At 71.8% G+C, this 56,360-nt stretch carries 52 protein-coding genes and 1 pseudogene (1 of these 53 running past the window's edge); 28 read left to right on the top strand and 25 right to left on the bottom strand.

The features are described from left to right. The 5 genes from ACWC97_RS28305 to ACWC97_RS28285 all read left to right on the top strand — a co-directional run. Positions 1-751: the 3' portion of an LLM class flavin-dependent oxidoreductase gene (locus tag ACWC97_RS28305; RefSeq protein WP_352278597.1), read on the top strand. Its footprint begins 371 nt before the window's first position; the window shows 751 of its 1,122 coding nt (coding positions 372-1,122); its start codon lies off the left edge, out of view; its stop codon occupies positions 749-751. A 212-nt stretch (positions 752-963) separates the two neighbouring features. After that, a complete protein-coding gene (locus tag ACWC97_RS28300) occupies positions 964-2,703 on the top strand; it encodes an N-acyl-D-amino-acid deacylase family protein (protein WP_352278598.1) in 1,740 nt (579 codons plus the stop codon). Next, complete coding sequence (locus ACWC97_RS28295; protein ID WP_352278600.1) at positions 2,700-4,196, top strand: aldehyde dehydrogenase family protein; 1,497 nt, start codon at positions 2,700-2,702, stop codon at positions 4,194-4,196. Before ACWC97_RS28300 ends, ACWC97_RS28295 begins: the two co-directional genes overlap by 4 nt. Positions 4,197-4,499: 303 nt before the next feature. Next, positions 4,500-6,065, top strand: coding sequence for an APC family permease (locus ACWC97_RS28290; RefSeq protein WP_352278602.1), 1,566 nt, complete (start codon positions 4,500-4,502; stop codon positions 6,063-6,065). 248 nt (positions 6,066-6,313) lie between these two features. After that, positions 6,314-7,513, top strand: a complete 1,200-nt coding sequence (locus tag ACWC97_RS28285) for a macrolide family glycosyltransferase (protein ID WP_450652313.1) — start codon at positions 6,314-6,316, stop codon at positions 7,511-7,513. A gap of 91 nt (positions 7,514-7,604) precedes the next feature. Here the strand turns inward: ACWC97_RS28285 and ACWC97_RS28280 are convergent, their stop codons facing one another. Continuing rightward, positions 7,605-8,183, bottom strand: coding sequence for a DNA polymerase ligase N-terminal domain-containing protein (locus ACWC97_RS28280; protein ID WP_450652311.1), 579 nt, complete (start codon positions 8,181-8,183; stop codon positions 7,605-7,607). Between the two features lie 213 nt (positions 8,184-8,396). On the opposite strand from ACWC97_RS28280, the gene ACWC97_RS28275 reads away from it, so the two are divergent. From ACWC97_RS28275 to ACWC97_RS28260, 4 genes are all read left to right on the top strand, one after another. After that, positions 8,397-9,755: an MFS transporter gene (locus ACWC97_RS28275; protein WP_450652309.1), complete on the top strand. Its 1,359-nt coding sequence runs from the start codon at positions 8,397-8,399 to the stop codon at positions 9,753-9,755. 35 nt (positions 9,756-9,790) lie between these two features. Next, positions 9,791-10,441 carry a TetR/AcrR family transcriptional regulator gene (locus ACWC97_RS28270; protein WP_352278607.1) on the top strand — a complete coding sequence of 217 codons (651 nt, stop codon included), beginning with the start codon at positions 9,791-9,793 and terminating at the stop codon, positions 10,439-10,441. Positions 10,442-10,497: 56 nt separating this feature from the next. Beyond that, positions 10,498-11,472 carry a DMT family transporter gene (locus ACWC97_RS28265; RefSeq protein ID WP_450652307.1) on the top strand — a complete coding sequence of 325 codons (975 nt, stop codon included), beginning with the start codon at positions 10,498-10,500 and terminating at the stop codon, positions 11,470-11,472. Between the two features lie 149 nt (positions 11,473-11,621). Then, the gene (locus ACWC97_RS28260) at positions 11,622-12,182 is read left to right on the top strand and encodes a DUF1062 domain-containing protein (RefSeq protein ID WP_352278609.1); all 561 of its coding nucleotides are present in this window, start codon (positions 11,622-11,624) and stop codon (positions 12,180-12,182) included. A 74-nt stretch (positions 12,183-12,256) separates the two neighbouring features. Here ACWC97_RS28260 and ACWC97_RS28255 read toward each other — a convergent pair whose 3' ends face one another. Then, on the bottom strand, positions 12,257-12,805 hold the full coding sequence (locus ACWC97_RS28255; protein ID WP_352278610.1) for a DinB family protein: 549 nt from the start codon (positions 12,803-12,805) through the stop codon (positions 12,257-12,259). Between the two features lie 180 nt (positions 12,806-12,985). On the opposite strand from ACWC97_RS28255, the gene ACWC97_RS28250 reads away from it, so the two are divergent. Further along, a complete protein-coding gene (locus ACWC97_RS28250; RefSeq protein ID WP_450652305.1) occupies positions 12,986-13,831 on the top strand; it encodes an LLM class F420-dependent oxidoreductase in 846 nt (281 codons plus the stop codon). Between the two features lie 363 nt (positions 13,832-14,194). Beyond that, positions 14,195-14,929 (top strand): flavin reductase family protein, encoded by a 735-nt coding sequence (locus tag ACWC97_RS28245; RefSeq protein ID WP_352278613.1) that lies wholly within the window; start codon positions 14,195-14,197, stop codon positions 14,927-14,929. A gap of 48 nt (positions 14,930-14,977) precedes the next feature. Here the strand turns inward: ACWC97_RS28245 and ACWC97_RS28240 are convergent, their stop codons facing one another. The 3 genes from ACWC97_RS28240 to ACWC97_RS28230 all read right to left on the bottom strand — a co-directional run bounded on the left by ACWC97_RS28240 (position 14,978) and on the right by ACWC97_RS28230 (position 16,678). Continuing rightward, on the bottom strand, positions 14,978-15,415 hold the full coding sequence (locus ACWC97_RS28240; RefSeq protein WP_352278614.1) for a MarR family winged helix-turn-helix transcriptional regulator: 438 nt from the start codon (positions 15,413-15,415) through the stop codon (positions 14,978-14,980). 183 nt (positions 15,416-15,598) lie between these two features. Beyond that, entirely contained in the window at positions 15,599-15,961 is a 363-nt protein-coding gene (locus ACWC97_RS28235; RefSeq protein WP_352278616.1) for a hypothetical protein, read from the bottom strand. A 60-nt stretch (positions 15,962-16,021) separates the two neighbouring features. Continuing rightward, the gene (locus ACWC97_RS28230; protein WP_352278618.1) at positions 16,022-16,678 is read right to left on the bottom strand and encodes an HAD family hydrolase; all 657 of its coding nucleotides are present in this window, start codon (positions 16,676-16,678) and stop codon (positions 16,022-16,024) included. A gap of 60 nt (positions 16,679-16,738) precedes the next feature. Between ACWC97_RS28230 and ACWC97_RS28225 the strand changes: the two genes are divergently transcribed. The 3 genes from ACWC97_RS28225 to ACWC97_RS28215 all read left to right on the top strand — a co-directional run bounded on the left by ACWC97_RS28225 (position 16,739) and on the right by ACWC97_RS28215 (position 22,127). Beyond that, positions 16,739-17,854 (top strand): MerR family transcriptional regulator, encoded by a 1,116-nt coding sequence (locus ACWC97_RS28225; protein WP_450652302.1) that lies wholly within the window; start codon positions 16,739-16,741, stop codon positions 17,852-17,854. A 201-nt stretch (positions 17,855-18,055) separates the two neighbouring features. Then, positions 18,056-20,953, top strand: coding sequence for a hypothetical protein (locus ACWC97_RS28220; protein ID WP_450652301.1), 2,898 nt, complete (start codon positions 18,056-18,058; stop codon positions 20,951-20,953). A 175-nt stretch (positions 20,954-21,128) separates the two neighbouring features. Continuing rightward, positions 21,129-22,127: an ArsR/SmtB family transcription factor gene (locus ACWC97_RS28215; RefSeq protein WP_352278623.1), complete on the top strand. Its 999-nt coding sequence runs from the start codon at positions 21,129-21,131 to the stop codon at positions 22,125-22,127. 12 nt (positions 22,128-22,139) lie between these two features. Here ACWC97_RS28215 and ACWC97_RS28210 read toward each other — a convergent pair whose 3' ends face one another. From ACWC97_RS28210 to ACWC97_RS28190, 5 genes are all read right to left on the bottom strand, one after another. Beyond that, complete coding sequence (locus ACWC97_RS28210) at positions 22,140-22,856, bottom strand: hypothetical protein (RefSeq protein WP_352278625.1); 717 nt, start codon at positions 22,854-22,856, stop codon at positions 22,140-22,142. 224 nt (positions 22,857-23,080) lie between these two features. Next, positions 23,081-23,509 carry an SRPBCC family protein gene (locus ACWC97_RS28205; protein ID WP_392280833.1) on the bottom strand — a complete coding sequence of 143 codons (429 nt, stop codon included), beginning with the start codon at positions 23,507-23,509 and terminating at the stop codon, positions 23,081-23,083. A 243-nt stretch (positions 23,510-23,752) separates the two neighbouring features. Then, positions 23,753-24,142, bottom strand: coding sequence for a hypothetical protein (locus ACWC97_RS28200; protein WP_450652298.1), 390 nt, complete (start codon positions 24,140-24,142; stop codon positions 23,753-23,755). A 953-nt stretch (positions 24,143-25,095) separates the two neighbouring features. Next, positions 25,096-25,893: a S1 family peptidase gene (locus tag ACWC97_RS28195; RefSeq protein WP_450652409.1), complete on the bottom strand. Its 798-nt coding sequence runs from the start codon at positions 25,891-25,893 to the stop codon at positions 25,096-25,098. A 288-nt stretch (positions 25,894-26,181) separates the two neighbouring features. Next, positions 26,182-26,826, bottom strand: coding sequence for a DUF4232 domain-containing protein (locus tag ACWC97_RS28190; protein WP_352278628.1), 645 nt, complete (start codon positions 26,824-26,826; stop codon positions 26,182-26,184). 461 nt (positions 26,827-27,287) lie between these two features. On the opposite strand from ACWC97_RS28190, the pseudogene ACWC97_RS28185 reads away from it, so the two are divergent. The 3 genes and pseudogenes from ACWC97_RS28185 to ACWC97_RS28175 all read left to right on the top strand — a co-directional run. Beyond that, positions 27,288-27,554, top strand: a pseudogene (locus tag ACWC97_RS28185) (DUF4158 domain-containing protein); the annotation flags it as partial. Positions 27,555-27,840: 286 nt separating this feature from the next. After that, the gene (locus tag ACWC97_RS28180; protein WP_450652407.1) at positions 27,841-28,362 is read left to right on the top strand and encodes a SigE family RNA polymerase sigma factor; all 522 of its coding nucleotides are present in this window, start codon (positions 27,841-27,843) and stop codon (positions 28,360-28,362) included. Beyond that, the gene (locus ACWC97_RS28175) at positions 28,359-28,937 is read left to right on the top strand and encodes a PASTA domain-containing protein (RefSeq protein ID WP_450652296.1); all 579 of its coding nucleotides are present in this window, start codon (positions 28,359-28,361) and stop codon (positions 28,935-28,937) included. Before ACWC97_RS28180 ends, ACWC97_RS28175 begins: the two co-directional genes overlap by 4 nt. A 124-nt stretch (positions 28,938-29,061) precedes the next feature. Here the strand turns inward: ACWC97_RS28175 and ACWC97_RS28170 are convergent, their stop codons facing one another. The 3 genes from ACWC97_RS28170 to ACWC97_RS28160 all read right to left on the bottom strand — a co-directional run bounded on the left by ACWC97_RS28170 (position 29,062) and on the right by ACWC97_RS28160 (position 30,373). Next, positions 29,062-29,652, bottom strand: coding sequence for a cysteine hydrolase family protein (locus ACWC97_RS28170; protein ID WP_450652295.1), 591 nt, complete (start codon positions 29,650-29,652; stop codon positions 29,062-29,064). A 147-nt stretch (positions 29,653-29,799) separates the two neighbouring features. After that, positions 29,800-30,039: a hypothetical protein gene (locus ACWC97_RS28165; protein ID WP_352278633.1), complete on the bottom strand. Its 240-nt coding sequence runs from the start codon at positions 30,037-30,039 to the stop codon at positions 29,800-29,802. 109 nt (positions 30,040-30,148) lie between these two features. Continuing rightward, entirely contained in the window at positions 30,149-30,373 is a 225-nt protein-coding gene (locus ACWC97_RS28160; RefSeq protein WP_352278635.1) for a hypothetical protein, read from the bottom strand. 219 nt (positions 30,374-30,592) lie between these two features. On the opposite strand from ACWC97_RS28160, the gene ACWC97_RS28155 reads away from it, so the two are divergent. Continuing rightward, positions 30,593-30,976 (top strand): cold-shock protein, encoded by a 384-nt coding sequence (locus ACWC97_RS28155; RefSeq protein ID WP_352278636.1) that lies wholly within the window; start codon positions 30,593-30,595, stop codon positions 30,974-30,976. Between the two features lie 88 nt (positions 30,977-31,064). Here ACWC97_RS28155 and ACWC97_RS28150 read toward each other — a convergent pair whose 3' ends face one another. From ACWC97_RS28150 to ACWC97_RS28135, 4 genes are all read right to left on the bottom strand, one after another. After that, positions 31,065-31,943, bottom strand: coding sequence for a 1,4-dihydroxy-6-naphthoate synthase (locus ACWC97_RS28150; protein WP_352278638.1), 879 nt, complete (start codon positions 31,941-31,943; stop codon positions 31,065-31,067). Further along, positions 31,924-32,634, bottom strand: a complete 711-nt coding sequence (locus ACWC97_RS28145) for a futalosine hydrolase (RefSeq protein ID WP_352278640.1) — start codon at positions 32,632-32,634, stop codon at positions 31,924-31,926. Before ACWC97_RS28145 ends, ACWC97_RS28150 begins: the two co-directional genes overlap by 20 nt. Before the next feature lie 61 nt (positions 32,635-32,695). Then, positions 32,696-33,175, bottom strand: a complete 480-nt coding sequence (locus ACWC97_RS28140; protein ID WP_352278642.1) for a DUF2771 domain-containing protein — start codon at positions 33,173-33,175, stop codon at positions 32,696-32,698. A 27-nt stretch (positions 33,176-33,202) separates the two neighbouring features. Beyond that, positions 33,203-34,600, bottom strand: coding sequence for an MFS transporter (locus tag ACWC97_RS28135; protein WP_450652291.1), 1,398 nt, complete (start codon positions 34,598-34,600; stop codon positions 33,203-33,205). Between the two features lie 406 nt (positions 34,601-35,006). On the opposite strand from ACWC97_RS28135, the gene ACWC97_RS28130 reads away from it, so the two are divergent. From ACWC97_RS28130 to ACWC97_RS28115, 4 genes are all read left to right on the top strand, one after another. Next, complete coding sequence (locus ACWC97_RS28130) at positions 35,007-35,951, top strand: DUF3027 domain-containing protein (protein ID WP_352278644.1); 945 nt, start codon at positions 35,007-35,009, stop codon at positions 35,949-35,951. A gap of 318 nt (positions 35,952-36,269) precedes the next feature. Continuing rightward, positions 36,270-39,509, top strand: coding sequence for a sacsin N-terminal ATP-binding-like domain-containing protein (locus ACWC97_RS28125; protein ID WP_450652405.1), 3,240 nt, complete (start codon positions 36,270-36,272; stop codon positions 39,507-39,509). A 215-nt stretch (positions 39,510-39,724) separates the two neighbouring features. Next, the gene (locus tag ACWC97_RS28120; RefSeq protein WP_352278645.1) at positions 39,725-40,594 is read left to right on the top strand and encodes a DUF5707 domain-containing protein; all 870 of its coding nucleotides are present in this window, start codon (positions 39,725-39,727) and stop codon (positions 40,592-40,594) included. A gap of 137 nt (positions 40,595-40,731) precedes the next feature. Continuing rightward, entirely contained in the window at positions 40,732-41,505 is a 774-nt protein-coding gene (locus ACWC97_RS28115) for a DUF5707 domain-containing protein (protein ID WP_352278647.1), read from the top strand. Positions 41,506-41,576: 71 nt separating this feature from the next. Here the strand turns inward: ACWC97_RS28115 and ACWC97_RS28110 are convergent, their stop codons facing one another. Beyond that, a complete protein-coding gene (locus ACWC97_RS28110; protein WP_450652289.1) occupies positions 41,577-44,057 on the bottom strand; it encodes a cation-translocating P-type ATPase in 2,481 nt (826 codons plus the stop codon). A 145-nt stretch (positions 44,058-44,202) separates the two neighbouring features. Then, positions 44,203-44,493, bottom strand: coding sequence for a DUF2530 domain-containing protein (locus ACWC97_RS28105; RefSeq protein ID WP_450652287.1), 291 nt, complete (start codon positions 44,491-44,493; stop codon positions 44,203-44,205). Positions 44,494-44,765: 272 nt separating this feature from the next. Between ACWC97_RS28105 and ACWC97_RS28100 the strand changes: the two genes are divergently transcribed. Next, positions 44,766-46,220, top strand: coding sequence for an NCS2 family permease (locus ACWC97_RS28100; protein WP_352278651.1), 1,455 nt, complete (start codon positions 44,766-44,768; stop codon positions 46,218-46,220). Here ACWC97_RS28100 and ACWC97_RS28095 read toward each other — a convergent pair. Further along, positions 46,213-46,437: a ribbon-helix-helix protein, CopG family gene (locus ACWC97_RS28095; protein ID WP_352278653.1), complete on the bottom strand. Its 225-nt coding sequence runs from the start codon at positions 46,435-46,437 to the stop codon at positions 46,213-46,215. The two genes, ACWC97_RS28100 and ACWC97_RS28095, sit on opposite strands and share 8 nt — an antisense overlap. A gap of 144 nt (positions 46,438-46,581) precedes the next feature. On the opposite strand from ACWC97_RS28095, the gene ACWC97_RS28090 reads away from it, so the two are divergent. The 4 genes from ACWC97_RS28090 to ACWC97_RS28075 all read left to right on the top strand — a co-directional run bounded on the left by ACWC97_RS28090 (position 46,582) and on the right by ACWC97_RS28075 (position 49,501). After that, on the top strand, positions 46,582-47,022 hold the full coding sequence (locus ACWC97_RS28090) for a MarR family winged helix-turn-helix transcriptional regulator (RefSeq protein ID WP_352278655.1): 441 nt from the start codon (positions 46,582-46,584) through the stop codon (positions 47,020-47,022). Between the two features lie 93 nt (positions 47,023-47,115). Then, on the top strand, positions 47,116-48,450 hold the full coding sequence (locus tag ACWC97_RS28085; protein ID WP_352278656.1) for an MFS transporter: 1,335 nt from the start codon (positions 47,116-47,118) through the stop codon (positions 48,448-48,450). Positions 48,451-48,522: 72 nt separating this feature from the next. Then, positions 48,523-49,098, top strand: coding sequence for an RNA 2',3'-cyclic phosphodiesterase (gene thpR, locus ACWC97_RS28080; RefSeq protein WP_385214574.1), 576 nt, complete (start codon positions 48,523-48,525; stop codon positions 49,096-49,098). Positions 49,099-49,252: 154 nt separating this feature from the next. After that, complete coding sequence (locus tag ACWC97_RS28075) at positions 49,253-49,501, top strand: hypothetical protein (protein WP_450652283.1); 249 nt, start codon at positions 49,253-49,255, stop codon at positions 49,499-49,501. 65 nt (positions 49,502-49,566) lie between these two features. Here the strand turns inward: ACWC97_RS28075 and ACWC97_RS28070 are convergent, their stop codons facing one another. From ACWC97_RS28070 to ACWC97_RS28060, 3 genes are all read right to left on the bottom strand, one after another. Beyond that, on the bottom strand, positions 49,567-49,932 hold the full coding sequence (locus tag ACWC97_RS28070) for a hypothetical protein (RefSeq protein ID WP_352278659.1): 366 nt from the start codon (positions 49,930-49,932) through the stop codon (positions 49,567-49,569). A gap of 163 nt (positions 49,933-50,095) precedes the next feature. Beyond that, complete coding sequence (locus ACWC97_RS28065) at positions 50,096-51,091, bottom strand: aldo/keto reductase (protein ID WP_450652281.1); 996 nt, start codon at positions 51,089-51,091, stop codon at positions 50,096-50,098. 117 nt (positions 51,092-51,208) lie between these two features. After that, the gene (locus ACWC97_RS28060) at positions 51,209-53,581 is read right to left on the bottom strand and encodes an N-acetylmuramoyl-L-alanine amidase (RefSeq protein ID WP_450652279.1); all 2,373 of its coding nucleotides are present in this window, start codon (positions 53,579-53,581) and stop codon (positions 51,209-51,211) included. Between the two features lie 192 nt (positions 53,582-53,773). Here ACWC97_RS28060 and ACWC97_RS28055 point away from each other — a divergent pair, with 192 nt between their 5' ends. Beyond that, positions 53,774-54,265 carry a cupin domain-containing protein gene (locus ACWC97_RS28055; protein WP_450652277.1) on the top strand — a complete coding sequence of 164 codons (492 nt, stop codon included), beginning with the start codon at positions 53,774-53,776 and terminating at the stop codon, positions 54,263-54,265. Positions 54,266-54,345: 80 nt separating this feature from the next. Here the strand turns inward: ACWC97_RS28055 and ACWC97_RS28050 are convergent, their stop codons facing one another. Together ACWC97_RS28050 and ACWC97_RS28045 are read right to left on the bottom strand one after the other, a co-directional pair. Next, positions 54,346-55,044 carry a hypothetical protein gene (locus ACWC97_RS28050; RefSeq protein ID WP_352278667.1) on the bottom strand — a complete coding sequence of 233 codons (699 nt, stop codon included), beginning with the start codon at positions 55,042-55,044 and terminating at the stop codon, positions 54,346-54,348. Between the two features lie 45 nt (positions 55,045-55,089). After that, positions 55,090-56,360 (bottom strand): hypothetical protein (locus tag ACWC97_RS28045; RefSeq protein WP_450652275.1); only part of this gene is annotated, 1,271 nt, incomplete at its 5' end.

Genomic DNA, 56,360 nt, shown 5'->3' with positions numbered 1-56,360 from the left:
CGGGTTCATGCCGGGCATCACCGACATGAACCACACGAAGGAGCTGTGGGAGGAGACCATCGCCGAGTTCCCGAAGATGTGGCTCCAGGACGAGTACGTGGGCTTCCAGGGCAAGCACTGGTCGCTGCCCCCGCGCAAGATCCTGCCCAAGCCGTACGGGAAGTCGCACCCGGCGATGTGGTACGCGGCCGGCTCGCCGTCCTCGTACGCGATGGCGGGGAAGAAGGGGCTCGGCGTGCTGGGCTTCAGCGTGCAGAAGGTCTCCGACATGGAGTGGGTCGTCGAGTCCTACAAGAACGCGGTGAAGGACGCCGAACCCGTCGGGGGCTTCGTCAACGACAACGTCATGGTCACCTCCACGGCGATCTGCGCCGAGACGCACGCCAAGGCCGTCGAGATCGCGGTGGGCGGCGGGCTGAACTACCTCCAGTCGCTGCTCTTCCGTTACCACGACACCTTCCCCCGCCCCGAGGGCATCCCCGAGTGGCCCGAACTGCTCCCGGAGTACACCGAGGAGATCATCGAGCTGCTGATCGCCGAGGAGCTGATGATCTGCGGCGACCCGGACGAGGTGCTGCGCCAGTGCAAGCGGTGGGAGCAGGCGGGCGCGGACCAGCTGAGCTTCGGGATGCCGATCGGGATCGGCCGGGAGGACACCCTCAACTCGATCCGGCTGATCGGTGAGCACGTCATCCCGAAGATCGACACGGACCCGGTGCACCGCACGACCCGGTTCCGCAACGCGGCGTAACCGTACGCGGCCGCCGCGCCCGCCCGGGGCCACGCACGGCCCGGCCGCGCGGCAGTCGTACGGCAGCCGTACGTCCATGACCAGCGGCGTCTTCCCGGACCGCCGCTCCGTGGGGCCGGGGTGCGCACCGCGGCCGTGCGCACCCCGGCCGCAACACCCCGCCGCGCCAGACGCGTTCCGGAAGACCGCAGAAGCAGAAGGGAAGCCCGTCCATGCTCGACCACCTCATCCGCGGAGCGACCGTCGTGGACGGCACCGGCGGGCCCTCGTACCGCGCCGACGTCGGCATCCGGGACGGCCGCATCGCCGTCGTAGCCGAGCCCGGAACGGTCGCCGAGACCGCCGTGACCAGCGAGGACGCCACCGGTCTCGTCCTGGCGCCCGGCTTCGTCGACCCGCACACCCACTACGACGCCCAGCTCTTCTGGGACCCGTACGCCACCCCCTCGATGAACCACGGCGTCACCACCGTCGCCGGGGGCAACTGCGGCTTCACCCTCGCCCCGCTCCACCCGGACCGCCCCGAGGACGCCGACTACACCCGCCGGATGATGGCCCGGGTGGAGGGGATGGCCCTCAAGGCGCTGGAGGAGGGCGTCGAGTGGAGCTGGTCCAGCTTCCGCGAGTACCTCGACGCGCTGGAGGGGCGGATCGCGGTCAACGCCGGGTTCATGGTCGGGCACTGCGCGCTGCGCCGGCACGTCATGGGCGCCGACGCGATCGGCGGCCAGCCCACCCCCGCCCAGCTCCACGCGATGCTCGCCCTCTTCCACGACGCGATGGACGCGGGCGCCTGGGGCCTGTCCACCACCCAGTCCTCCACCCACGCCGACGGCGACGGTCAGCCCGTCGCCTCCCGGCACGCCGGGCCGGAGGAACTCCTCGCCCTGTGCAGGGCGGTCGGCGAGCACGAGGGCACCCAGATCGAGGCGATCGTCGCGGGCTGCCTCGACCAGTTCTCCGACGAGGAGATCGAGCTGCTGGTCGACATGACCGCCACCGCCGGACGCCCGCTGAACTGGAACGTCCTCACCATCGACGCCGCCGTCCCCGAACGCGTACCGCGCCAGCTCGTGCCCAGCGAACGGGCCCGCCGGGCCGGCGGCCGGATCGTCGCGCTCACCATGCCGATCCTCACCCCGATGAACATGTCGCTCGGCACCTTCTGCGCACTGAACCTGATACCCGGCTGGGGCGAGATCCTGGCCCTGCCCGTCCCCGAGCGCATCGAGCGGCTGCGTGACGCGGAGACCCGGGCCGAGATGCTGCGCCACGCCCAGAGCAAGGAGGCCGGCGTCTTCCGCCGCCTCGCCGACTTCGCCCGGTACGTCATCGGCGACACCTACAGCGCCGCCAACGAGGGACTGACCGGCCGCGTCGTCCGCGACATCGCCGCCGAACGCGGCCAGGACCCCTTCCACTGCCTGGTCGAGATCTGCGCCGCCGACGACCTGCGCACGGTGCTGTGGCCGATGCCCACCGACAACGACCCGGCCTCCTGGGCGCTGCGCCGCGAGACCTGGGAACACGAGGACGTCCTGCTCGGCGGCTCCGACGCGGGCGCCCACCTGGACCGCATGTGCGGCGCCCCGTACACCACCCGGTTCCTCGGCGACTGTCTGCGCGGGCGGAAGCTGGTCCCGCTGGAGCGGGCCGTGCGGATGCTCACCGACGACCCCGCCCAGCTCTTCGGGCTCCGCGACCGGGGCCGGATCGAGGAGGGCTTCCACGCCGACCTCGTCCTCTTCGATCCGGAGCGCATCGACGCCGGGCCCGCCACCCTCGTCCACGACCTGCCCGGCGACTCCCCGCGCCTGGACTCCAAGGCGATCGGGATCGTCTCGGTCCGGGTCAACGGCGTGGAGACCCTCCGCGACGACAAGGTGACCGGCGCGGTGCCCGGTACGGTGCTCCGCTCCGGCCGCGACACCCGGACGGTGAGCACCGCATGAGCGACGGGACGGGCGCCGTGAGCGGTACGGGCGGCAGCAAGCGGCGGCTCCTCATCGGCGGAAGCTGGGTCGAGCCCGAGCACGGCCACTACGAGGTGATCGACCCGGCCACCGAGCAGGTCGTCGGCCTCGCCCCCGAGGCGAGCCGCGCCCAGGTGTACGCGGCGGCGGCCGCCGCCCGGGAGGCGTTCACCACCTGGTCCCGCACCCGCCCCGAGGAGCGGGCCGCGATCCTGGACCGCGCGGCCGGGCTGATCCTGCGCGACCTGGACGGCAACACCGCGCTGGCCCGCGCCGAGAGCGGCGCCACCACCGGGACCGCCCGGGGCATGCAGGTCGCGGTGGGCGCCGCCCGGTTCCGCCGGTACGCGAAGGGGGCGTTGGAACCGGTCGAGGAGGCGGTGGCCCCGCAGATCAACGAGGCCGGGCCGATGGGCCGGGCGGGCGTCTTCGGGGCGATCGCGGTGCGCCAGCCGGTCGGCGTCGTCTCCTGCATCACCTCGTACAACAACCCCTGGGCCAACCCGGCCGGCAAGGTGGCCCCCGCGCTGGCCATGGGCAACACGGTCGTGGTGAAGCCCGCCCCGCAGGACCCGCTCTCCGTCTACCGGATGGCCGAGGCGCTCCAGGAGGCGGGCGCCCCGCCCGGCGTCGTCAACGTCGTCACCGCCTCCGGCCCGGAGGCGGGCGAGGCCGCCGTCGACTCCGCGGACGTCGACATGGTCAGCTTCACCGGCTCCACCTCGGTCGGGCAGAAGATCGCCGAGGTGTGCGGGCGGTCCATGAAGCGGCAGTTGATGGAGCTGGGCGGCAAGGGCGCCGCCGTCGTGCTGGAGGACGCCGACCTGGACGCGGCGGCGTCCGGCATCGGCACCACGTTCTCCTTCTACAGCGGCCAGATCTGCACCGCCCCGACCCGGGTGCTCGTCCAGCGCGGCGTCCACGACGCCCTGCTCGCCAGGCTCGCCGCCTACGCCGGACACCTCAAGGTGGGGGACCCGGCGGTCCGGGGAACGGTGGTCGGCCCGGTCATCTCCGCCGCCCACCGCGACCGCGTCGAGTCCTACGTCGAACTGGGCCGGAAGGAAGGTGCGCGGGTCGTCACCGGCGGCGAGCGCCCGGCCGGGCCCGACGGGCGCGGCTTCTACGTCGCCCCCACCCTCCTCGCCGACTGCACCAACGACATGCGGGTGGTCCGCGAGGAGATCTTCGGCCCGGTCGTCGTGGTCGTCCCCTTCGACGACGAGGACGAGGCCGTCGCCCTCGCCAACGACAGCGACTACGGGCTGATCGACTACGTCTGGTCCTCGGACGTGGCCCGCGCTTTCCGGGTCGCCCGTCGGCTGCGCGCCGGAGGGGTCGGGATCAACACCATCGGACGGAACATGGAGGCCCCGTTCGGCGGGTTCAAGCGGAGCGGCGTGGGCCGCGACGTCGGCTCGTACGCCCTGCACGCCTACAGCGAACTCCAGTCGATCGTCTGGCCCGGCTGAGCCCCCCGCTTCCGTGCTGTCCGGCCGGGTCCGGTGTCGTCCGGCCGGACAGCGGTGGTGTCCGGCCGGGCCGGAGGAGGGGAGTGCCGGACGTCACGGGAAACTTTGGAACCGTGCAAAACGGGCATGGCTGCGGGAACCGTACGGCGCTGCGATCTCGACTTGGCCTTGCATCAGAAGGCCGGAAACGCATGTACCCTTCAATTAAATCCTGCGGCGCCGAATCGTCGCCCAAAATTCAAGGATGAGACGGCCGAGTCTCACCCCCGAAATGTGGAAATCGCAGGGTTTATCGTCCTTTTCATGACTGAGCTGGACGTGCGGCCACGGGCCGGAGACTCGGCACGGAGCACCGCTCCGGCCGACGGGGGCGTGCGGGGGAAGGGGCTCGGCGGGAACTCCGTCGGGCTGATGGGCAGTGCGGTGATCGGCATCTCCACCGTCGCCCCGGTCTACTGCCTCACCTCCACCCTCGGCTCCACCGCCGGTGAGGTCGGGCTCCAGATGCCCGCCGTCTTCCTCGCGGGCTTCCTCCCGATGCTGCTCGTCGCCTTCGCGTACCGCGAGCTGAACAAGGCGATGCCGGACTGCGGCACCTCCTTCACCTGGACGGTCAAGGCGTTCGGGCCCAAGCTCGGCTGGATGTGCGGCTGGGGCCTGGTGATCGCGACGATCATCGTGCTGTCCAACCTGGCGGGCGTCGCCACCTCGTTCTTCTGGCTCCTCGCCGGCGAGGTCACCAACAGCGACGCGATCGCCGCGCTCGACCACAACAAGGCCGTCCACATCGTGACCTGCCTCGCCCTGATCGCGGTCGCCACGGCGATCAGCTACCGGGGGATGACGGCCACCAAGGGGCTCCAGTACGGCCTGGTGGCACTGCAACTCGTGGTGTTGGCGCTGTTCGTGGTGATGGCGGTGCAGAAGGCGAAGAGCGGGGCGTTCGCCACCTCGATGGACTTCTCCTGGTCCTGGCTCAATCCGTTCGCCGTGAAGTCCTTCGCCACGTTCACCGCCGGCCTCTCCCTGTCGATCTTCATGTTCTGGGGCTGGGACGCCTGTCTGACCGCCAACGAGGAGACCGTCGGCAGCGAGAAGACCCCGGGCCGGGCCGCGCTGATCGCGATGGTCGTGCTCGTCGGCTCCTACCTGGCGACCGCGGTCGCCGCGCAGATGGCCGTCGGCTCGGGCACCACCGGCCTGGGCCTGGCCAACTCCGACACCTCGGACAACGTCTTCGCCAACCTCGCGGGCCCGATCATGGGGCCGGGCCTGGGCGTCCTGCTCTTCGTCGCGGTGCTCGCCTCGGCCGCCGCCAGCCTCCAGACCACCTTCATCCCGGTGGCCCGCACGGTCCTCGCGATGTCCACGTACGAGGCCCTGCCCGCCTCGTACGCCCGTGTCCACCCGCGGTTCCGCACCCCGGGGAAGGCCACCATCACGGCGGGTGTCGCGACCGGCGTCTTCTACACGGTGATGACCCTGGTCAGCGAGCACGTCCTGGTCGACACGATCTACGCGCTCGGCCTCATGATCTGCTTCTACTACGCGCTGACCGCCTTCGGCTGCGTCTGGTTCTTCCGCGCCGACCTGACCCGCTCCTTCCGCGACCTGGTCTTCAAGGGCCTCTTCCCGGGCGTCGGAGGCCTCCTGCTCACCGCCGTGTTCGGCAAGACCCTCTACGACATGTGGAACCCGGCGTACGGCTCCGGCTCCTCGGTCTTCGGGGTCGGCTCGGTCTTCGTCATCGGGGTCGGGCTGCTGGTGCTCGGGGTGGTGCTGATGCTGGTGATGCAGCGGCGCAGCCCGGCGTTCTTCCGCGGCGAGGTCCTGACCCGCGAGACGCCCTCGCTGGTCGTCGAGGACTGAGCCCGTCTCCTGCCTGTACGGGCCGTGCGTGGCCGGAATTAATCCGGTGCGCGCGGCCCTGGGCCGGGTTACGGTTCGCGGCATGTTCTTCATGTTCCAGATCTACGGCTGACACGGGGCGGGGCACGCTCCCCGCCCGGCCCGATCGCGCCCCCGCGGTGTTTCGTCCCCGCGCGGCCGGTGCATCGGGCTGTCGTGTCTTCATCCACCACGGATATCCGCCACGGATCTGAAACGAGTGATCTCCCATGTCACGCACGCCCCGTACGTCCCGTCGCCGTGCCCACATCGCGATGATCGGCATTCCGGCCGTCAGCCACGTCCTGCCCAGCCTGGAAGTCATCCGTGAGCTGGTCGCCCGGGGCCACCGGGTGACGTACGCCAACTCCCCGGCGGTCGCCGAGCTGATCGAGGCCACCGGCGCGGAGTTCGTCCACTGCGACTCCCTCCTCCCGGTCGCCGACAACGACTGGCCCGAGGACCCCATCGGCGCGATGGGCGTCTTCCTCGACGACTCCGTCCAGGCCCTTCCGCAACTGCGGGCCGTATACGACCCCGACCCCGCCGACCTGTACCTGTACGACATCGGTGCCTTCGCCGCGCGCGCCCTCGCCGAGGGGCAGCGCCGCCCCTTCCTGCAGCTGTCCCCGACGTACGTGGCCTGGGACGGCTACGAGGAGGACGTCGCGGCCCACATCTGGGCGCTGCCCGGCGCCGACGAGTACCGCGCCCGGTTCGACCGCTGGCTGGCCGGGTGCGGGGCGACGACCACGAAGATGGAGGTCTTCTGCGGTCGGCCCCAGAACACCGTGGCGACGGTCCCGAGGGCCATGCAGCCGCACGCCGACCGGGTCGACACCAGCACCGTCACCTTCGTCGGCCCCTGCTTCGGTACCCGGGTGCAGGACGGCGACTGGACGCGTCCGGCCGGGGCGGAGAAGGTGCTGCTCGTCTCGATGGGCTCCGCGCTCACCCGGCTGCCCGAGTTCTACCGCCAGTGCCTGGCCGCCTTCGGTGACCTGCCGGGCTGGCACGTGGTGCTCCAGATCGGGAAGTACACCGACCCGGCGGAACTCGGTGAGATCCCGGCCAACGTCGAGGTGCACTCCTGGGTGCCGCAACTCGCGATCCTGGAGCAGGCCGACGCCTTCGTCACCCACGCGGGCATGGGCGGCAGCAGCGAGGGGCTCTACGCCGGCGTGCCGATGATCGCGGTACCCCAGTCGGCCGACCAGCCCACCAACGCCGACCGGCTGGTCGAGCTGGGCGTGGCCCGCCGCATCGACACCGAGGACGCCACCGCCGAGGCGCTGCGCACGGCCCTGCTGGAGCTCACCGCCGACCCGGAGGTGGCCCGCCGCTCGGCGCGGCTGCGGGCCGACGCGCGGGCCGAGGGCGGCACGCAGCGGGCCGCCGACCTGATCGAGGAGATGCTCGACCGGGGGTGACGCGGGTCGGCCGGGCTGATGGCCTGAGCGGTGGCTTGAGCCGGTTGGCCTGAACAGGTCTGCCGGTCCGGTTCGCTGGTCCGGGTCGTGGTCAGGAGGGTGCGCCGCCGCCCTCCTCGGCCGCGACCTGGGCCAGCGTCCGCCCCGTACGGGCGGAGCGGGCGCGGTACGGGTCGGGGGCGTCCGGCCCGGCGTGGGTGGCCCGGCCGTCCTTGGCCTTGATCAGCAGCCACACCTCCTCGCCGGGGACGGAGGTCCCGTCGCCGCCCTTGAAACGGGTGAGGGCGAACTCGCCGTGCAGCTTGGTCCCGTCGAGCCAGAACGTCGCGTGCCCGTCCGCCAGGGACTGTTCGAACGGCACGGGCGCGCCCCACCGGTCGTGGCTGAGCGGCCGGTAGGTGCCCTGGTCCCAGACGATGACGGTGCCGCCGCCGTACTCGCCCCGGGCGATGACGCCCTCGAAGGTGCGGTACTCCAGCGGGTGGTCCTGGGTCGGTACGGCCAGCCGTCGCACCCGGGGGTTCTCCGAGGGCCCGCGCGGTACGGCCCAGGACTTCAGCACACCCCCGACCTCCAGCCGGAAGTCGAAGTGCATGCGCCGCGCCTGGTGGATCTGAACGACGAAACAGGGGGCTGGGCCCGCCGGTCCGCCGTTGCCGGTCCCGTTCATCCGACACCTCCTCCGGCCGCCCCCGCCCGGTGGTTCTTTTCCACTCTCCCGCAGCTGCCCGTCTCCCGCACCGCAGGTATCTCGCCATCAAGTATCTCGTTATCGACTATCTCGGTGTCGACTATCTTGACATCGAGAGTAATTGTCGGAGAGGCTTCCCCGGGCCCGGGGTCGGAGTCGGGTCTGGGTCCGAGGTCCTCGGGGGAGTGTGGGATGCGACGGGACGGTGGAGCGGTGCGCGGTGGTGGCCGTGGGGCGGGGCTGCTGGCCCAGCTACGTGATCCGCCGGGCGGCCGCGACGCCCGGATCATGCTGCTCGCCCTGGCTGTGGACCGGACCGGTTCGGGGCTGTGGGCCGCGTCCTCGGTCCTGTACTTCACGTTCGTCACGCAACTGAGCGCCCAGCAGATCGGCGTCCTGCTGGGCGCCGCCGGGGTCGCGGGCATCGCCGGATCGCCCCTGGCCGGGTGGCTGGCCGGCCGCCTCCCGGTCCGTACGCTGCTGATCGGCTGCCATCTGCTCCGGCTGGTGACCCTCGCTCTGATCCTGGTCTGTGCGGGCTTCGGCGCGCTGCTGCCGGTCGTCGCCCTGACGTATCTGGGGGACAGGGCCGCCAAGACCCTGGAGATGCTCTTCGCCACCCGGGCCGCCGGTGAGCGGCGCGTGGCCTACCAGGCCCTGTCGCGCAGCGCCGCCAACGCGGGCTACGGCGTCGGCGCCGGGATCGCCGCCCTCGGCCTGGCGGTGGGCATCCTCGACGCCTACCGTGCGCTGATCCTGGGCAACGCGCTCTCCTTCGTCGTCGCGGCGGCGCTGGTGTGGCGCACCGTCGAACCGGCGCGGGGGCCGGTGCCCGGGGCGCCGGTGCCCGGGGCGCCCGCGGGTGGGGCGTCGGCAGGTGCGGCGCCGGCGGGCGTGGCGCCGGGGGTCCGTCCGGTGGCGGGCCGGAGTCCCTGGCGGGACCGGGGCTACCTCCGCTTCGTCCTCCTGGACATCCCGATGAACCTCGACGACTCCGTCCTCGGCGTCGGCCTCCCGCTGTGGCTGGTGAGCTTCACCTCCGCCCCGCACGCCCTGGTCCCGGCGTTCCTCGTCCTCAACACCGTGCTGGTCGTGGTCTGCCAGCTGAGCGTGTCCCGGCGCGCCGAGGGTCCGCGCGGGGCGGCCCGCGCGGTACTGCTCTACGGGGTCCTCATGCTGGTCACCTGCCTCTTCATGGCCCTGGCCACCCGGGGCGGGGCGTGGGTGGCGGCGGCGGTGCTGCTCGCGGCGGCGCTGCTGGTGACGCTGGCGGAGCTGATGCGCTCGGTGAGCTCCTGGGAGTTGGCGGTGCTGCTCGCGCCGGAGGACGCCCGCGCCGCGTACCTGGGGGTGGCGGGGATGTCGCAGTCCATCCAGAAGTCCGCCGGCCCGCCGCTGATCACCGGGGTGGTGATGGCCGCGGGTCCGGTGGGCTGGCTGGTGCTCGGGGCGGCGGTCGCGGGCCTGGCGGTGGCCCAGAACCGGGGCTGCGCCCGCCGACTCGGCGTCGGCCCGTCCGGCTTGTACGCCCCTGTCTTCCCCGTTAGGTAGACTGGCCTACCTAATTAATGGTGGAGGCGGTCGGCATGGGCGTGGCGAGAGGGACGGGCGCGGTGAATGTGGCGGGCGAGCCGACGACGGGTGACCAGCGGCCGGTGAAGCGGCGGCGCGGGGCGGCGCGTGGCCGGATCCTCGACGCCGCCGCGCGCCGCTTCTACGCGGACGGGGTGACGGCGACGGGGATCGACACGATCACCGCCGAGGCCGGGGTCGCGAAGATGAGCCTGTACAACAACTTCGATTCCAAGGCCGACCTCGTACGCGCGTACCTCATGGCCCGGCACGAGGAGTGGCTCGGCCTCTACGAGCACCGGTTGACCGCGGCCGCCCCCGGTCCGGCCGCGGCCGTGCTGGCGGTCTTCGACGCGTACGCCGACCACGCCGAGCTGGCCTACGAGCACGGCTTCCGGGGCTGCGGACTGCTCAACGCCGCCGCCGAACTGCCCGCCGGGCACCCGGGCCGCGCCGTCGTCCGCGCACACAAGGAAGAGGTGGAGTCCCTGCTCGCCGCCCACCTGCGGGAGCTGCTGCCCGGTCAGGAGGAGCGGGCCGCGGGCCTGGCGGAACACCTGGCGTTCCTGCTGGAGGGCGCCGTGGTGCGCGCGGGCCTGGAGGGCGACTCCACCCGCGTCCGGCACGCCAGGGAACTGGCATCGTCCCTGGTGGCAGCCCTGTGACCGGCGACCCTGTGACCGGCGACCCTGTGGCCGGCAGCCCTGTGACCGGCGGCGCGGTGGCTGCGAGGGGTACGGCTGCCGGGGCCGGGGCGCTCGCCGTGCTGCTGGCCTCCGTCCTCTGGGGCACCACCGGCACCGCGGCCACCTTCGCGCCCGGCGTGGGCCCGCTGGCGATCGGGGCCGCCGCGATGGGCCTGGGCGGACTGCTCCAGGCCGCGGTGGCGGGGCGCCGCATCGTACGGTCCCGGCACCGGCTGGCGGCGCGGTGGCCGACCGTCCTCGTCGGCGGCGCGGGCGTGGCCCTGTACCCGCTGGCGTTCTACACCTCGATGCACCTGGCCGGGGTCGCGGTCGGCACGGTGGTCTCCATCGGCTCGGCCCCACCTGCCTCGGCGCTGATCGAGCGGCTGGCCGACGGCCGTCGGCTGTCCCGGCGCTGGCTGGCGGGCGCCGCCCTCGGCCTGGCCGGAACGGCCCTGCTCTGCGCCGCCGAGGCCACCGGCGGCGGGGCCACCGGCACCGCCTCCGCCGGACGCACCGTCCTGGGCGTGGGCCTCGGGCTGGTCGCGGGCGTCACGTACGCCGGATACGCCTGGGCCGCGCACCGCCTGATCACCCGGGACGTCCCCGCGCGGGCGGCGATGGGGGCGGTGTTCGGGCTCGGCGGGCTGATGCTGCTCCCGGTCCTGGCGGCCACCGGGGCACCCTTGGTCGCCTCCTGGACCAACGCGGGCGTCGGGCTCTACATGGCCCTCGTCCCGATGTTCACCGGCTACGTCCTCTTCGGCTTCGGCCTCGCCCGTATCCCGGTGAGCGCCGCGACGACCCTGTCCCTGCTGGAGCCCGCCGTGGCGGCGGTGCTCGCGGTGTTGGTCGTGGGGGAGGAGCTGCCCGCCCTCGGCTGGGCGGGCGTCGCCCTCGTCCTCGCCTGCCTCGCCGTACTGACCACCCCGACGCCCCGGCGGACGCGGTCCGGGGTGCGGGCCCCCGTTGCCGCCCCGGAATTCGATGGAGCGGCGACGCGCCCGTAAGTACCCTGCTGCCGACTGCAGTTGTCCAGGCAAAGGGCGTTCCGTTGTACACCGTGTGAGACCTCCCGAGAGCTGATCTGTCGCGCGTCGCGCTTCTGCGCCGCGCTCCTTTCGCTGCGGATTTCTCACACTGGAACCGGTGTATATCTGTGCTCGAAAGCACGCTCGAAACCTGGGTGGTCACCCCCACCCGCCTGCCGCTCGTCCGCCGCCGCTGCCATGTCTGCGCGGCCGAACTCTTCCGGACGCGCGGCAAGTTCCGGATCAACGCCCACCACAAGCTCATCGACGCCTGGCTCCTCGCGCTCTGCACCACCTGCGGGCAGACCACGAAGCTCACGGTCCTGGAACGGACGAACGTGCGCTCCGTACGGCCCGAGCTGCTGGACCGGATGCACGGCAACGACCCCTCCCTGGCAGCCCAACTACTTGAGGAACCGGCCCTTTTGCGTCGTAACCGTGTCGCCCTCGACTGGGCCGGAGCCTGGCGGCTGGACACCGGCGGACCGGTCGACACGGACCGCGAGGTCATCGACGTGTCGGTCCGGTTCGCGGCGCGGATACCGGTCCGGCCGCTCCGGCTGATCGCCGAGGGCTGCGGACTGGCCCGCGCGGAGGCGGAACGGCTGATCGAGTCGGGCGGGCTCGTCGCGGCGATCCGTCTGACCGGCAAGGTATCCGGCGACTTCACCTTCACGCTGAAGCGCTGAGCGGATTCCCGTACGGCCCGTGCGCCGCCACCACCACGTCGGACGGTGGCGGCGCACGGGACCGGGCACCGCCGCTACTGCTCGGTGGTGGCCGTGGGGGTGGTGGTGGCGGCGCGCAGGAGTCGGAGCTGTCCGATCTCGGCCACGTTCTTCATCAGCTCGGCGTTCACCCACGCCACCATGTCCGCGACCGTGCGCCCCGCGTCCTTCGGCCAGGGGAACGGGGCGGTGGCGTCGAGGTCGGCCTCCGTCAGCTCGTCCAGTACGCCGAGCCAGCTACCGCGCAGCGTCCGCAGCCATGCGACGGCACCGGCGGCGTCACCGGGCCACGTCACGTCCTCCCGCTCGCGCGGCCGCCGGCCCCGCGCATGCGCGACCGCGGCCTCCCACCACCAGCCGATGTGCCAGCTCAACCAGCCGATCGTCGGAACGGGCACGGGCTCGGGCTCGGCGTCCGCCCAGTCCGCCACCCACCGTCCGTCGTCCTGGCGGCGCACGGTCCAGCAGTGCGCGGCAGGCTCCCACAGGACATCGTCGGGGTGCAGCCGCTCCAGGTGGTACTCGAAGAGTGCCCAGGTCAGGTCGAACTGTCCACGCAGTACGCCGACTCGCGAAGAATCCATCCGGCGACCCTTCCACAGCCACCCTGCCGACATCCGCCCCTTTTCCGCACCGCACGGCATACGTTGGGGCCACAGGGTCTCCGGAGCGCCGGCACCCATCGCCCCATCGCCCCATCGCCCCACCGGCCCACCGGCCCACCGGCCCACTGGAGCATCTGCTCACGACGGAGGTGTCCTCATATGCGGATCGGCACGACCATCTTCCTCACCGACCGGACGATCACCCCACTGCGGCTCGCCCGCGAGCTCGAACAGCGCGGCTTCGACGGCCTCTACCTGCCCGAGCACACCCACATCCCGGTGAGCCGGGACACCCCGTACCCGATGGGCGGCGAACTCCCGCCCGAATACGGCCGCACCCTGGACCCCTTCGTCGCACTGGCCCAGGCCGCCGCCGTCACCGAACGCCTCACGCTGGGCACCGGCATCACCCTCGTCGCCCAGCACGACCCGATCGATCTGGCCAAGCAGATCGCCACCCTCGACCACCTCTCCGGCGGCCGCTTCACCCTGGGCGTGGGCTACGGCTGGAACGTCGAGGAGGCCGCCGACCACGGAGTCGACTGGCCCGCCCGCCGCGCCCTGGTCCGCGACCGCCTCGCCCTGATGCAGGCCCTGTGGGCGGACGAACCCACCGCGTACGCAGGCGAGTTCGGGTCCGTACGGGCAAGCCACGCCCACCCGAAGCCGACCCAACGCCCACGCGGCCCGGTGACCGGCCCCCGCACCCTGATCGGCGGCGCGGCGGGCCCGAAACTCTTCGCGCACATCGCGGAACATACCGACGGCTGGCTCCCGATCGGCGGCGCGGGCCTGGCCGAATCCCTTCCGAAGCTCCGCACCGCCTGGACCGCCGCCAACCGCGACCCGAACCACCTCCAGGTCGTCCCTTACGCCGTCCTCCCGACGCCCGGCAAACTCTCCCACTACGCGGACCTGGGCATCGAAGAGGTTGTCCTCCAACTCCCCCCAGCCACCGAACCGGAGGTCCTGCGCACGCTGGACGCGTACGCGAAGTTCCTCTGACGTGCCGCTGCCGCCGGGAACGCTCAGGGTGAGCCGAGGCGTTGGCCCACCAGAACCAACTGAATGAAAACAGCCACCTCGCTCAGAGAAGCCCCAGCTCAACAAGTGTCGTCCCCGCGTGTGCGGGGGTGGTCCGTGGTTGTGGATGTTGTGGCCGCCCTTGTTGTGGCGGAGATCGTCGTCCCCGCGCGTGCGGGGGTGGTCCGTGCCCCGAGTACCAGCCCGGGGAATCCTGCGCGGTCGTCCCCGCACATGCGGGGGTGGTACTCCGGCTCTTGAGTCAGGTGACGTCATCGACGTGTCACCCCCGCGCGGGCGGATTGTTCGGCGTCTGCCGAAGCGTCCGGGTCCTACGGTCGGCGCATGCGAACCGCACCACAGCACCAGGTCACAGCCTCAGGCAGCCATCTGGCCATAACTCCGAGCATCCTCTACTTCGGCACGCCCGTCGTGCTGCTGACCACCGAGAATCCCGACGGCACCTTCAACCTCGCTCCGATCTCGTCCGCGTGGGCCCTCGGGCAGGTGGTCGTGCTGGGGCTTTCGCGGGAGGGGTGGACCGGGGCGAACCTGGAGGAGCGGCCGGAGCTGGTCATCAGCCTGCCGGAGCCCGGTCAGTGGGCGGCCGTCGAGCGGTTGGGCGGTCTGACGGGACGGCCTCCGGAGACCGGGCCCGGGAACCGGGCGGCGCGGTACGAGCCGGACAAGTTCTCGGCGACCGGCTTCCGGGCACAGCCCTCGCGGAGGGTGCGCCCGCCCCGGGTGGCGGAGTGCCCGATCCAGTTGGAGGCGCGGGCCGTCCGGGTCGCCCCCGACGTCGCGGGGGAGTTCCTGATCGTCGAGGCCCGGGTGGCGAAGGTGCACGCCGATGAGCGCCTGGTGGTTCCGGGGACCCAGCACATCGACCCCGCCGCGTGGAGCCCGCTGATCTACAACTTCCGCCACTACTTCGGTCTCGGCCCGGAGATCGGTCACAGTGGCATCTCCGAGACCCCGCGCGAGGGTCGGCGGATACTCGACCCCGGCCCGGACGACATCGGCGGACAGGTACTGACCGGACAGAGGGCCCCCTTCTTCGTACCGGCTCGGAAGCCGTAGGCGAGGCCGTTCCCGCCGCGTGGGGCCGTTCCTGCCGCGTGGGCCCGCTCAGTCGTCGTCGCGCTCGATCGCCTGGACGCAGCGGGCCAGCAGGGTGCGGAGGGTTTCCCGCTCCTCGGCGGTGAACTCGTCCGCGATACGGCGTTCGATGCGGACCGCCTCCTTGTCGGCGGCGGCGAGGGCACGTTGGCCGGGCTCGGTCAGCCTGGTCTCCAGGACCCTCTGGTGCCAGGGGTGCGCCGTCCGCCCGATCAGGCCCCGCGTCTGCAAGGTCTTGAGCATCGCCGTCATGGCCTGCGGCGTGACCATGCAGACGCGGGCCAGCGCGGCGGCGGACATGCCCGGGTACCGGGAGAGGGCGAGGAGCGTGGCGTACTGCGCGACCGTCAGGTCGGCCCCGCGTACGGCGTTTCCCTTGGCGGCTGTCAGCGCCTGCTCGGCCCGTTTGATGTCCAGTCCGAGCCGGGCATCCGGCGGCATATCCATCCGTGCAGCCTAGCAATTCCCGACCACATCAACTGTGGAATGGATATAAGGGATTTGGTATAAGCGCGGGGTGTATGGGTGCCGGCCCGCATTCGGCGACGGGCCGGTTTCGGCCTGTCGGCCGAAGTCGCGCGGTGAGGAGTCACGTTGACGCGGGCGGAGCGGGAGGCGGGTGCGGACGGTTCAGCAGATCACGTTGACGACGGTGACGAGGTTGTTCTCGTCCAGGCCGCGACTGGTCCAGGGCCGCACCTCGTCCCACCGGCCGTCCAGGTAGACGACCTGGAAGGCGTTGCCGTGGGCGGTGGCGCCGGCGTAGCGGTCCCGAACCTGGTGGTAGCCGCAGCCGTTCACGTTCCAGTACGGACCGCCCGGTCCGGAGCGGCCTTGCGAGAGCTTGATACAGGCCCGCCCGTACTCGCAGGTCGGGGCCCAGAACCCGCCGCCGTCGGCGGCGGAGGCCGGGCTCCCCGCAAGGGCGACGGCGGCTCCCGCGGTGGTGGCCAGGGTCGTGACCCATGCGGTGAATCGGCTGGTCGGTCGCACGTGGAATTCCCCTCTTTCCGCCGTGGACGGCATCGCGGGCCCTCGCGGTGCTTGCGTCGCTCAGCGCACCCCGGCGACCAGCTGCGGAAGCTTGCGCATGTCGTCGAAGACGATGGTGTCCGGTCCTTCCAGCCAGTGTGCCGGGGTCAGGCCGCCCGCGTAGCCGAAGGACCGCATTCCCGCCGAACGGGCCGCCTGCACGCCGTACTTGCTGTCCTCGACGACGACACACGCGGCCGGCGGGACGCCCATCCGTGCGGCCGCGTGCAGGAAGAGGTCGGGGGCGGGTTTGCCGTGGGCGACCTCGGTGGCGGAGTAGATCCGGCCCTCGAAGTGGTCGTGGAGCCCCGTACGGCCGAGGGTGTGGCGCATCTTCTCGTGGCTGCCGCTCGACGCGACGCAGGTGGGGAGCGTGATCCCGGCCAGCGCCTCGTGGATGCCGTCCACCGCCACCAGCTCGGCGTCGACGGCGGCGCGGTGCAGTTCCTGGAAACGCTGATGCCAGTCGGCGGCCCTGCCCGGCAGGCGGGCCTCGATCAGCTCACCGATCGATTTCTCGGACCGGCCGACGAACTGCTCGACGACCTCCTGCGCAGTGAGCGGCCACCCGAGCTCGGCCCCCACCTGTACCTGGACGCGGACCGCGAGGGGTTCGCTGTCGACGAGCACACCGTCGCAGTCGAATATGACGAGTTCGGGAGCGGGAGGAGCGATCATGCGGCCAGGATAGGCCCCGCGCTTGACCCTCACGCGGCGTGAGACCCCAGGGTGGACGACATGGCGGAGCACCTGACCGTGGGGCGCGTGGCCGAGCTGGCCGGAGTGAGCGTCCGCACGCTGCATCACTACGACGGGATCGGTCTCGTCAGGGCCTCGGCGCGGACGGCGGCCGGTTACCGGGCCTACTCGCCCGACGACGTGGAGCGGCTGCGGGAGGTGCTCGGCTACCGGCGGCTGGGCTTCGGGCTGCGCGAGATCGCCGACCTCGTCGACGACCCGGCCACCGACACGGTCGCCCGCCTGCACCGGCTGCGCGGCCTGCTGCTGGAGCAGCGCGACCGGGCCTCCGCCGCGGTCGCCGCCATCGACACGGAGTTGAGGGGACGGGCCATGGGGATCAGGACGACGTCGGAGGACCAGCTCAAGATGTTCGGGGCGCGGCTGTACGAGACCATCGGCGCCGACTACCCGGCGACCCGGCGCACCGAGCCGCGCATCGCCGCCCGGGTCTGGGAGGCGCTCGGCGACGCGCGCACGGTGCTGAACGTGGGCGCGGGCACCGGCTCCTACGAGCCGCCGGACCGGGAGGTGACGGCGGTGGAGCCGTCGGCGGTGATGCGGGCCCAGCGCCCCCGGGGCGCGGCGCGGTGCGTGGCGGCCGCGGCGGAGAGCCTGCCGTTCGAGGACCAGTCCTTCGACGCGGCGATGGCCTTCAGCACCGTGCACCACTGGGACGACCCGATCGCCGGGCTGCGCGAGATGCGCCGGGTGGCCCGCCGGGTGGTGGTGTTCACGTACGACGCCGGCCCGCCCGGCTGGCGCCACCGGTTCTGGCTCACCCGCGACTACCTGCCCGAGTTCGCCGGTCTGCTCGACGACTGGCCCTCGCTGGCCGATCTGACCCGTGCGGTCGGGGGCCGTGCGGAGCCGGTGCTCGTCCCGTGGGACTGCGCCGACGGGTTCTTCGAGGCCCACTGGCGCCGTCCCGAGGCATACCTGGAGGAGGAGGTGCGCCGCGCGGTCTCGGTGTGGACCAGGGTCGGGGCCGAGGCGGAGACGCGCGCGGTGGACCGGCTCCGCGAGGATCTCGGATCGGGCCGGTGGGCGGAGCGCAACCGGGACCTCGTCGCCCTCGACGCGGCGGAGCTCGGCCTGCGCCTGATCGTGGCCTGAGCCCGAGACCGGTCGTGGCCTGAAAGGTCTGAAAGACGGGGAGCCTGCAACGCCTCTGAAGACCCCGGTACGGGAAATCCGGCGCCGATACTCCGATGACCAGCCACAACACTTGTGCGATCATCATGTGTACTCGTCTTTATGAATTATTCACACCAGGCTGGAAGTCGCCGGTGTGTCACCGCTCCGGGGGGAACGGCCTTGCTCACTCGCCCACGTACGCACACGCGCACCCGCGCGAGATCCGGGCGGCGCGCCGTCCGTACAGCGCCGCTGCTCGTACTCTCCGTACTGCTCTCGCTGCTCCTGCCCGCCACCGCCGCCACCGCCGCCACAGGCCAGGAATCCGCCACCACGCGGAACACCGCCGCCGGAGCCGATTGCGCCCACCCCCCACTCAACGGGTACAACTCGGCCCCCACCGCCGCCGATCCGGTCAGCGGTTGCCGCACCTTCACCGCCCCGGCCGCCGGGCTCTACGACGCGTACGCCATCCGCGACGACGGCTACCGCACCCCGCTCCGCGTCGAGGACGCGACCGGTGCGGCCGTCTGCGAGTACTGGATCAGCTGCACGCTCCCGGCCGCAGGCGAGTACACCGTCCGCACCGAGTCCGCGAGCCTGATCATCGACCGCTCCGCCACCACCGGCTGCGAACCGGTCGGACTCGGCCTGTACAAGGGTGAGTTCACCGCCGCCGGTGAGACGGACTGCCTGTCCCTCCCGCTGCCCGCCGGTGCGCAGATCGCCGCCGTGGAGCCCACGAGCTCCGGCGCCCCGCACCCGGCCGTGACGGTCGTCGACGCGGCCGGCGAGGACGCCTGCCCCTACCCGGCCAACCCCGGCAGCGGCACCTGCGTGCTCACCGGCAAGGCCCCCTTCCGGGTGCTGACCGTCAACGACGGCACCGCGAAGCCGACCGGCCCGTACGCCCTCTCGCTGCACCGCACCGACGCGGCGGCCGACTGCCAGGTCCTCCCGGCCGGCGACTTCACCGCCGCCTCGCCCTCCGCCCGCGCCACCACCGGCAACGGCTCCGTAGTGGACTGCCTGACCATCCCGGCCTCCGACCACAGCGTCATGGAGGTCGTCCAGCTCCAGGCCGCCCCCGGCACCGGATCCCTCGCCCACCTCCTCGTCGTGGACACCCAGGGCAAGGAGAGCTGCCGGACCTACACCCCGACCACCTCCACCTGGATCTCCTGCGCCCTCACCCCCGGCGTCGCCCACACCGTCCTCGTCATCGGCCGCGACGCCGCCTCCGAGTACGTCGTGACCCGCCGGGACGTCACCGCGACCGCCAAGGGCTGCGCCGCGAACCCGGCGACCAGGCCCGGCGGCGCCTCCACCGAGGGCACCCTCGGCGCCCCCGGCGAACTGCGCTGCCGCCAGGTCACCACCGGCGACACCGAGGACGTCCTCCACATCGACGCCCGCGACGCCCAGGGCACCGCCACCGTCGCGCTCTTCGGCGACCAGGGCCAGGGCAGCGGCGCCGTCAGCAGCGGCCCCCGCTGCACGGTCGACCGGGCGTGCGCCGTCACCGGTTCCACGCACTACCAGGCGGTCGTCCACGTCCCGGCCGCGAAGAAGGCCGCCGACACCTACCGCTTCGACGCGATCCGCATCGCCGGCGCGGACGGCCCGGCCGCCGAGTGCGACCAGGTGAAGAGCATCGCGTACGGGTACGGCCCGATCACCGGCACCCTGGACGAGCAGCACGCCACCGTGTGCGCCGCGCTGCCCACCGTGTACAGCGACCGCTTCCCGATGGAGATCAGCGACACGACCGGCGCCACCGAGACGGCCGTGCCCGCACTCCACGACCCCAGCCTCGACAACGGCTGCTCGTACTCCACCCTCACCAAGAGCTACGAGTGCCGGGTGATCGAGAGCTACTCCCGTGAGCTCACCCCGAGCATCCTCGTCCTCTCCCTGCCGGAGAAGGCGTCGACGACCTCGTACAAGGCCGAGGCTGTCTGCTCCGGGCTCTGCGGCGGCGAGCGGGTCACCCTCACGAAGGTGTCCCCGAACACCGCGCCCGCCGGGGGGAAGACCACCGTCACGGTCACCGGCTCCGCCCTGCACGAGCAGTCCCGTCTCCTTCTGCGCAACGGCGACCGCGAGATCACCGGCACCACCCTCGCCGTCTCGCCCGACCGCCGCACCCTCACCGCCGAGGTGGACCTGACCGGCGCGCCCGAGGGCGCCTGGTCGGCGATCCTCCTCGGCCGGGGGAACGGCGAGTACGGCAAGCTCTCCTTCACCGTCACTTCGGCCCCGCTCACCAGCACGGCCCCGCCCACCCTCAGCGGGGAGGCCCGCGTCGGCGAGTACCTCACCGCGACGACCGGCACCTGGTCGCCGAAGCCGACGTCGTACTCGTACCAGTGGTACGGCGACGGGAAGCCGATCAGCGGGGCCACCCGGTCCGTGTTCACCATCCCGGCCTCCCTGATGGGGAAGAAGGTCGGCGTCACCGTCACCGCCCACCGGGACACCGCGCCGGACGCCACCGCCTCCTCGGCGACGCTCACCGCCGCCAAGGGCTACCCCCTCGGCTGTGTGGTCTGCCCGGAGGTCAAGGGCACGGTGAAGGTGGGCGCCAAGCTCACGGCCACGAGCGGCACCTGGAACTGGACCCCCAGCTCCGTCGCCTACCAGTGGAAGGCGGACGGCAAGGCGATCTCCGGCGCCACCTCCGCCGGCTACACCGTCCCGGCCTCCCTGCTCGGCAAGCGGCTCAGCCTCACGGTCACCGCCCGCCTCAACGGTTTCGGGGACGGCCAGGCCAACACGGTCGGCGTGAAGGTCGCCACCGGCAGCGCGCCCAAGGCCACCAAGAAGCCCACGATCTCGGGCACCGCGAAGGTCGGCCGCGTCCTCAAGGCCGCCCACGGCACCTGGACGCCCGCCCCGACGTCGTACACCTACCAGTGGTACGCCAACGGCAAGGCGATCTCCAAGGCCACCAAGTCCTCGCTGACCCTCAAGTCGGCCCAGCGCGGCAAGAAGATCACGGTCAAGGTGACCGCCCGCCGCACCGGCCACGCCAACGGGACGGCCACCAGCGCGGCCACCAAGGCGGTCGCCCGCTGACGGACGGAACCACCGCCGCACCGACCGCCCCCGGGGACTGCCCTCCGGGGGCGGTTTCCGTTGCCCTTCCGGGCACTCCGCGCCCGCTCTCGTCGCGCCGACTTGTCCGCCGTGCGGTGAATGCCAGGCTTGTTTATCGACTTTTGCCAAGCGATGGCGACCTCGGGGGGAACCCATGCTGCGTATCCACTTCACCAGCGGAGACCTGGAGAACGTGCGTATCGCGCGTCGACCGGATCCGCTCTGGGAGATCCTCTGCAGCATCTGCTGCCTCCAGCACCGCGAAGGCACGCTCGCCTTCGGCGAATGGCGCCGCACGGCACGGGAGCTGCTGCGCCGGGGCGGCCCGGCCCGCGAGGCGGCCGCCGTCTTACGCAGCCTGATGCCGCGCGCCGCCTACTTCCCGGACTTCCTCACCCCGCCCGTCGAGGAGGACTCCGACGACCTCGGTGCCTACGGTCTGCGCTCCGGTGTCGATCGGGTGCTCTCGACCCCGAAACGGCAACTCCGCCATGAGCTGTCCCTGCTGGCGGCGAGCAGCGGAAGCCCGTGGGCCGGTACGGAGCTGGCCCGGGGCGACACCGGTGCCCTGGCCGTGCTGGGGAACCAGTTCCACACCTACCACCGGGAGTTCATCGAGCCCGCCTGGAACCGGATGGATGCCGAGATAGCCGCCGACACCGCCCGACGCACCCGCTCCCTGGCCCACGGCGGGACGCGCGCGCTGCTGGCGGGGCTGCGGCCGATGGCCGTCTGGGAGCCGCCGGTGCTGACCGCGCGCTATCCGGTCGACCGCGATCTCCACCTCGGGGGCCGGGGACTGCTCCTGATCCCGTCGTACTTCTGCTGGCGCGATCCGATCACGCTGGTGGACGACGGGATGATGCCCGTGCTCATCTACCCGATCGACCGTACGGCCGACGCGCCCGTGTCCACGTCCGCCTCGCTGGGACGGCTGCTGGGCCCGGCCCGCGCTTCGCTCCTGTACGAGGCCGCCGTACGCCCGTCCGCCTCCACCTCCGAACTGGCCGAGGCGACCGGTCTCTCCCTGCCCAGCGTCAGCCAGCAGCTCGCCGTGCTCCGGGAGGGCGGTCTGGTGACCAGCCGCCGCGACGGCAAGCGGGTCCGTCATACGGCGACCCCGCTGGGCCGCCGCGTCCTCCAGGGCTGCTGACCGCCCCGGGGGTCAGGCGACGCGCGGGATGGTCTCGTTGACCTTGGTGGACCAGTTGGTGACGACCGGCTTGTCGACGGTGGCCATGTCGGGGAGTTCGAGGTCGGCCGGGTTGGGGTCGTCCTCGGTGGTGGCGACGATGACGTGGTCGAACTGCACGCCGTATTCGCCGTCGGTGGTCTTGGGGTTGATACCGGCGTACGCGACGGCCGTGCCCGAGAGCTTGATGGGGTCCTCGCCGCCCTGCCCGACCGGGGAGGCGACGCCCTCGGCCTTGGAGCCGAAGGAGACGCTCGGGGTGTTCACGTCCAGGTAGCAGGTGATCCCGGGCTTGGCCTTGGCGGTGAGGCGGTAGTGGCTGATGGGCTGGGCTTCCCAGGTGACCGTGAGGTCCAGGTCGTTGGTGCCGCAGGACTGTCCGTAACCGCTCTTGTCGCCGGAGCCGGAGCCGGAGCCGGAGCCGGAGCCCGAGTCGGAGCCGCTGCCGCTGCCGCTGCCGCTGCCGCTGGTGCCGCCCTTGTCGCCGGAGCCGTTGCTCCCGCCCTTGTCGGCCGAGGAACCGGCGGAGGCCCCGGCGGACGCTCCGGCCGAAGCCCCGGCGGAGGCGCCGGCCCCGATGGCCTCCGCGTTGTCCTCGGGGTCGCAGGCGGTCGTGGTGACGGCGAGGGCCGTCACGGCCGTGGCGGCCAGGAGGAGGCGGGCGGAACGGGCGGCGAGACGCGAGCGCATCGTGATCTCCAGTGGCTTCGGGTGAGGGCGTTTCCTGCTGACACCGAAGACCTTAGGGCTGGGTCGATCCTCAAACGATCGCGCGATTGTCCGTGTTCTGTCTCACTGGATCGGTTCCATGAAAGGCCGTCGGATTTCGTGAATCCCCAGGTCAGGAACGGTGGAACGGTGCTCCCGGAGAGGCGTGTCCCGGCCGGGAGCGTCGCGCGGGCGGGCTGTGGCGGTCAGGCGGAGAGGACCTGGTGGAGGGCTTCGAGGCCGTCGCTGTAGATCTTCTCGAACACGTCGACCGCCTCTTCGTCGGTGGCGTTGAGCGGGTTGAAGCGCCCGGACCACTGGACCTCGGCCATGTCCTCCTGGCCGGGCACCGCGTGGACCCGGAGAGTCGCGATGTAGTCGTCGACGGGAAACGGGGACTCGACGATGACGTAACTCAGAGAGCGTTCGGCGTCGTTGAAGCTCACCAGCCGCTCGACGATGACGATGCTCTCCGGGTTCGACGGGTCCTCCAGCCGGCGGACCCGCCCGCCTTCGAGCATCGTGCTCTGCGGGACGTACGGAAGCCACTCGGGCAGGCCGTGGAAGCCGCCGACGAGGTCCCACACCTTGGCGGGCGAGGCGGGGACCGTGCGGGTGATGGACGTCGAGGCCATGGTCTTTTCTCCTTGATCCGGTTGCATGCGGGGCGAGTTGGGCGCCATGAGGAAGGGGTGCCCGGCGGGGGCTTCCTGGCTAACTGCGCGGACGCCCTCCGCGACACGGCCGCCCGGCCGCACGCTTTCGCCGGAGACAAAAGGACGCGCGCCCCGGTCCCGGTCCCTCGCAGACTCCAAGGGAGCGGCGCGGTACGGGAGACAACTCCACTGATTCGGAAGGGATTTCAACGTCAGGCACGTCTAGTCGAGCCTGTCGCAGGCGGGGCAGTGGCCGGGAACGGGGGCCCGGTAGGCACGGTCGCAGGTGTCGCAGTTCTGGAGGGGGTCGGTGAGTACGACGGCCCGGGGCGGCGAGGGGAGGTAGGTCGTGAGGCGGTAACGGAGGAGTTTGACGGGGTGCTTGAGCGGGCGCGGGAGATCGTTGGTGAGGGCGTGGCGGAGGGCGCTGGGGGTGGTGTCGCGCTCGAACCAGGTGGCGGCGAGAGGTGCGAGGAGTGCGACGTCGTTCCCGGTGAGGGTGATCTCGGGGGCGTGGCGGTGGAGGTCGGAGAGGAGAGAGGTGGCGGCGAGTGTGTACTTGGGGTGGGGCTCGTGGGGGTGAGGCTCGCGGGGGTGGGGGAGCCGGGCCATGGGGGCCGCCTTGGCCGCAGGTGAAGGCATAGGCGCAGGCGCAGGAACAGGCGCAGGAACAGACACAGGCGCAGGAACAGGCGCAGGAACAGACACAGGAACCGGCGCAGGCACAGATACAGACAGAGGCGCGGGCACAGGCACCGGCGCAGGTGCGGACACAGGGACTGGGGCGGGGGCCGGTTGGTGACGTGCGGGACGGGGGTCCGGGCGTCGGTGACCGGTCTCCGCTTCCTTTGCCCGGGAGGCGGTTGCTCGGGAGGCGGTTGCCCGGGACACGGTTGCCCGGGGCTGGTTGTAGGAGCGGGTGCGGGTGACGATCTGGCCGTTGGCGAGGTGCTCGGTTTCGCGGCTGAGGTAGCCGTGGGTTTCGAGTTCGCGTAACGCCTTGGCGATGCGGGTTTCGCCTTCGGGGAAGCGTTCGGCGAGGTGCTTGATGGTGATGCGGGCGCCGTCGGGGAGCGACTGGATGTGGGTGGCGAGCCCGATCGCCAGCAGGGTCAGTTCGCGGTGCTGGGCGAGGTGGTTGCCGATGACGGTGAACCGGCTGGTGTGCCGGGTGTTGACGTGTTCGACGCCGCGTACGGCGGACACGGGGCGCGCGGGCGCGCTAGCCTGCTGGGTACCCATTGGGGAAGCTCTCTTCTTCCTCGGTGGTCAGGCCCTCGGTTGGGAGTGGAAGTCCCGGTCGGGGGCCGACGTATGTGGTGTGGGGTGGTGTTGGCGTGAGCATATGCCCGCAAGCCGCACCAATATCCAGCCCAGTTGGCCAAAGTCACCCAAGTGGGTGACGTAGGGGCCCGCAGGTTACAGACGGGGTGGGTTGGGTTTTTTCAACGTCCTCAAGACAAAGGCCTTAAAAGCTTTTTACGTCGTGGATCGCCGGGTCCCGGCTCGCCGAGACCCGGTTGACCGGGCCCCGGTTCGCCGCGACCCGGCGATCCACGATCCGGTTAACGGGCCGACGTGTGGACCGGCTTTCCGGGCATGGGGCGGTTGGTCTTCATGGTGTGGTGGATCCAGTCCGCGTAGGCGGGGGCGCTGCTGTAGAGGCCGGGCCCCTGCGAGCAGGGCACGCCCGGGGCGCCGGGGCCCGAGGTGACGCCGATCAACTCCCAGCGCCCGTTGCGGCCCCTGGTGATCTGCGGGCCGCCGGAGTCCCCGAAGCAGGCCATGGAGCCGGGCTTGGTGGTGATGGTGCAGAGCCGGGTGCGGTCCGCGTAACCGGGGGCGCATTCGGACTCCGCGCCCCTGCGGGTGTCCAGTTCCTGGAGCCGGTCGGGGAAGGCGAACTCGGTGTCCACGGTGGTGCCGAAACCGAGCAGCCTGGTCGGGGTGCCGGGCTTCCCGGGCTGTCCGGCGATCCGGATGGGCCGCTGGGTCACGGGGCGGTCCAGGCGTACGAGGGCGACGTCGTCCTTGTTGGCGAACGCGTTGTCGCCGTTCACGTAACCGGGGTGGACGAAGGTCCGGTCGATCCCGCGTACGGTGCCGCCGGACTTCCGGTCCGCGCTGCCGACGCGCACGATGCCGTCCAGTTCGAGCCCGTCGCCCCGCACGCAGTGGGCCGCCGTCAGCACCCACTGCCGGTCGATGAGCGACGCCCCGCAGTTGCCGTCCTCCAGGCCCTGGGTGGGGGCCGACATGGGGATGGTCGCCATGAACGGGTAACTCTCGCTCGAATCCGACCCGTTGACGATCGCCGAGGCGTTGCCCGCCAGGGCGGTCGCGCCGACCGTGGCGGCGAGCAGTCCGACAGCTGCGGCCCGGACGGCACGGCGACGGGGGCGACGGGAACGGGTACGGGCCGGGGAGGGGCGGGTCGCGGCGGAGGGGGACGCGGCAGGGTCGGGTGAGGGGGTGCGGAACGCGGAGAGGCTGAACACGGAGGGGTCCTTCTTGCTCGGTGGATCCTTGCGTATTCAGCCTCGGCGTTCCGGCCCCGGCGGCCCATCCGGGCAGCAGGCCACCCCGGGGTACGGAAAACCCCCGCCCGGGGCGGGGGCGGCCCGCCCGGTGACGGGGCGGGCCGGGGTGGATCAGCCGCCGACCGGGACGGCCTCCTCGGCGGAGGTGTGCCAGTTGGTCACGGCGGGGGAGTCGACCGTGATGGTGTCGATGTTCAGCGTCTCCGGATTCGCGTCGCTCTCGCCGGTGGCCACGACCATGATGCCGATCTCCAGGCCGCCGTTCGTGTTGGTGGTCTTCGGAGTCATCCCGGCGTAGGCGGTGGTGGCGCCGCTCAGCTTGATTTCCTTGGCCGGGGTCTGGTCGAACGGCTTCGCCTCGGTGCCGTCGGAGCCGAAGGCCACGGTCGGGGGGTTGGCGGGGAGGAAGCAGGTGATGCCCGGCTTCGCCTTCGCGGTGATGAGGAGGTAGCCGCCCGCCTGGCTCTCGGTCCTGGTGCCCCAGGTGAGGTCGTTCGCGCCGCAGACCTGGCCGACCTGTCCCCGGCCGGTGCCGCCGTCGGTGCCCGAGCCGCCGGCCTGGTCGCTCCCCTTGTCCGAGCCCTGGCCGCTGTCCGCGCCGGAGGAGCCGGACGAGGCGGCGGCGGAGGCGGAGTTCTGCGGGGCGGCGCTGTCCGCGCCCCCGTCGCCACCCGGGTCCTCGCAGGCCGTCATCAGCATCGCGCCGCCCACGAGCACAGCGGATACGAGAAAGGCCTTGCGCCGGTTGCCGGACATGAGAAAACCCCTTGCTGATCGATGACGTGCTGATCTGCGGCCTGCCGCGAAGCTCCGTCGGCCCCGCGCCGCCCGCTTGATCACTATGAGGGAACCGCGAGGTCAGAGGGGGTGGAAGTCCCCGTATCCGGACGTCGTTGTGGCATGTCCGTGACATGATCGCGATGTGGTTGCCCCTCCGTCGAACCGGGGGTTTCCCCATGGCCGTCCCTCGAAGGCGGCCGCGCTCGCGGTCGCCGGACTTGCCGGGTGCGGTCTGGTCATGGGGAGAAGGCGGAGGACACCAGCACGCTGTGCGGGAAGATCACCTCCGTACGGCTGGAGAACCGGCCTCGGGGAACATCGGTGCAGCGGTTATCGGTGAGAACGATCACGGGGCCGTCCAGCACAGTGATCCACTGCGCCGCTGGGGTTCGGTGAAACGCCTCTGGCCTGGTGCGAAGCTGGCCACGGTCCGGCTCGTGCCAGTGGAATTTCTGAGCGATGAGCAGGCCGAGGCGTACGGGACGTTCGCCGAGGAGCCGACGAGGCCCGAGCTGGAGCGGTTCTTCTTCCTGGACGACGCGGACCGGGAGCTGGTGGAGTCGAAGCGGCGCTCGCACAACCGGCTGGGCTTCGCCGCTCAGCTGACGACGGTGCGCTACCTCGGGGTGCTCCTGGACGCCCCGACCGACGTGCCGGTGGAGGTCGCGGGCTACCTGTCCGAGCAGCTGGACATGGCCGAGCCGGACCCGGACTCCGTGCCCGGCGACGTCGGCCACCTCGCGCAGCCCTTCGGCCGGACCGCGACTGCGGGCCGCCCGCCCCGCGGCCCTCCGCTTCGCCGGGCCCCGCCCGCACCCCGGGCGGCAGCGGCGCGAGGTCCTGGGACACCCTTCCGTCCCGGCTGTGATTCACGTCACTGCCGGCGGCTCGGTGCAGCACCTGGCCCCGTTCCGCCGTCATGGGGGCAGTGATCGGGACGGGACGAGGAGAGGAGGTCGGCGGGTGAGGTTTCGCAGGAGCGGTCCGGGCATCGGATTCACGGAGTTCGTCGCACAGCGGTCGGGAGCGTTGTTCCGCGCCGCGTATGCGCTGACCGGTGACGTGCACGTGGCCGAGGATCTGGTGCAGGAGGCGCTGGAGCGGGCGTGCCGACAGTGGCGGAAGGTCTCGGTGGCGGACTCGCCGGAGGCGTACGTGCGCAAAGTGCTGGTCAACCTGGCCAACGACCGCTGGCGGCGGCTGTCGCGCCGGGGCGAGCGCCCCGGGCTGTCGGGGGTGCCCGAGACGGCCGACCCCCGGGACCGGTTCGGGCAGGTGGATCTGCGCGCGGAACTGATCGAGGCACTGCTCGGGCTGCCGATGGGCATGCGCAGCGTGGTGGTCCTGTACTACCTGCACGATCTGGACGTCCGGCAGATCGCCGATGTCCTGGACATCTCTTCGAGTGCGGTGAGGTCCCAGCTCGCCCGCGGCCTGGCCAAGCTGCGCGATTCCGTATCGGGCGCCCAGGCGCCGCACACACCGTCGGCCGCTTTCGGAGGTACGAAGTGACGAACACGTCGTCCGGACCGGCCCCGTTCGAGCCGGGCCTCGAAGCCGAGCTGCGTGCCGCGGTGGCCTCCTTCGCCGACGGGCCGACGGCGCCGGTCGTCGATGCGGCCGCGATCGAGCGAGCCGTCAGCCGCAGCCGCACCCGCCGGGCGCTCCTCGGCACCGCTGCGGCGTGCTGCGTGCTGGCGTGCGCCACGGTGGGGTTCTTCGCGCTGAAGCCCGTGCCGCCCGCGCCTGGTGCCTCCCCGTCCCTGTCCTCACCGGCGAACGGGGCGTGCACCCCGCTCGCCACCGGCACCCCCAAGAGCGGAAGCGCCGATGCGACTCCGACACAGGAGCAGGAGCAGACCGCAGGAGCGGGCATCGAGCTGCCGGACCTGGCCGGCATGCCGGTCGAACAGGCCGGAAGCCTGCTGCGCGGACTCGGACTGAGCTGCACGATCATGCGGCACACGGACTGGAACGCTCCCGCCGGGCAGGTGATCAGCAGTCAGCCCAGGGGCGGCGCAGAACCGGTGGCACCGGGCTCGTCCGTCCTCCTGCTGGTCTCGACGGGCAAACCCGGCGGAACCTGAGCGACCGGGCCCTTCGGCCCGCGCACCGGCCGAGTGACCCAGGGGCCGGTGCCGGGCAGTCCGTCGACCGCGGCGCACCGGCTGGACGCCCGCCCCTCCGGGCCGCTGCCGGATGGGCACCCGTTCAGCCCAGGAGTTCGCGGAGCCCGGCGGTGTCGATGACGCGGGCCCGGGACGGGAAGACCTTCTCGACGAGGACCCGGTGGACCTCCGGGTCGCGGTCGGCGACACAGTCGGACAGGACGTAGAGGCGGAAGTCACGGTCGGCGGCGTCCATCACCGTCGACAGGACGACGCCGCTGGTGCTGATCCCGGCGAGGACCAACGTGTCGATGCCGCGCTCGGCCAGTCGGGCGTACAGGTCGGTGGTGGAGGCGGCGCCATAGCGGACCTTGCGGACGACGATGTCGCCGTCCTGCGGGGCGACCGCCGGGTGGAACCGGGTGGTCCCGTCCTCGTGGTGCATCGCCTTCGCGGCGGCGGCCGCGCCGAAGGACACATTGCGGTCGGGGACGGCGTCCCAGTCGTCTTCCGTGAAGGCGACCCGGACGTGTCCGACGGTGCCCCCGGCGGCCCGGACATCGGCGATCGCGCCCGCCACCCGGGCGAGGAGCGCGTCGGGTTCGGGGGCGAGCGGGACGATCCCGTTCTGGAAGTCCATCGACAGCAGCGCGGTCCGCCCGGCGACGAGGGCGGGAGCGGCGGGGGTGGTCATCGCGGGTCTCTCCTTGCGGGGTTACGGGAATCGGGGCGGCGGGAAACGGGGCCGGGGCCCGCGTACGGCGGTGCGGTGAAGGTCCGGCCGAAGGGCTTGCGGGCGGGCGCCCGGGTATCGCGGGCTCGGCCCCGGCGGAGGCCGCTCTCACCGGGAGCCTTCGCCCAGGTCGATGTCGGCCAGCCGCTCCAGGAGCTCGATCGCCCTGCCCACGTCCGTGTGTCCGTCCGCCGCCACGACCCGGTCGACGGCGCGGGCCAGGAAGGCGGCGCGGCCCGCGAGCAGCCTGTCGATCAGCGCGGTCGCGGAGCCGTCGGCACTCATCAGCTTCTTGCGGCCGTCCCGCGGATCCGGCTCGCGGTGGACCAGGCCCGCCGCCTTGGGCACGGCAAGGCTCTGGGCGAGGGCCTGCGCGCCGACGTGCTGGGTCGCGGCCGGCCGGGCCGCCGTGACGGTGCGGGTGTCCGGCAGGGGCCCGAGGTCCTGGGGTCGGCCGTCAGCGTTTGGCCGAGTTCGCCCGGGCGGAGCGGATCACGCCCGCCGCGGCGATCAGGAAGCCGACGCCCATCAGCATGCAGAGCGACCAGGCGATGGACGGCAGGGGATGGGTGCCGAGGAAGAGCGGGGCCATGGTGGCCAGGGTGGACAGCGCGCCGACGAAGAAGACGATCGCGCCGATCCGGACCAGCCGGTCGCCCGCGCCAGAAGGTGTAGTACTCACCCCGCCAGGGTATGTCCCGGCGGCGACGAACCGCTGTTCGGCCACCGGGGTCCCCGAGGGGTGTCGTTTCCGGACAGAGTCCGGATGATCAGGCTTGACGGCGGGTACCCCCCCTGGGGAGGCTGCTGCCAGCAGGGGACAGCACCACCACTGGATAGCCTGACCTGCTGAGGCTTTGTTCCGGCATACGGGCATACGGGTTGAGATGGGGTGCGTGCTTTGCCGACTGGCAAGGTCAAGTGGTTCAACAGCGAGAAGGGCTTCGGTTTCCTTTCCCGCGACGACGGCGGAGATGTCTTCGTGCACTCCTCCGTGCTGCCCGACGGCGTGGACGCCCTCAAGCCGGGACAGCGCGTCGAATTCGGCGTCGTCGCAGGTCAGCGTGGGGACCAGGCGCTCTCGGTGACGGTTTTGGACCCGACCCCCTCCGTCGCGGCCGCACAGCGCCGCAAGCCGGACGAGCTCGCGTCCATCGTGCAGGACCTGACCACCCTGCTGGAGAACATCACCCCGATGCTGGAGCGCGGCCGGTACCCCGACAAGGCGGCCGGCAAGAAGATCGGCGGTCTGCTGCGCGCGGTGGCCGATCAGCTCGACGTCTGACCGGATCGACCTCCGGCCGGCTGCCCGGCTCGACGTCCGACCGGCTCGACGTCTCACGTCCGACCCGGCCCCCGAACGGTGGCCGGGATCAGACGAACGCCAGTGCGTCCGGGGCGAGGGGCGGTACGAGTCCCTCGGCCGCCGCGCGGGTCAGCAGACCCCGGATCGCCGCGTAGCCGGCCTCGCCGAGGTCGGCGGTGAACTCGTTGACGTACAGCCCGATGTGCTGGTCCGCCACGGCGGGATCCATCTCCTGGGCGTGCTCCAGCACATAGGGGCGGGACGCCTCCGGGTCGTCCCAGGCCGCCCGCACCGAGGCGCGCACCGACTCGGCGAGCAGCTTCAGGGTCTCCGTACCCAGCGAGCGCTTGGCGATGATCGCGCCCAGCGGGATCGGCAGCCCGGTCGTGTCCTCCCAGTGGCGGCCCATGTCGGCGAGGTTGTGCAGCCCGTAGTTCTGGTACGTGAACCGGGCCTCGTGGATCACGAGACCGGCGTCCACCTTCCCGTCCCGCACCGCGGGCATGATCTCGTCGAACGGCATGACGACGATCTCGCCGACCCCGCCCGGCACCATCTCGGCCGCCCAGAGGCGGAACAGCAGATAGGCGGTGGAGCGCTCGCTCGGCACGGCGACGGTCCGGCCCGTCAGGTCCGTACCCGGCTCCCGGGTGAGGACGAGCGGGCCGCAGCCCCGGCCCAGCGCCCCGCCGCACGGCAGCAGCGCGTACTCGTCGAGGACCCACGGCAGCACCGCGTACGAGACCTTCAGGACGTCCAGCTCACCGCGCTCGGCCAGGCCGTTGGTGATGTCGATGTCCGCGAAGGTGACATCGAGGGCGGGCGCGTCCGGGATCCGGCCGTGCGCCCAGGCATCGAAGACGAAGGTGTCGTTCGGGCAGGGCGAGTAGGCGATCCGGAGCGGGGCCGCCGGGGCGGGCACCTGGTCAGGCGTCGTGGTGGTCATGGCTGGTCCAACCTTCCAGTACGGGGGCGAGCTTCCCGAACGCGGTGGCGAGGGCGGTCAGGGCGTCGCCGATGCGCCAGGCGTCCCGGTCGCGCGGGCCGACCGCGTTCGACACGGCCCTGATCTCCAGGACGGGCACGCCGGCGAGCCCGGCGGCCTCCGCGACCCCGAAGCCCTCCATCGCCTCGGCGGCGGCCGCCGGGTGCGCGGCACGCAGGGCGGCGGCGCGCTCGGCGCTGCCGGTCACGGTGGAGACGGTGAGCACGTCACCGGTGGCCGCGCCGGTGGCGTCGGCCACGGCCCGGACCAGCGACCGGGGCGGGAGGTGCTGGTCGCGCCCGAAGCCCAGGCCGGTGACGGGCACGAAGCCCTCGGGCGTCTCGGCGCCCAGGTCGGCGGCGACGAGACGGCCGGCCACCACGAGGGAGCCGACCGGGGCGAGCGGGGCGAAACCGCCGCCGATCCCGGCCGACACCACCAGGCCGTAACCGTCCCCGGCCGGGCCGCCGGCGGCCAGTGCGAAGGCCGTCGACGCCGCCGCGGCGGCCGGGCCCACACCGCCCGCCAGCACGTCGAAGGGGCCCGCGCGGTGGATCTCCGCACCGGGCACCCGGCGCACGGAAGGCTCCCCGAACATGCGCGTGACCGCGTCCCGTTCCACCGGGACAGCGGTCACGACGAGCACACGCACGGAAGAACTCTCCGGAGTCGGGAAGAGGCCGGAAACCGGCCGGGCGACGGTCGGAAGACGGTCAGGAGGACTTCTTCAGCTCGAAGTGCCAGACGCCGACGAGCTGCTTGTCCTTGGTCTCCACGATGGAGATCTGCGTCTTGTCCGCCGTCTCACCGGTCTGGCTGGAGAAGAACGCGGAGCCCGGGATGGACCGGTAGGTCTTCGTGTACGGCTCCTGCTCGGCCTGCTGGCCGTTGATGAACAGGGTCCAGCCGTTGTCCGCGATCTCGGGGTCGACGCCGAAGCGGACCTTGTCGTCCATCGCGACCTCGACGGACTTCTCCGCCTTCTTGTTGAGGCAGCTCTGGTACTCGGACTTCTTGAGGGCCTTGCCGTCGTTGTAGCAGGACGCCTCGGTGCTCACCGAGTTGCCACCGACCGTTACGGTCGCGAGCGGCGTCGGCTTGTCGCAGGCGGAGAGGACGAGGAGTCCCGCGGACACGGCACCAAGAGCGACGCCGATTCGACGGCCCTTACCGGAGAAGAACGCAACGGTCATGGGCCGAAGGCTATCGGGCGCTCCGGTTCACGCCACGCGGGGGTGCGGCGAGCCGCGTCGTGCGGCGCCCACCAGACCCCGTACGGACGTTGCGGCGCCGAGGGCGAGGAGGCCCGCCGCGACCGCCATGCCCAGTACGCCGTTGAGGGGCAGGGCGATGCCGATACCGCCCCCGACCACCCACGCCATCTGGAGCGCCGTCTCGGACCGGGCGAACGCGGAGGCCCGCACCTCCTCCGGTACGTCCCGCTGGATCATCGCGTCCAGCGACAGCTTCGACAGGGCCAGGGTGGAACCCGCGACGGCGCTCAGCGCGGCGACCGTCACCGTGCCGAAGAACAGCGCGGCGAGCACCGCGGTGGCCAGGGCCAGGGCCAGCACCGCCACGACGATCGCCTCGGGGGCGCGGGCCCGGAGCCAGGAGCCGACCGCCGTACCGATCGCGTTCCCCGCCCCGGCGGCGACGCCGACGACGCCGAGCGAGACGACGGCGCTCTGCCCGGGGAACGGGTGCTCGCGCAGCAGGAAGGCCAGGAAGAAGATCAGGAAGCCGGAGAGCGCGCGGTGCGCGGCGTTGGCCTGGAGACCGTTCAGTACGGACGGGCCCACCGAACGCAGTCCGGGGCGCCTCTCCCCGTTGTCCTTCCGGCCGCCCCGCCCCGTGCCGGACCGGGAGACCGCCTCGTGCGGCGGGACCAGCCGGGCCCGCCGCTCGCCCTTCGCGGAGTCGACCTTGCCCGGCAGCGTGAAGGCCAGCACGGTCCCGCCGAGGAAGACCACGCACGCCCCGTACAGCGGCCAGGCGGACCCGACGAGCTGGAGCCCGGCCCCGATCGGCGCGGCGATCCCGGTCGCCAGCAGCCCGGCCAGGGTCACCCGGGAGTTCGCCTTCACCAGCGAGAAGCGCGGCGGCAGCAGCCTCGGCACCACGGCGCTGCGCACCACCCCGTACGCCTTCGAGCAGACCAGGACGCCCAGCGCGGCCGGATACAGCTCCAGCCCGCCGGTGGCCACCGCACCCGAGAGGGCGACCGCGAGCACCGCACGGGCCAGCATCGACGCCGCCATCGCGGCGCGGCGGCCGTGCGGCAGCCGGTCCAGGAGCGGGCCGATCACCGGGGCGAGGAGGACGAACGGCGCCATCGTCACGGCCAGGTAGAGGGCGACCCGGCCGCGGGCCTCGTCGGTCGGCACGGAGAAGAAGACCGTCGAGGCGAGCGCGACCGTGATCATCACGTCGCCCGCGCCGTTCACGGCGTGCAGCTCGATCAGCTTGCCGAGGCCGGACTCCCCGGCGCCGTGCGCGTGCGTCGCCCGCCGGACGGCGCGGGCGGTGCCGGTGAACGGGGCGCGCAGGGCGCGGCCGACCGCCCGGCCCGTCCTGCGGACCGGCCCGGGGTCCTGGTGCGACCTGGCGGCAGCCACGTCGCCATACTGCCCCAGAGGCGGTCGGGACGTACGGGCTTCGGCGCACGGCGCGCCCCGTACGGTCAGCGGTCCGGCACCGCGTCCCGGCGGACGTGCCCGGCGGCCCGTTCGCGGACGGAGGGTCCCGGACACGACACCGGATACGGCCTCGTTTGGGACGGGCAGGTGGGCGGGGCGCGGCGGAGAGGGTAGCGTGCGTAGCGCGCCACCGGCGATTGTTCTCGGCCGCGCGCCTCTCGGCGATCCCGCAGAATGGGAAGCGAAAGGTGTGCCCGAGGCAGGCAACAACGGGTGTGGACGTCGACGCGGCCCCCAGGTCCGCTCCGCCCGCGTCCGTCATGGCCGAAACCGATGGATGTGCTGGCGGCGCTCGTGAGACTGGCGTAGGAGAGAAGCGAGACCTGTGAGTGCTGCGACGACGCGAAGCCGTACGGCCCGTGCGGCCCGTACCCCCGTTCCCGACCGCCTGTGCGCCGAGGCGGTAGACCTGGCCCGGTCGGCCGCCGAGGAGGCCGCCGCCCCGGGGATCGTGGGCGAGCATGTGGCCGTGGTCTCCGAGGGGGACCGGGTCGTCACCCACTTCTTCGAGTGCAAGGAGCCGGGCTACCGGGGCTGGCGCTGGGCGGTGACCGTGGCCCGGGCCTCCCGCGCCCGGTACGTGACCATCGACGAAACGGTGCTGCTGCCGGGCAGTGACGCCCTCCTCGCCCCGGAGTGGGTGCCGTGGAGCGAGCGGCTGCGCCCCGGCGACATGGGCCCCGGCGACCTGCTGCCCACCGAGGCGGACGACATCCGTCTGGAGCCCGGCTACACCGGCGAGGACGAGCCGCCGCCGAACTCGGTGGTCCCCGAGGTCTCCCACGAGCTGGCCGAGCGGGCCGACGCGGAGGACGCCGAGCTGACCACCCGGCCCGCGACGACGACCCGGGGATCGATCGCGGCGGTCGCGGACGAGCTGGGCATGCGGCGGGCCCGGGTGCTGTCCCGGTACGGGCTGCGCATGGCGGCCGACCGGTGGGACGAGGAGTTCGGCGCCCGGACGCCGATGGCGCAGGCGGCCCCGGCCACCTGCTCCTCCTGCGCCTTCCTGGTGCCGCTGGCCGGGTCGCTCCGGCAGGCGTTCGGGGTCTGCGCCAACGAGTTCGGCCCGGCCGACGGGCGGGTCGTCTCGCTCGCGTACGGCTGCGGCGGCCACTCCGAGGCGGCCGTCATGCCGAAGACGCCGAAGCCCGCGCCGCACGCCCTGGACACGATGCGGGTCGACGAGTACCCGCTCCGTCCGGCCCGCGACTCCGGGTCGGTCCCGGCGGAGGCGGACGGGCCGACGGAGGACCTCGGCCACTCGTAGGGCCCGTCCCCGTCCCCGTCCCGGGCGGCCGCACGGCCCGGGGCGCGTACGGTCCGCGCCTCCGGGGGATCCCGGTCACGCGTCGGTGCGGCGCGGTCCGGGGGCGCGTACCGGCCCCCGGCCCCGGCCGGTTCCGGCGCCGCCCGCGTACGGGCACGCCCCCGGGCCGCCGCATTCCGCAGGTGGGCAGCGCCCGAACCGGTCGATGCCCCGTCCCGTGGCCACGCCCCGCGCGAGGACCCGGTACCTTCGGGCGCACACTGGGCCCCATGGGCCGTGCGTGACCGGATACCGGAAAGAGCGGAGCAGAGCGTGGGCATGAATGCGACCGAGGGGGCCGACCCGTTCGGGACCGCGCGACTGCGGCGCGGAGTGCTCGACTCCTGGGGCGCCGGCCCCACCCGGTTCCGCGAGGACGCCAACGCGGAGGAGGAGCTGGCGCTCGGCGGCTACCGCGACCGCCTCGTCGTCGAGCTGGCCCAGAACGCCGCCGACGCCGCCGCCCGCGCCGGTGTCCCCGGCCGCCTCCGCCTCACCCTGCGCCCCGCCGGGCCGGACGGCCCCGCCGTCCTCGCCGCCGCCAACACCGGGGCACCGCTGGACGCCACCGGCGTCGAGTCGCTCTCCACGCTCCGCGCCTCCGCCAAGCGGGAGGGGCACGAGGGCGCGGTCGGCCGGTTCGGTGTCGGCTTCGCCGCGGTCCTCGCGGTGAGCGACGAACCCGCCGTGGTCGGCCGGCACGGCGGCGTCCGCTGGTCCCTCGCCGAGGCCCGCGACCTCGCCGCCGGGGCCGCCACCGCCAGCCCCGGACTCGGCGACGAACTGCGCCGCCGCGACGGCCACGTTCCGCTGCTCCGGCTCCCGCTGCCCGCCGAGGGCACCGCACCCGAGGGCTACGACACCGTCGTCGTCCTCCCCCTGCGCGACGGCACCGCCGAGGACCTGGTGGACCGGCTGCTCGCCGCGGTCGACGACGCCCTGCTGCTCACCCTGCGCGGCCTCGAAGAGATCGTGGTCGAGACCCCCGGGACCGTACGCACCCTGCGCCGCACCGAACACGGCCCGTACACCCACGTCGAGGACACCGCGCACGGCACCAACCGCTGGCGCACCGTCACCCACCACGGCCCCGTCGGACCCGAACTGCTCGCCGACCGCCCCCGCGAGGAGCGGCTGCGCCCGCACTGGTCGGTCACCTGGGCCGTGCCGGTGGACGCGGAGGGCGCCCCGGTCCGCCCCCGCACCCTCCCCGTCGTCCACGCCCCGACCCCCACCGACGAACCCCTCGGCGTCCCCGCGCTGCTCATCGCCTCGCTGCCCCTGGACACCGCGCGCCGCCACTTCGCCCCGGGACCGCTCACCGACTTCCTGGTGGAGCGCGCCGCCGACGCGTACGCCGAACTGCTCGCCGCCTGGCGGCCGGTCACCGCCGCCACCGTCGACCTGGTACCCGGCCCGCTCGGCACCGGCGAACTCGACGGGAGGCTGCGCGCCGCGATCCTGGAGCGGCTGCCGCGCGTCGCGTTCCTGGCCCCCGCCGCCCCCCGCGACACCACCACCGACGAGACCGCCGGCCGGTACGACTGGGAGGACGGCCCCACGGACGGCCCCACGAGCGCACCCGCCGCCGAGGAGGCCACCGGGGCGCTGCGCCCCATCGAGGCCGAGGTGGTGGAGGGCGTCGGCGCCGAGACCGTACGGGTGCTCGCCGAGGTGCTGCCGTGCCTGCTCCCCGCCGGCCTCGAACGCCGCGCCGAACTGCGCACGCTGGGCGTCGCCCGGGTGCCGCTCACCGAGGCGATCGACCGGCTCGCCGGACTGGAGCGCGACCCCGGCTGGTGGCGGCGGCTCTACGACAGCCTCTCCGGCATCGACCCGGACCGCCTCACCGGCCTGCCCGTGCCGCTGGCCGGGACGCCGGGCACGGACGGACCGGAGGACGGGCCCCTCGCCCCCGTCCTGCCCCGCACCACCATCGGGCCGCGCCAGGTCCTCCTCCCGCTCCCCGACGCCCTCACCGGCCCCGTTCTCGAACGGCTCGCCCGGCTCGGGCTGAAGGTCGCCCACCCTGACGCCGCCCACCCCCTCCTGGAGAAGCTGGGCGCCCTGCCCGCCACCCCGCGCGCCGTGCTGACCACCCCGCAGGTGCGGGCCGCCGTCGCCGGATCGCTGGACGCGGGCGAGATCTGGGACGAGGACGGACTGGACGCCGACGAGCTCGCCGAGACCGTCCTCACCCTGGTGCGGGACGCCGAGCTGGCCCCCGGCGACGAACCCTGGCTGGGCGCCCTCGCCCTCCCCGACGAGGACGGCGAACCGGCCCCCGCCGGCGAACTCGTCCTCCCCGACAGCCCGTTCGCCGCCGTCATGCGCGAGGACGAACTGGCCCTGGTCGACCAGGAACTGGCCGACCGCTGGGGCGAGCAGCCGCTCACCGCCTGCGGGGTGCTCGCCACCTTCGCCCTCGTCCGGGCCACCGACGTCGTCCTCGACCCGGACGAACTCGAACCGCGCGAGGGCGACTTCGCCGAACCCGACGACGCCGGGCTGCTGGACGCCGTCGACGTCTGGTGCGAGGACGTCCTCGACCGGCTCCCCGACAGCCCCGTACCGCCGGTCGCCACCGAGATCGTCGCCGTCCGCGACCTCGACCTCGTCGCCGACGACGCCTGGCCGCAGGCGCTCGCCCTGCTCGCCCGGCCGCCGCTGCGGGACGCGCTGACCCAGCCGGTGCGGGTGCTGCTCCCGGACGGCACCACGCAGTCCGTCCGCCCCTACACCGCCTGGTGGCTGCGCGACCACCCGGTGCTCGACGGCCGCCGCCCCGCCGGGCTGCGCGCCGCCGGCGGCGACCCGCGACTGGCCGGGCTGTACGACGCGGCCGACGCGACCGGCTTCGACGACGCGCAGGTGCTGCACGCACTGGGCGTACGGACCTCCGTGGCCGCGCTGCTCGACGAGCCGGGCGGCGCCGCCGAACTCCTCGGCCGGCTCGCGGACCCGGACCGCCCGGTCGACCCCGTACAGCTGCACGCGCTGTACACGGCGCTGGCCGATCTGGACCCCGAGCAGGTCACGCTGGTGGACGAGGTGCGCGCGGTGGTCGACGGCGAGGTGCGGGTGGTGGACGCGGCGGACGCCCTGATCGCGGACGCCCCCGACCTGCTGCCGCTCACCTCCGGGCTGCCGCTGCTGCCGGTCGCACCGGCGCGGGCGGCGGAGCTGGCCGAGCTGCTCCAGGTCCGGCGGCTCGGCGAGAGCGTGGCGGCGGAGGTGACGACGGAGGGCGAGGAGCACCGCGTACCCGAGTCGGTGCGGGCCCTCCTCGGCGCGGGCACCCCGGACGTGTACGTGGAACACGGCGAGCTGTGCGCGGGCGGTGTCGAGCTGGACTGGCGCCGGACGCCGGACGGCACGGTGCACGCCGCCACGCTGGAGGGCGTCGCGGCGGGGCTGGCCTGGGCGGCGGGGCAGTGGCCGCGGCGCTTCGAGGTCGCGGCGCTGCTGGAGGACCCGTCCCGTACGGAGGAGTTGGCCCGGGACCGCTGGTTCGACTGAGTCGGGGCCGTCCGGCCGGGCCGCCCGCTTCCGGTCGGCCCGGGCGGCCGATCCGTACGTACGTATATGCGCGACCTTCGCAGGAAATCCATTTCCTTGTACAACCCTTTACGCGCCTCGCGGGTCTGGTCTCACGAGTCAGCAGACTCACGTCCGAACCAGCCCCGCCCGAGGCGCGTCCCGCGCCCGCGGGGCCTTCCTCCACGGGGAAATACATGCGAATTCGAGCCACTGTTGCTGCCGTCTCCGGCGCCTTGGCCCTGTCTGCTCTGGTTGTCCCGGCCGCTCAGGCGGGCGACTCCACCCCGAACCTGAACAAGCCGACGTCGGGTGCCGAGGTCTTCGGCACCGCCGCCCGGGGTGCGGCGAAGGCGTCCGCGTTCGCCGCCGCCGACGTGACGGAGCCGGTCATCTCGAAGGTCGTCGTCAACGGCGGCAAGGACATCGTCCTGGGCACCACGGCCAAGAAGACGATCTCCGTCTCCGTCACCGCCTCGCACCCCACCGGCGTCGTCGACGCCTACGTCGACCTGTGGCACGGCACCAACGGGGAGGACCTCGACGGCGCCCTGCTGCCGAACGGCGAGCAGGCCAACTGCACCAAGGTCAACGCGACGACCTCGACGTGCAAGATGACGATCACGATCGACCCGCGCGACGACCTCTACAAGAACTCCCTGGCCGGCACCTGGCACGTCACGGCGGCCGCGCTCTCCGGCGACGAGAGCATCTCGTACACCGACTACTACAGCACCGCCCGGGTCCAGCGGCTGTCGAAGCTGACGGTCAACGCCGCGCCGGAGCCGGTGAAGAAGGGCAAGACCCTCACCATCACCGGCAAGCTCTCCCGGGCCAACTGGGAGACCTTCAAGTACCAGGGCTACGCGACCCAGCCGGTGAAGCTTCAGTTCCGCAAGAAGAACAGCAGCACCTACACCACCGTCAAGACCATCAAGACCAGCAGCACCGGCACGCTGAAGACCACGGCCAAGGCCTCGGTCGACGGCTACTGGCGCTACAGCTTCGCCGGTACGTCCACCACCCCGGCCGTCAGCGCCGCCGGTGACTTCGTCGACGTGAAGTAGTCCGTGAAGCAACGCGTGAAGTAGTTCGTCCCCGTACGCAGCGGAATCCCCCACCGAGGGGGTCCCGCTGCGTACGTATATGCCCTGCCTTCGTGCCCTGCCGGTAACCCCGGCCCCACACCCACGGAGAGACCCTCATGCGTACCCGTTCCGCCGTCGCCGCGGCCTCCGGCGCCCTGGTCCTGTCCGCCCTCGGCCTCCCGGCGGCGCACGCCGCTCCGGTCGCCCCCGTCGTCTCGAAGGTCACCGTCAACGGGGGCAGGGACATCGTCCTCGGGACGACCGCGCCGCGCACGGTCACCGTCTCGGTCACCGCCTCCCACCCCTCCGGCATCGCCACCGGCTGGCTGCTCCTGTGGCACGGCAAGGACCAGGAGGAGGGACTGGACGCCGTCCTGCTGCCGAACGAGGAACGGGCGACCTGCGCCGCGGTGGACGCGACCACCAGCACCTGCTCGCTCACCCTGACCGTCGACCCCAGGACGGACCTGCCGAAGAACGCGGTGGCGGGGACCTGGCACGTACTGGCGGGCGCCCGGGCCGTGGACGGCTCCGACACCTCCTCCGACTTCGCCTCGACCGCCCGGGTGCAGCGCTACTCGAAGCTGACGGTGAACGCCGCGCCCGAGCCGGTGAAGAAGGGCAGGACCCTCACCATCACCGGCAAGCTCTCCCGGGCCAACTGGGAGGACCACGCGTACCACGGCTACGCGGGCCAGTCGGTGAAGCTCCAGTTCCGCAAGAAGAACAGCAGCACCTACACCACCGTCAAGACCGTCAGGACCAGCAGCACCGGCACGCTGAAGACCACGGCCAAGGCCTCGGTCGACGGCTACTGGCGCTACAGCTTCGCCGGCACGTCCACCACCCCGGCCGTGAGCGCCGCCGGTGACTTCGTCGACGTGAAGTGAAGTGAAGTGACGAAAGGGCGGCCCCCGATCGGGGACCGCCCTGCTTCGTGCCGGGACGCGGGCCGCGCGCGTCAGGAGGGGAAGCGCCGCCCGACCAGCCGCCAGGCGTACTCCAGCAGGGCCGACGCCGCCACCGCGATCCCCACCGCCGTCCACGGCATCGTCGTACCCACCAGCTTCAGCGCGAAGAACTCCTGGAGCCACGGCACCACCAGCACCAGCAGGAACGCCAGCCCCATCGCCAGCACCAGGCCGATCCGCCACCAGGTGTACGGACGGGCGATGATCGCCAGCACCCACATCGAGACCAGGAACAGCGTGAGCGTGGCCGCGCTGGTCTCGGCGTCGAGGGCGTCCGGGCCGGTGTAGTGGTGGCGGGCGATCAGATACGTGACGAAGGTCGCGACGGCCGCGATGACGCCGGACGGGATCGCGTACCGCATGACCCGGCGCACGAAGTGCGGATGGGCCCGTTCCGTGTTGGGCGCGAGGGCCAGGAAGAACGCCGGTACGCCGATGGTCAGCGTGGACAGCAGGGTCAGGTGGCGCGGCAGGAACGGGTAGTCGACCTGCGAGCAGACCACCAGGATCGCCAGCAGCACCGAGTAGACGGTCTTGGTCAGGAACAGGGTCGCGACCCGGGTGATGTTGCCGATCACCCGGCGGCCCTCGGCGACGACGGACGGCAGCGTCGCGAAGCTGTTGTTCAGCAGCACGATCTGGGCGACGGCCCGGGTGGCCTCGGAGCCCGAGCCCATGGAGACGCCGATGTCGGCGTCCTTCAGCGCCAGCACGTCGTTGACGCCGTCGCCGGTCATCGCGACGGTGTGGCCGCGGGACTGGAGGGCGGCGACCATGTCGCGCTTCTGCTGCGGGGTGACCCGGCCGAAGACCGCGTTCTCCTCCACGGCGGTGGCCATCTCGTCCGGTTCGGTGGGCAGCCGGCGCGCGTCCAGGGTGTGCTCGGCGCCCTGCATGCCGAGCTTCGCCGCGACCGCGCCGACCGAGACCGCGTTGTCGCCGGAGATCACCTTGGCGGCGACCCGCTGGTCCGCGAAGTAGGCCAGGGTCTCCTCGGCGTCCGGCCGCAGCCGCTGCTCCAGGACGACCAGGGCGCTCGGTACGGCGCCGACGGCCGCCTCCGGGCCGTCCAGCGACCCCTGCGCGCGGGCCAGCAGCAGCACCCGCAGGCCCTGCTGGTTGAGCTGCTCGATCTCGGCGAGCGCCGGGTCCTGCTCCGGCAGCAGGACGTCGGGGGCGCCGAGCAGCCAGGTGGAGTCGCGGCCGTCGCCCTCGTCGAAGGCGGCGCCGCTGTACTTGCGGGCCGAGGAGAACGGCAGCGTGGCGGTGCACCGCCAGGACCCGGCGTCCGGGTAGGCGTCCACGATGGCCTGGAGGCTGGCGTTGGGGCGGGGGTCGGAGGCGCCGAGGGCGCCGAGCACGGCGCCCGTGTACTTCTCGTCGGCGCCGCCCAGCGTCCGCACCTCGGTGACGTCCATGCCGCCCTCGGTGAGGGTGCCGGTCTTGTCCAGGCAGACGACGTCCACCCGGGCCAGCCCCTCGATGGCGGGCAGCTCCTGCACCAGGCACTGCTTGCGGCCGAGCCGTACCACCCCGATCGCGAAGGCGACGGAGGTCAGCAGCACCAGCCCCTCGGGGATCATCGGGACGATGCCGCCGACGGTGCGGGCGATCGACTCCTTGATGTTGTTGTCCTTGACGACGAGCTGGCTGATGACCAGGCCCAGCGCGGTCGGCACCATCATCCAGGTGACGTACTTGAGGATCGTGGAGATGCCGGTGCGCAGCTCGGACTGGACGAGCGTGAAGCGGGACGCCTCCTCGGCGAGCTGGGCGGCGTAGGCCTCGCGGCCGACCTTGGTGGCGGTGAACGCGCCACCGCCGGAGACCACGAAGCTGCCGGACATGACCGGGTCGCCGGGCCGCTTCAGCACCGGGTCGGCCTCGCCGGTGAGCAGCGACTCGTCGATCTCCAGCCCGTCGGCCTCGGCGACCGTGCCGTCCACCACCGCCTTGTCGCCGGGGCCCAGCTCGATGAGGTCGCCGAGGACGATCTCCGAGGTGGAGATCTCGGCGGCCACCCCGTCCCGGCGCACCGTGGGCTTCGCCTCGCCGATGACCGCCAGGGAGTCCAGGGTCTTCTTGGCCCGCCACTCCTGGATGATGCCGATACCGGTGTTCGCGATGATCACGAACCCGAAGAGGCTGTCCTGGAACGGCGCCACGAACAGCATGATCAGCCAGAGCACGCCGATGATCAGGTTGAACCGGGTGAAGACGTTGGCCCGGACGATCTCGCGCAGCGAGCGGGAGGACCGGACCGGTACGTCGTTGACCTCGCCGCGGGCGATCCGCTCGGCGACCTCGGCCGCGGTCAGCCCGCGGGGGTCGACCGCCGGGGCGGGCAACTCCACCGGGTGGACCGGATCCAGTTCCGCCCCGGCGTCGATCGTCGCCGGGCCGGGCAGGCCGGTGGAGCCTGCTATGCCCGGGTTGTGCTCATCGGAGGGATTCGATGCCCGCTGCGTCATGGTTTCGACGGTACGGGCAGATGGCCTGAATCACCCACCGGCTGGTACGAAGATCAGACCGGCGGAGGACGTCGACCAGGGGGGAATGGTCCTGTGGGGGTACGGGACGACCGGTGCCGGGGTAGTACGCCCTACTGGACCCGCCCTAAGTGGCGCTCTCGCCGCCCGCGGCCGGAGCGGCGGTGGCGGCCGCTGCCGCCGCCCGCTTGATCGCCGCGTCGCGCTTGCGGACGTACCAGATGCCGATCAGGCCGAGCCCGGCACCGGCCAGGCACGTCCACACCCACCACAGGTGGCCGTGGTCGTCGAACCAGCGGTAGAAGGGGATCTGGACCAGGAAGAGGACGAACCAGAGGATCGTGCCGCCGGTGATGGTGGCGACGACGGGCCCCTCCAGGGGCTCGGGTGCCTCGTGCTTCGGTGTCCACTTCGCCATGGGGTCAGTGTATGGGGCCCCTGTTCGAGTCGTCCCGGAAGCCTTCCGCAGGGCCGAACGGAGGGTGCCGACGCGCCTTCGGGTGGCTGCGCCCGGCCGCTCCAAAACGTTATGAAGCCCTTCCGGCCCAGGTCACCGATGTTCTACGCGCGGAGATAGCGATCTTCACCTTATGTATTCATACTGAATCTGCTTCATAATGACTTGATTTGTTCGTTAGAACGTCCAAATCTCTCTCATTCCTCCCCAACTACGTACGACTGAGGTCATACATGTCCCCCTCGGCCACCGCTCCGGTCGACGCCCAGCAGCCTGCGGCCCCCCAGCCGCAGAACGGTCTGGACCGTTTCTTCAAGATTTCCGAGCGGGGGTCGTCGGTCGCCCGCGAAATCCGTGGCGGATTCGCGACGTTCTTCGCGATGGCGTACATCATCGTGCTGAACCCGATCATTCTCGGCAGCGCGAAGGACATGTACGGCCACCAGCTCGACGGTGGTCAGCTGGTCACCGCCACCGTGCTGTCCGCCGCGTTCTCCACCCTCCTGATGGGTGTCATCGGCAATGTGCCGATCGCCCTGGCGGCCGGTCTCGGCGTCAACACCGTCGTGGCCCTCCAGCTCGCCCCCCGGATGAGCTGGCCGGACGCGATGGGCATGGTGGTCCTCGCGGGCATCGTGGTCATGCTGCTGGTCGCGACCGGGCTCCGGGAACGCGTGATGCACGCCGTACCGACATCGCTCCGCAAGGGCATCGCGATCGGCATCGGCCTCTTCATCCTGCTGATCGGCCTGGTCGACTCGGGCTTCGTCTCCCGCATCCCGGACGCCGCCCACACCACCGTCCCGCTCCAGCTCGGCGGCGACGGCCACCTCAACGGCTGGCCGGTCCTGGTCTTCGTCCTCGGCGCGCTGCTCACCCTCGGGCTGATCGTCCGCAAGGTGCCGGGCGCGATCCTGATCTCCATCGTCGCGATGACGATCGTCGCGGTGATCATCGACGCCGTCGGCGACCTGCCGGCCGGTTCCTGGGGCCTGACCGTCCCGCAGTGGCCGGGCAACCCGGTCGCCACCCCGGACTTCGGGCTGATCGGTGAGGCCAGTCTGTTCGGCGGCTTCAGCAAGGTGGGCGTGCTCACCGGCATCCTGTTCGTCTTCACCGTGCTGCTGTCCTGCTTCTTCGACGCGATGGGCACCATCCTCGGCGTCGGCGACGAGGCCAAGCTGACGGACGCCGACGGCAACTTCCCCGGCATCAACAAGGTGCTGTTCGTGGACGGCATCGCGGTCGCCGCCGGCGGTGGCACCTCCTCCTCGGCCACCACCTGCTTCGTGGAGTCCACGGCGGGCGTCGGCGAGGGCGCGCGCACCGGCTTCGCCAGCATCGTGACGGGCCTGCTCTTCACCGCGGCGCTGTTCTTCACCCCGCTCGCGACGATGGTCCCCTCGCAGGCGGCCACCCCCGCGCTGCTCGCGGTCGGCTTCCTGATCATCTCGGGCTCGGTGCGGGACATCGACTGGAGCGACTACACGCTCTCCATCCCGGCCTTCCTGGCCATGCTGATGATGCCGTTCACGTACTCGATCACCAACGGCATCGGCATCGGCTTCATCGCCTTCTCCGTGCTGCGCGTGGTCGCCGGCCGCTGGCGCGAGGTGCCGGTCCCGATGTACGTGGTCTCGGCGGTCTTCGTCTTCTACTACGCGATGCCGGCCCTCGGCCTCACGTGATCCCTCCGGCCCTGATCCCGGTGTCCCCGTCGGCGTCCCCGGGGCCGTAGAACTTCTCCGTCTCGTCGACGGCCGCCTTGAAGCGTTCGTCGAAGTCGTCGCGAATGAGCGTCCGGACCACATAGTCCTGGACGCTCATTCCGCGTTTCGCGGCATGCTGCCGGAGCCGGTCGAGCAGCTCGCCGTCCACCCGCAGACTGAGCACAGTCGATCCCATGGCCAGCAGGGTTACGTTCCGCTGCGCCGCCCCGTGTCACTTTCCGGAGGTGACTCACTCGTTCGAGTGAGGGATTGGGCGAAGTGCCTCCGCGTGTACACCTCGAATGGTCTTTAGGTTGAGTAATGAGTTACGCTAATGAACATGCCTGACCTGATCCACGACGGCGACAGTGCCGCCGCCGTGAGCTCCCTCCGCTCCGCCGTGATGCTGCTCAGCCGGCGACTCAAGCACCAGCGCGTCGACGAGTCGCTGAGCCCCACCGAGATGTCGGTGCTCGGCACGCTCGCCCGGTGCGGCTCGGCCACCCCGGGCGAGCTGGCCCGCAAGGAGCACGTACAGCCCCCGTCGATGACCCGCATCGTCGCGCTGCTGGAAGCGAAGGGCCTCGTCAGACTGGAACCGCACCCCGATGACCGTCGCCAGAAGGTGGTCAGCCAGACCGAGCGGGCGGAAGCCATGCTCGACGAGAGCCGCTCCAAGCGGAACGCCTGGCTGACCGCCCTCGCCGAGGGCCTGGACGAGGAGGAGTGGGAGACGCTTCGCAAGGCCGCACCCGTGCTGGAGAAGCTCGCCCACCTGTAGCGGGGCGGGCGGCCGCCGGTCCACAGCCGGCGCGCCGCCCGTCCGGCCGCCCCGTCACCCCGTGACCGCAGATGCCCGAGGAGGCGAACCCTTTTGAGTACGGGATCCGGAGCAGACTCCGCCCCCGCACCGACTTCCACCCACGAGAGCAAGCCCGGCGGGACCTTCTCGTCGCTGAGGATACGTAACTACCGCCTGTTCGCCACGGGCGCCGTGATATCCAACACCGGTACCTGGATGGCCCGGATCACCCAGGACTGGCTCGTACTGAGCCTCACCGGCTCCGCCGCCGCGGTCGGCATCACCACCGCCCTCCAGTTCCTCCCGATGCTCCTGTTCGGCCTCTACGGCGGAGTCATCGCGGACCGCTTCCCGAAGCGGAAGCTGCTGCTCGTCAGCCAGGCGGCGCTCGGCCTCTGCGGCCTCGCGCTCGCGGTGCTCACGCTCTCCGGCGTGGTCCAGGTGTGGCACGTCTACCTGATCGCCTTCCTGCTCGGCGTGGTGACGGTCGTCGACAACCCGGCCCGCCAGTCCTTCGTCTCCGAGATGGTCGGCCCCGCCCAGCTCCGCAACGCGGTCAGCCTCAACTCGGCGAACTTCCAGTCCGCCCGGCTCATCGGCCCGGCCGTCGCCGGTGTCCTCATCACCACGGTCGGCAGCGGCTGGGCCTTCATGTTCAACGGCCTGTCCTTCGCCGCCCCGCTCGTCGGCCTGCTGCTGATGCGCCCCGCGGAGTTCCACAGGACCACCGTCGTCCCGCGGGCCAAGGGCCAGCTCCGCGAGGGGCTGCGCTACGTCTCCGGGCGCCCCGACCTGATCTGGCCGATCGTCCTGGTCGGCTTCGTCGGCACCTTCGGATTCAACTTCCCGATCTGGCTCACCGCCTTCGCCGACGAGATCTTCCACGGCGGCGCCGGCATGTACTCCTTCTTCAACATCCTCATGGCGGCCGGCTCCCTCGCCGGAGCCCTGCTCGCCGCCCGCCGCCGCTCCTCCCGGCTGCGGATGCTGGTGGCCGCGGGAACCGCCTTCGGGCTGCTGGAGATCATCGCGTCGATGGCCCCGACCGTCTGGATCTTCGCGATCCTGCTGCTCCCGATCGGCATGATCGGGCTGACGACCAACATCAGCGCGAACACCAGCGTCCAGATGGCCGCCGACCCGGCCATGCGGGGCCGGGTCATGAGCCTCTACATGATGGTCTTCGCGGGGGGTACGCCGGTGGGCGCCCCGATCGTCGGCTGGATCAGCGACGCCTACGGGGTCCGTACCGGCATGGCCGTCGGCGGGGCGTTCTCGCTGCTGGCGGCGGTCGGCGTCGGACTGATGCTGGCCCGCGCGGGCGGCCTCAGGCTCCGGGTGGACCTGCGCCCCGGGCGGCCGCACGTGCGTTTCGTACCCCGCGAGGAGCTGGCCGCCGCGGCCTGACCCCCTCCCCGGGACCCCACCGCCCCGGCCGTGCCCCCACGGGTACCGCCGGGGCGGTGCCACACTCGGCACATGAGCCGTCTCCGACTCTTCGTCGCCGTGCTGCCGCCCGCCCCCGCCGTGGAGGAGCTGCGGCGCGCCGTCGCCCCGCTGCACGCCTCGCCCGAGGCCGCCGGGCTCCGCTGGACCGGCGTGCCCGGCTGGCACTTCACGCTCGCCTTCCTCGGACCCGTGGACGAGGGACTCCTGCCCGAGCTGACGGAGCGCCTCGGCCGGGCCGCCCGCCGCACCGACCCCTTCCCGCTGCGCATTCACGGCGCCGGGCGGTTCGGCGGCCGGGCGCTCTGGGCCGGGGCGGCGGGCGCCCTGGACGAGTTGCGGCTCCTCGCCGAGCGCGCCGACGCCGCCGCCCGCCGCACCGGCATCCCCATGGACGAGCACCGCCGCTACACCCCGCACCTCACCCTCGCCCGCAGCCGTCGTGCCGAGGTCGACCTGCGCCCCTGTGTCGAGGCGCTCGCCGACTTCGAGGGCACGGCGTGGGAGGTCGGCGAGCTGGCCCTCGTCCGCAGCAACCTGCCGGACTCCGGGGTGCCCGGCGAACGCCCCCGGTACGAGGTGGTCGCCTCCTGGGCGCTGGGACACTGAGCCGGGCGGTTAGGCTCGAAGGGTGGATCCCAAGACCAGAAACCGCATCATGGCGGCCGCTCTCGTACTGATGTTCGCCGTCGTCGCCGTGGCAGCCGCCGTCGGAGCCTGACCGGCGCTCCGTCGGGGGCCCCGACACCCGTTTCCGGCGAGCGTGCCGCAGGAGGCCGAACCGGTACGACGGCCCCGCGGCGGTCGGCGCGCGCCCGTCCGCGGACGGCGTACGCCCTCCGCGTGCGGCGGTACCTCCCGTCGCCGGCCGGGCGCGGAGGACGACCGGCCGCTCGGCGCCGAGTCCTTCGACGACCCGTTCCGGCGGGGCCTGCTCACGATCGCCCGCGCGACGAGCGAGGCGGAGCTGGAGTGGCTGGCGACGACCCTGGAGCGGCTGGAAGCCGTCTGAGACGGGAAACCGGATCCCTCGTGGAGTCGGGCGGGGGCTGGGGGACGCCGGGGGCCCGGGTGACGTCAGGGGCAGAGGGTCGCGCGCAGCGCGGCGTTCAGCCGCTTGCCCTGCGCGTCCGTGAGCGGCCGGGCATCGGTTCCGAACCGCTGGGCCGCCAGCGCGTCGGCCTTCGGGGAAGTGATCGAGGAGCACTGGTTCCGCCCGGCGTCGATCGCCCGCTCCTCGTCCACGACGAGCTGAGGGTCGACGGCCGCGATCGCGTCCAGGTACGCGTCCCGGGCGTCGCCGGTCGGAGCGGCCGGGATACCGGCGGCCCGCTCGGCGGCGGCGACCCCCTCCGGCGCGGGCTTCGTGACGTCCTCCTCGGCCGAACAGGCGGTCAGCGCGAGCAGCGCGGCGGCGGCGAGAAGGAGGCGAACGGGTCTCACGGTGGCACTCTCCGTACGTAGTTCTGTGCCCCGTGAGACCGGCGAGCTCCCCGAAGGGTTGTGACGTACTCCCGTGCGAGGGCGAACGGGAGGCCGTCGTCGTACCGCTCCCGGAGGAGAACGGAACGACGACGGCCCGCCCGTCCGGGCGCCCCTCGGGTTCCTACCAGGCGAACGCCTCCGGCGAGGGCCCCGGACCCGGGAAGATCTCGTCCAGCGAGGCCAGCAGCTCCGCCGACAGCTCCAGCTCCAGCGCCCGCAGCGCCGAGTCCAACTGCTCCTGGTTGCGCGGCCCGACGATCGGCCCGGTCACCCCGGGACGGGTCAGCAGCCAGGCCAGACCGACCTCGCCCGGCTCCAGTCCGTGCTTGTCCAGCAGGTCCTCGTACGCCTGGATCCGCTCGCGCTGAGCCGCGTCCTTGAGCGTGTCCGCGCTGCGGCCCGAGACCGAGCGGCTGCCCGTGCCCTCGCGCTCCTTGCGGAGCACCCCGCCCAGCAGCCCGCCGTGCAGCGGGGACCACGGGATGACCCCGAGCCCGTACTCCTGCGCGGCCGGGATGACCTCCATCTCGGCGCGGCGCTCGAACAGGTTGTAGACGCACTGCTCGCTGACCAGGCCCACCGAACCCCGCCGGGCGGCCAGCTCGTTGGCCTGGGCGATCTTGTAGCCGGGGAAGTTCGACGAACCGGCGTAGAGGATCTTGCCCTGCTGGACCAGGACGTCGATCGCCTGCCAGATCTCCTCGAACGGGGTGTTCCGGTCGACGTGGTGGAACTGGTACAGATCGATGTAGTCGGTCTGGAGCCGCTTCAGCGACGCCTCGACCGAGCGCCGGATGTTCACGGCGGAGAGCTTGTCGTGGTTGGGCCAGGCCTCGCCGTCGGGGCCCATGTTCCCGTACATCTTGGTGGCCAGGACCACCTTGTCGCGGCGCCCGCCGCCCTGGGCGAACCAGGTGCCGATGATCTCCTCGGTGCGGCCCTTGTTCTCGCCCCAGCCGTACACATTCGCGGTGTCGAAGAAGTTCAGACCCGTGTCCAGCGCCGCGTCCATGAGGACGTGGCTGTCCGCCTCGTTGGTCTGCGGGCCGAAGTTCATGGTGCCGAGGACGAGACGGCTGACCTTGAGTCCGGTGCGTCCGAGCTGTGTGTACTCCATGGACGACCACCCAACGCCTTCGAGTCCGCTCGAAGCAAGGGCATCGGGTACGCGCCGCCCCCGGCCGTCCCGTTCGAGGGACGGCCGGGGGCGGGCACTGTTGCGTCGCCCGGCCCGCTACTTCAGGTAGACGATCCCGTCGGCGGTGACCGTGGGGCGGCCCGAGGTGGCCACGACGACGATCTTGACGGTGTGCTTGGCACTGGACGACCAGCTCTTCGTCCACAGCGCGTCGCGGTACTTGGTGGTGCTGGACTTCAGGTCCACCGTGGACACCTTCTTCCCGTCCACGTACACGTACACCTGGCCCGAGCCGCTGGCCCGGGAGGCCACCAGGGCGACCGAGCGCCCGGTGAACGTCCAGCTCAGGGCGGCGTTCTTCTTGGAGCTGGAGTACGACTTGCCGCCCAGGTAGCTGGTGGACGACTTGGTCGTCCACGTGCCGGTCTTCGTGGCGGCGGTCTCCTGCATGATCACCGGCGTACCGGCGACCGACGCGGTGGCGGTGTTGCCCGCCAGGTCGTACGCCTTCATGGACCAGGTGGTCGCGGCGCCCGACTTCGCGGTGTGCGAGGCGCTGGTGGTGGCCGGACCGTACGTCTTGGCGACCGGCGCGGTGAGCCGGACCTCCTTCAGTACGGCGGTGTCGGCGGCCTTCCACTTCAGGGTGAGCGGCACGGCGGTGGTGTTCACGGTGCCGGTGCGCAGCGCCAGGTTCGGCTTGGTGGGGAACGTCGGCGCGGTCTTCTCGGCGACCACGGTGGCCGCCGCGGAGGTGGTGGTCCTCCCCGACTGGTGGGTGGCGCGGACCTGGATCTTGTGGGTGCCGAGCGCCAGGGTGGCGGCCGCCGAGGTGGTGGTGGAGGCGGTGGTGGCGACGGACTTGCCGTCGACCAGCAGCTCGTACTTGCTGATGAACACGTTCGGGGTGCTCGCCGACCAGCCGACGGTCACCGCGGACTTGGTGTAGTACGTGGAGCCCGAGAGCCCGGCGCCGGTCACCGACTTGATCGCCAGCCCGGTGACGGGGCCCGCGGCGAGCGTCCGGACCGTGCCCAGCTGCCCGTACAGCGCGGTGCCGGGGCACTGGGTGTTGAAGCCGTCGCGGTGCCCGGAGATCTGGTTGAAGGGGTACTTCGCACCGGCGGTGAACGCCTTGCCGAAGTAGTTCTTCCCGGAGGCGCCCGCGGTGAGCGTGGTGGTGCCCGCCGGGTCGCCCTTGTACTGGCCGAGCTTCCACGCGGCGACCCGGGCCACCGCCGTGGTCACCGCGGCGGGCGCGGTCGCGTCGGTGTACGTACCGATCACGGCGATACCGGCCGACTCACGGTTGAAGCCGTAGGTGTGCGCGCCGAGCACCGGCCGGTCCACGCCGCCCTTGCGGCCCTCGAAGACGGTGCCGCACTTGTCGACGAGGAAGTTGTAGCCGATGTCCTTCCAGCCCTCGCTCTTGACGTGGTACGCGTACAGGCTGCGCACGATCGCCGGGGACTCGGCGCAGGTGTAGGCGCTGTTCCCGGCGGTGTGGTGGACGAAGACGGCCTTGACGCCGTCCAGGTACTCCGGCGCCTCCGGGCTCATCGACTCGTCGGCGCCCCAGCCGGCCCGCGAGGTGATCGGGGGCTTCGGCACGCTCGACGACGGCGCGGGCGGCAGCGTCGTGGCGGGGGCGGAGCCGGACGGGGCCGAGGGGGTGGGGGTCGCCGGTGCGGTGGGCTGCCCGGTGGTGGGCGCGGGGGACTCCGGGGCGGGCGGCGTCGGTTCGGCGGGCGTGGTGCCCTCGTCCGGGGCGGCCGGGTCGGTGGTCTCCGGGGCGGCGGGCCCGATGGGATCGGCCGGGTCGGTGGCGGGCGGGTCCTCGGCGGGGAGGTCGGCGGCGTACGCGGCCGGCTCGGCGAGGAGGTCGGTGGTGGCCCGGGGGGCCTCGGCGGCCCGGGCGGCCGACAGGGTGGTGGAGACGGTGCCGCGGCCCGGGTCCACGGTGTCCAGCCGGAGCCCGGCGGGCAGCTTCGTGGAGATCCTGCCGCCCGCGTTGATCCGTGCCTCGACCCCGTTGGAGGGGCCCACCCAGAGCGGCTCGGTGCTGCCCCGGGTGCCGGACCTGCCGGCCTCCGTACGCCCGTCGCGGTCGGTCTCCAGCGGCGTCCAGGCCGTCCACTTCCCGGTGGCGGCGGACCTGGTCCGGACCTCGACGGGACCGGTCACGCGGGCCGCCGGGTCGGTCCAGGTGATGCCCAGCATGCTGAACGCCTCGGTGTCACGCCTGCCGAGCACCGCGGACGTGCCGCCCTCGCCGAGCTCCAGCGAGGTGCTGCGTACGTCGGTCCTCGGCGGGACGGACGTGGCCTCGCTGTCCACGGAGGAGTTGCCCGTCACCCCCTCGAAGACCAGGACACCGGCGACGGCCGAGGCCGCGACGGCGGCCGTGACCCGGGCTCTTCGGTTCGACAGCAGCCGTCTCTTCGGCGCTGTTCCGTGCTTCGATCTCATGTCGTACCCCCAGGGATCGTCTTCGACGTCTTCTCATCCGCTGACAAGCCGCTGCGGTCGACGGCGAGCACCGGTCGAGGATGACCTGGTGGGGGATACGAGTGCTCCCGCGCCCTGCACAGCGGACCCCAAGCTTCGCATGCGTGTGCGATGCCTCTTCCGGGCCCCCTGCCGGGGCGTAGCCTGGCTGCCGTGAACTCCGTGCCGAGCGTCCTGGCCGTACTCGACGAACTGATCCACAGCGTGACCCCCGAGGAACGGGGGGCCATCTGGCAACTGGCCGAAGAGGGCCGCGAGTTGGACGCCAACCTGGTGCGCCTGCCGCCCGGCGGCGAGGTCGGCACGCATCAGGAGGACGTGCTGGACGTCCTCCTGATCGCCCTCGACGGCGACGGCCGGATCGACACGGGCGACACGTCCCTGAAGCTGACCCCCTCCACGGTGCTCTGGCTCCCGAAGACCTCCCGACGCGCGCTCGCCGCGGGCCCGGACGGCCTCACCTACCTGACCGTCCACCGCCGCCGCCCCGGCCTCACGATCAAGCCCGCCCCGACGCCCGCCGCCCCCACGTACGAGGCCGGCGAGCCCCCGTGCATGCTCGACCGCGTCTGCCCCGCCTGCGGCCACCTCTCCCAGGACCCGGAGCCCCTCTTCTGCAGCCGCTGCGGCGAACGCTTCGCGTAGGTTTTCCCGGTAGGGCCGATGGGCCTGGGGCCCGATGGCAGTCCCCAGGGTGCCCGCACCTCCGGAAAGCCGGGGCGGAGCTATGCCGTCTCGTCCATGACCCGGGCGCGCTGTTCCAGCCTGTCCTGGAGGTCCGCCAGGTCGTCTTCCAGGAATTCATGGGTGAGGAATTCGATACCCTTGCGCAGATAGGGAAGTGAAACGCGCATTCCATAATTCTGGGGATCCGGTTGTGCGAAGAGATACTGCCAGTCGTAGAGCCCCTTGGTGCGCAGCATGACGTCAAGATATTCGCCGTACTTGATGTGGAGCCGGGTGGGCCCCTGCCTGAGGTCGAAGTACCAGAGTTCCGCTGATGCAGGATCGGAAGTGAGTCTCAGGGCGGAGTATGTGCCGGTTCCTCCGACGGGATGTGTTTCAAAGACCCTTAAATCGGCGACCAGCTTCTCTGTTTGGGAGGTATTCCCGGCGAGCGGGTTCCTGTGTGTTCCCCGGATCAGGGCATCGGCGACATGTGTGATGTGGAACTCCCCGGCGATTTCCTGAAAAGGTTCCAGGCCCCGCCAGGCGAAGAAGAGGTTGGATCTCCGGTGGAAGTTATCGGTCAGTTCATCGGGCAGCGGAGATTTCTCCACGATCCGTACGATGTCGAGCGCTTTCCGGGCACTCTCCAAGTGATCTGCGATCGGGCCTGGATCATACTTTTCCACACGTACCGAACTGCACTCCTGAACCTGTTCCACCGTCGTGCGAAGCCTGTGCTCGTACGGAGTTTCCATGTCTTCTCCAGGTCGGATGTCGCTTTTCAGTCGATCGAGTGAAAGTCAGTCGAACCTGAGCCTCTTCTGTCCGTCCGCATTCACCAGTTCCGCGCTGAGGTTCGGGAGTCTCAGAATTGCATCGGAGAGGTCGGTGAACTCCTTCTTCTTCGCCTCGTCCTTGACTCTCCTTGCTTCCGTCCTTCCTATTCCGAGCGAGGCGAAAACGCTGTACTTAACCCCTCGTGCGTTGATTCTCAGCACATCTTTTGCCAGTTCGGCAGGAGGGTCCTGCCTGTCGGAAAATGCGGCGGTCGCGGAACCATTCGGCGAGCGTTCTTTCCATGCGCCGCCCGTGTGGTCGTAGCCGCCCCACTTGACTCCGATGGTTTCCGGGAATCCCGGATGTGCGGCGAAGTACGTGACGTTCACTTCGTACCAGACCATGCGCTCGTAAGCCGGGTCCCCAGCAGGCTTGTCGAGCGATTTTCTTGCCGGGTTCTCCACGGCGTGCAGGAACATCGGATTGTTCACGAAACCGCGAGCAGGAACCAGGTTCGAGTCGACGGCGTCACCGCCCAGGAAGGCCGGGAGCAGGTGCATCTTGACCCAGGCGTTCTGGTCCGCCCTGTTCGGGGTCGTGTTGTAGCCGGCCGCCGTGCTCCATCCGGTCAACGTCGCGCCGTCGTACGTGTTTGCCTCCGTTCCTCTTTTGATGTCTTTGTTGATGTAGCTCGCCGTGGAAGGCCGGGCGAGGACACCATTCGTCATCGGGGGGAGAACCGGAGGGGGCAGTGGTGGTGCGGCCCCTGGTCGGTGCGCCAGACAGCCGGCAAGTCGGGAGAGGGAGCCGAGGAGGTCTTCGTAGGCCCCTTGGGTTCCGTCCGCCCCGGCGGACAGGGAGCGGAAGCGGCGGTTCAGCGAGGTGACCTCGTCCTTCTTTTCTTTCGCCTCCTTCAGTGCTGTATGAGAAGGGCTTCCCTCCGCTTCACCGGAGGCCTTCAGCTCGTCATCCCACTCCTTGAAATATTGCTCGATTCCCTGAGGGGTGCTGTGCACCATGAGGTCCGAGTTCGCGGATTTCCCATCGAACAGGACCTTGTGATTCTCCTTGTCGGCCGACTGGAAATTCTTCTTCGGAGTGGGATAGTCAGCGGAGTTCGACTTCCCATGCCCGCCTGCCTTCTTGTTCTTCTTGGGGTCTGATTTTCTTTTGAGTTTGTCCCAGAGGGCTTTGCCTTTTTTGGTGATGAGGTTGATGATTTTGTCGATGGCGCGGTTGACGGGTTTGGCGACGGTGTGGAAGACGGATTTGACTTTGTTGGCGAGGTTTCCGA

This window comes from Streptomyces sp. NPDC001108 (assembly GCF_053598535.1).
The sequence above is the reverse complement of the archived record's forward strand: the minus strand, read 5'-3'. Positions and strand labels throughout refer to the sequence as shown.

What these genes read in the sequence shown, in the direction of transcription:
- ACWC97_RS28140 (WP_352278642.1), bottom strand. Translation starts at nt 33,175, where the DNA reads ATGACCGTTGCGTTCTTCTCCGGTAAGGGCCGTCGAATCGGCGTCGCT.
- ACWC97_RS28110 (WP_450652289.1), bottom strand. Translation starts at nt 44,057, where the DNA reads ATGACGCAGCGGGCATCGAATCCCTCCGATGAGCACAACCCGGGCATA.
- ACWC97_RS28150 (WP_352278638.1), bottom strand. Translation starts at nt 31,943, where the DNA reads ATGACCACCACGACGCCTGACCAGGTGCCCGCCCCGGCGGCCCCGCTC.
- ACWC97_RS28275 (WP_450652309.1), top strand. Translation starts at nt 8,397, where the DNA reads ATGCGACGGGACGGTGGAGCGGTGCGCGGTGGTGGCCGTGGGGCGGGG.
- ACWC97_RS28255 (WP_352278610.1), bottom strand. Translation starts at nt 12,805, where the DNA reads ATGGATTCTTCGCGAGTCGGCGTACTGCGTGGACAGTTCGACCTGACC.
- ACWC97_RS28280 (WP_450652311.1), bottom strand. Translation starts at nt 8,183, where the DNA reads ATGAACGGGACCGGCAACGGCGGACCGGCGGGCCCAGCCCCCTGTTTC.
- ACWC97_RS28095 (WP_352278653.1), bottom strand. Translation starts at nt 46,437, where the DNA reads ATGGGATCGACTGTGCTCAGTCTGCGGGTGGACGGCGAGCTGCTCGAC.
- ACWC97_RS28205 (WP_392280833.1), bottom strand. Translation starts at nt 23,509, where the DNA reads ATGGCCTCGACGTCCATCACCCGCACGGTCCCCGCCTCGCCCGCCAAG.
- ACWC97_RS28225 (WP_450652302.1), top strand. Translation starts at nt 16,739, where the DNA reads ATGGCGGAGCACCTGACCGTGGGGCGCGTGGCCGAGCTGGCCGGAGTG.
- ACWC97_RS28115 (WP_352278647.1), top strand. Translation starts at nt 40,732, where the DNA reads ATGCGTACCCGTTCCGCCGTCGCCGCGGCCTCCGGCGCCCTGGTCCTG.
- ACWC97_RS28200 (WP_450652298.1), bottom strand. Translation starts at nt 24,142, where the DNA reads ATGGCCCGGCTCCCCCACCCCCGCGAGCCTCACCCCCACGAGCCCCAC.
- ACWC97_RS28295 (WP_352278600.1), top strand. Translation starts at nt 2,700, where the DNA reads ATGAGCGACGGGACGGGCGCCGTGAGCGGTACGGGCGGCAGCAAGCGG.
- ACWC97_RS28170 (WP_450652295.1), bottom strand. Translation starts at nt 29,652, where the DNA reads ATGACCACCCCCGCCGCTCCCGCCCTCGTCGCCGGGCGGACCGCGCTG.
- ACWC97_RS28050 (WP_352278667.1), bottom strand. Translation starts at nt 55,044, where the DNA reads ATGGAAACTCCGTACGAGCACAGGCTTCGCACGACGGTGGAACAGGTT.
- ACWC97_RS28210 (WP_352278625.1), bottom strand. Translation starts at nt 22,856, where the DNA reads ATGCGCTCGCGTCTCGCCGCCCGTTCCGCCCGCCTCCTCCTGGCCGCC.
- ACWC97_RS28125 (WP_450652405.1), top strand. Translation starts at nt 36,270, where the DNA reads ATGAATGCGACCGAGGGGGCCGACCCGTTCGGGACCGCGCGACTGCGG.
- ACWC97_RS28100 (WP_352278651.1), top strand. Translation starts at nt 44,766, where the DNA reads ATGTCCCCCTCGGCCACCGCTCCGGTCGACGCCCAGCAGCCTGCGGCC.
- ACWC97_RS28065 (WP_450652281.1), bottom strand. Translation starts at nt 51,091, where the DNA reads ATGGAGTACACACAGCTCGGACGCACCGGACTCAAGGTCAGCCGTCTC.
- ACWC97_RS28245 (WP_352278613.1), top strand. Translation starts at nt 14,195, where the DNA reads ATGCGAACCGCACCACAGCACCAGGTCACAGCCTCAGGCAGCCATCTG.
- ACWC97_RS28190 (WP_352278628.1), bottom strand. Translation starts at nt 26,826, where the DNA reads ATGTCCGGCAACCGGCGCAAGGCCTTTCTCGTATCCGCTGTGCTCGTG.
- ACWC97_RS28240 (WP_352278614.1), bottom strand. Translation starts at nt 15,415, where the DNA reads ATGGATATGCCGCCGGATGCCCGGCTCGGACTGGACATCAAACGGGCC.
- ACWC97_RS28230 (WP_352278618.1), bottom strand. Translation starts at nt 16,678, where the DNA reads ATGATCGCTCCTCCCGCTCCCGAACTCGTCATATTCGACTGCGACGGT.
- ACWC97_RS28215 (WP_352278623.1), top strand. Translation starts at nt 21,129, where the DNA reads ATGCTGCGTATCCACTTCACCAGCGGAGACCTGGAGAACGTGCGTATC.
- ACWC97_RS28090 (WP_352278655.1), top strand. Translation starts at nt 46,582, where the DNA reads ATGCCTGACCTGATCCACGACGGCGACAGTGCCGCCGCCGTGAGCTCC.
- ACWC97_RS28285 (WP_450652313.1), top strand. Translation starts at nt 6,314, where the DNA reads ATGTCACGCACGCCCCGTACGTCCCGTCGCCGTGCCCACATCGCGATG.
- ACWC97_RS28300 (WP_352278598.1), top strand. Translation starts at nt 964, where the DNA reads ATGCTCGACCACCTCATCCGCGGAGCGACCGTCGTGGACGGCACCGGC.
- ACWC97_RS28270 (WP_352278607.1), top strand. Translation starts at nt 9,791, where the DNA reads ATGGGCGTGGCGAGAGGGACGGGCGCGGTGAATGTGGCGGGCGAGCCG.
- ACWC97_RS28290 (WP_352278602.1), top strand. Translation starts at nt 4,500, where the DNA reads ATGACTGAGCTGGACGTGCGGCCACGGGCCGGAGACTCGGCACGGAGC.
- ACWC97_RS28250 (WP_450652305.1), top strand. Translation starts at nt 12,986, where the DNA reads ATGCGGATCGGCACGACCATCTTCCTCACCGACCGGACGATCACCCCA.
- ACWC97_RS28105 (WP_450652287.1), bottom strand. Translation starts at nt 44,493, where the DNA reads ATGGCGAAGTGGACACCGAAGCACGAGGCACCCGAGCCCCTGGAGGGG.
- thpR (WP_385214574.1), top strand. Translation starts at nt 48,523, where the DNA reads ATGAGCCGTCTCCGACTCTTCGTCGCCGTGCTGCCGCCCGCCCCCGCC.
- ACWC97_RS28120 (WP_352278645.1), top strand. Translation starts at nt 39,725, where the DNA reads ATGCGAATTCGAGCCACTGTTGCTGCCGTCTCCGGCGCCTTGGCCCTG.
- ACWC97_RS28060 (WP_450652279.1), bottom strand. Translation starts at nt 53,581, where the DNA reads ATGAGATCGAAGCACGGAACAGCGCCGAAGAGACGGCTGCTGTCGAAC.